This is a genomic window from Anaeromassilibacillus sp. D41t1_190614_C2 (assembly GCF_015558525.1).
GTDB classification, from domain to species: Bacteria; Bacillota; Clostridia; order Oscillospirales; family Acutalibacteraceae; genus Anaeromassilibacillus; species Anaeromassilibacillus stercoravium.
On sequence record NZ_JADMOD010000013.1, the window covers coordinates 1 to 57,403 of the forward strand.

Consider the following 57,403-nt stretch of genomic DNA (forward strand, 5'->3'; position numbering starts at 1 on the left):
CCTATGAAGGCTCTGTCCTTCTACTTTTTTATTTGCTTTTACTTGCTCTTCTGTCCAACATGTATTGTAGCTCTACAGGCCTATCTTGTGAAAAATGCTGCAACCCTTGCGAGAATATGCACAATATGGTATAATGACTCGAAAACCATACAACATGGGGAGGGCTAACCTTTTGGCAGAATTTTCCCAAAAACAATATATGGAGGACGTGGCGCAGATCATGGCGGTCCGTGCGCGCGGGCCTCAACCCATGGCATTTGTACACACCTATGGATGCCAGCAGAACGTCGCGGACGGCGAAAAAATCAAAGGCCAGTTGGAAGAGATGGGGTTCGGTTTTACGGACGACGTAAACGAAGCGGACTTTATTCTGTTCAACACCTGTGCAATCCGCGAACATGCCGAGGACCGGGTGTTCGGCAATGTGGGTGCTTTAAAGAATGTCAAACGCCGCCATCCGTCCGTACTGATTGCGTTGTGCGGATGCATGATGGAGCAGGAACATGTGGCGGAGCGCATTCGCAAGAGCTTTCCTTATGTCAATTTGGTCTTTGGCACACATGTGATTCATAAATTTCCGGAGCTGATGTTCCGCATGTTGACGGACGGGCGCCGTGTGTTTGAGCGCGGCGACGACAGCGAGGACCAGCAGATTGTGGAGGGGCTTCCCATCCACCGCGATGGAAATGTGCGCGCGTGGTGTACGGTGATGTATGGCTGCGACAATTTCTGTTCCTACTGTATTGTCCCCTACGTGCGCGGCAGGGAGCGCAGCCGCTCTCCTCAGGCGATTTTGGAGGAATTCACCGGCTTGGTGCAGGCCGGGTATAAGGACATCACCCTGTTGGGGCAGAATGTGAATTCCTACGGCAAGCATCGGGAGGAAGGGGTCAATTTTTCAGCGTTGCTGCGCATGCTCGACGAGGTGGAAGGCGATTACCGCATCCGCTTCATGACCTCCCATCCCAAGGACGCAACCCATGAGCTGATCGATACCATCGCGCAGGGAAAGCACATCAGCCACCATCTGCACCTTCCGTTCCAATCCGGCAACAACCGTGTGCTGCGGGAGATGAACCGCGGCTATACGCGTGAAAAATATTTGGACCTGATCGCCTATGCGAAGGACAAAATTCCGGATCTTTCTCTAACCTCGGACATCATCGTCGGCTTCCCCGGGGAAACCTATGAAGAATTCCTCGACACGGTGGACCTCATTCGGCGGGTGGAGTTTACCTCCCTCTACACGTTTATCTATTCGCCGCGCGTGGGAACCCGTGCCGCAAAGATGGACGATCCCATCCCGGCGGAGGAGAAAACCAAGTGGTTCCAGGAGCTCTGTTCTGTGCAGGAACAGATTGCGGCGCGACGCTGTGCGGCGGCTGTGGGAACCGTCCAGCGGGTGCTGGTGGAAGAGCAGAATGAAAAGACTGGCCTGCTGACCGGCCGGACGGATGGCAACGTCGTGGCGGATTTTCCGGGCAATGCGTCTCGGATCGGAACGTTTGCCGATGTTCGCGTGACAGCAGCGCGCAATTGGATTTTGCGCGGGGAACTGGAAGGAGCAACCGATTAAAGCGCTTTGAAACCTTTTTTAAGGATTCTTGATATACCACCTATATTTTGAAAGGAACAGGAGCGATGGATATGGATATTATTGAGTTGGCCAGAGAGATCGGCCGCGAGCTACAGAAGGACGAGCGTTATCTGAACATGCGCACCGTGAGCGCACAGTGCGATAAGGACGAAGAGTTGCAGGAGCTGATCGGGGAGTTTAACCTCAAGCGGATTGCCATCAGCAACGAGACTCAGAGCGACACGCGCGACGAGGAAAAACTGCAGCGTCTGAACGGCGAGATGCGCCATATCTATGCACGCATCATGCAGAATGAGAACATGACGGCCTATAACCGCGCAAAGGAGGACTTTGACCGGCTGTTGCAGCGCATCAGCGCGATCATCAGCCAGAGCGCCGACGGCGAGGACCCGAACACGGCCGACTATGTGGAATCCTGCGGCGGGAATTGTTCCGCCTGCGGCGGTTGCGGCTGATCCCGCCAAGGACGAAGAACATTCGAATGGAACCGAGAGACGATCCTCCCGCCGGGCCTGTTCCGGCGGGGATTGTTTCTTTTTTGAAAGAGGAGAGGCATTGGCATGGCGAATTTATCCCCGATGATGCAGCAGTATTTTCAGATTAAGGAGCAGTATCCCGACACGCTTCTGTTTTTCCGCCTGGGCGACTTTTATGAAATGTTTTTTGACGATGCAAAGCTCGCCTCGCGCGAGTTGGAATTGACCCTCACCGGGCGCGATTGCGGGCAGGAGGAGCGCGCGCCCATGTGCGGCGTGCCGTTCCACAGCGCGGAGACCTATATCGCCCGGTTGGTTGCGAAGGGGTACAAGGTGGCCATCTGCGAGCAGATGGAGGACCCTGCGCTCGCAAAGGGGCTTGTCAAGCGCGACATCGTCCGCGTCATCACTCCGGGCACCGTGCTGGAAAGCAGTATGTTGGATGAGACGCGCAACAATTTTATCTGTTCGCTCTGCGCGGAGGGAAAGCAAGCGGGAATCTGTTTTGCAGACATCTCCACGGGGGAGCTGCATGCCACCACCCTGGAAGGGGAGGATTTGGAGGAACGCTTGGTCAATGAGCTCTCGCGCTATTCGCCGCGGGAGATTCTCATCAACCCGGACGCTTTGGAATACAAAACCCTGCCGCCCTTCATCAAGGAACGCCTTTCCGCCAGCTTGGAGCTTTTGGAGGCGGCGGAGTATGAGGCGGAGACGTGTGAACCGCTTGTTTTGGAGCAATTTCAAAAGGAGACGCTGGACGCATTGGGTCTGGAGCAAAGCCCGCTGGTGGTGCGGGCGATTGGCGCCCTGCTGTGCTATTTAAAGCGCACCCAGCGGACGGGACTGGAGCGTATGACGGAGGTCGAGCTCTACAGCGGCGCCCAGTTTATGCGGCTGGACCTGAATGCCCGCCGGAATTTGGAACTGCTCGAAACCATGCGGAACAAGGAAAAGCGCGGGTCCCTGCTCTGGGTGTTGGATAAGACCCGCACGGCCATGGGCAAGCGTCTGATCCGTGCGTGGATCGAGCAGCCGCTTCTCAGCCCGGCGCAGATCAGCCGCCGGTTGAATGCGGTGGAAGAGCTCTCGGGGGATGCTATTTTGCGCGGCAGCCTCTCGGAGCAGCTCACCGGAATCTACGATTTGGAGCGCCTGATGTCGCGGATTGTGTACGGTTCCGCCAATGGGCGGGAGCTGCGGTCTTTGGCGGCGGCAGCAGCCAAGCTGCCGGGGTTGAAGGGCCTCTTGAAGGATGCGCAATCGGCCATGCTTTCTGGCGTTTACCAGGATCTGGATACGCTCGACGATGTGTTGGAGCTGATCGACCGCGCCATTGTGGAGGACCCGCCGTTTACCATCCGGGAGGGCGGCATCATCAAACCCGGCTACAGCGCGGAGCTGGACGAGCTCAAGGGCGATATGAGCGATGGGAAGGGGATCATCGCGCAAATCGAGGCCAAGGAGCGCGAACGCACGGGGATTCCGAAACTGAAGGTCGGCTATAACCGCGTATTTGGTTATTATATCGAGATCACCAATGCCTACAAGGACCAGGCGCCCCCGGAGTACATACGCAAGCAGACCCTCACCAATTGCGAGCGCTACATCACGCCGGAGCTCAAGGAGCTGGAGGGGCGCATCCTTGGCGCGCACGACCGCTCCGTCCAGCTGGAACACCAGCTCTTTGACGAGGTTCGCAAGACCGTGGCCGCCCAGCTCAACCGGATTCAAAAGACAGCGCGTGCAGTGGCCCGCCTCGACGTCTTGCTTTCCTTTGCGCAGGTCTCCGTGGACAACGGCTATACCCGGCCGGTGGTCGATCTCAATGGAAAGATTTTGCTCAAGGAGAGCCGCCACCCGGTGGTGGAAACGCTTTTGGACGCGCCCTTTGTACCGAACGACGTGCTGCTGGACAAGGGGGAGAACCGGGTTGCGATCATCACCGGCCCCAATATGGCGGGCAAATCGACCTATATGCGCCAGATTGCCCTGATTGTCATCATGGCGCAGATCGGCTGCTTTGTCCCGGCCTCCTATGCGGAAATCGGCATTGTAGACAGCATTTTCACGCGCGTCGGCGCGTCGGACGACCTCGCTTCCGGGCAGTCCACCTTTATGGTGGAGATGACCGAGGTGGCGGAAATCATCAAAAACGCGACGGACAAAAGCCTGTTGATCCTGGACGAGATTGGCCGCGGAACCTCTACCTACGACGGCATGAGCATTGCGCGCGCCGTGCTGGAATATGCCGCAGACAAAAAGGCTCTTGGCGCAAAGACGCTCTTTGCCACCCATTACCACGAGTTGACCGAGCTGGAGTCGCTTATCGACGGCGTGAAAAACTATAATATCGCGGTCAAGAAGCGCGGCGACGACATCACCTTCCTACGGCGCATCGTGCGCGGCGGGGCGGACGACAGCTTTGGCATCGAAGTGGCGAAGCTGGCTGGTGTGCCGGACAAGGTGGTTTCACGCGCGAAACAGATTTTGGCCGAGTTGGAACAGGGACAGCAGGTTTCCATGCCGAAGGCGCGCGGCAGAAAACGCCAGGAGGAGCCGGAAGTGCAGTTGGCCCTGATCCCTCCAAACGAGACAGAGGTGATGGACCGTCTGCGGCAGCTGGACGTCAACACACTGACGCCCATTGAATGCATGAACACGCTATTTGAGCTTTGTAGGATTGCAAAGGAATAAAGAGATCGGGATCGATGAAGATAAAGGAGGTGCCGTATGGGAAAAATCAATGTGCTGGATAAACATGTGGCCGAGCTGATCGCTGCCGGCGAGGTGGTGGAGCGGCCGAGTTCCGTCATCAAGGAGCTTGTGGAAAATGCAGTGGACGCTGGCGCGACCGTCCTGACGGTGGAGATCAAAAACGGCGGCACGACCTTTATGCGCGTCACCGACAATGGCTGCGGGATTGCGCGGGAAGACGTCCCGGTCGCTTTCCTGCGGCACGCAACCAGCAAGGTGAAGGTACAGGACGATCTGGAAAACATCGCCACGCTTGGGTTCCGCGGGGAGGCGCTGGCTTCCATTGCGGCGGTGGCGCATGTGGAGCTGCTCACCCGCACGGCGGACGAGCTGGCGGGGACGCACTATGTGATCTCCGGCGGGGAAGAGGAGTGCTGTGAGGACGCGGGCTGCGCCCAGGGGACTACCTTCGTGGTGCGCGACCTCTTTTACAACACGCCCGCCCGCATGAAGTTCCTAAAGAAGGATGTGACGGAGGCCAACGCGGTTGCGGCGGTGATGGACCGGCTGGCGCTTTCCCATCCAGAGGTTTCCGTGCGCTTCATTCGGGACGGCAAGGAGACGCTCCACACGCCAGGGGATGGAAAATTGAAGTCCGCCATTTACGCGGTGTTTGGCAAGGAGTTTACCGCCGGGTTGATGCCGGTGGAATACGCCTACAACGGGGTGGAGGTGTCCGGCTTTGTCAGCAAGCCTGCAAATGCCCGTCCCAACCGCAGCATGCAGCACTTTTTCCTCAACGGCCGTTATGTAAAGAGCCGGACCGCGATGGTCGCCTTGGAGGAGGCCTTTAAAGGCTCCCTGATGGTAGGAAAGATGCCGGCGTGCGTGCTGCATCTCCGTATGGCCTATGGTTCCGTGGATGTCAATGTGCATCCAGCCAAAATTGAAGTGCGCTTTTCAAATGAACGCCCGATTTTTGATGCGGTCTATCACGGGGTGAAGACGGCTTTGAATCAATGGGACAGCCCCCATGTGATGAAGCTGGAGCGCCCCGCCCAGGCCCCTTTCCCAAAAACCCGCACGGTGGAGCAGCTTCCCCTGCGGACGGAGCAGCCGGTTCCGCAGAAGGCCGTGGAGACGGAACATGCGGTACAGGAACCAGATGCTACACCTAAGCCGGAGGCACCTTCTCTACCGATCAAGCCCGCCGAGCCGCTTCCGGGCCTTGCCGTGAATGACAGTGGCGCGCCTGCGGGATTGACCCGCACCTTTGGCGCGGATATGCGCTTTGCGGATGTCGCCGGGCCGGAGGATGAAGAATGGGCGGCGGTGGAGGCGCTTCCGCAGCCGGAGGCCGTAAAAGAAGAGCAGCCGGTCCCCACAGAACAAATTCCCGCAGAACAAACTCCCACGGAGACGCTACTGCCCAAGCAAGAACGCCCACCGGCCCGTTTGGTTGGAGAAGCGTTTGGAACGTATATCATCCTGGAGCGCGGGGATGAACTGGTTTTGATCGACAAACATGCCGCGCACGAGCGGATGCTCTACGAGGAGTTAAAGGCAAACCGTGGGACGGCCGCCCATCAGATGCTGTTGGAACCGGTGACCGTTACATTGGAAAAGAACGAATATGCCGCTGTGCTGAATGCCCTGGATCTCTTTGAGCAAGCTGGTTTTGAATTGGAGGACTTCGGCGCCGGGACAGTTTTGGTGCGCAGCGCACCGCTGATTTTGGGCGGCGAGGACATAGCGGACGCGGTGATGGAGATGGCGGGGTATCTCGCCAGCAGCAAGAACGATCTCACGACCGAACGGCTGGATTGGCTCTATCACAATGTCGCATGCCGCGCAGCGGTCAAGGCTGGGGACGAGAGCCACCCGGAGGAATTGCTCGCCTTGGCAGACCGGTTGGAGCAGAACTCGCAGATCCGCTACTGCCCGCACGGACGGCCTGTTTCGATCCTTTTGAAAAAACGCGATTTGGAAAAGCAATTCGGCCGTGTTTGACAAATTCTTTGCCAGATGGAGTTATAATAGAAATGATCTCAAAAGCAACAAAAATGGAGGAACGCATTCCTGTGGCCGCAGTGGTCGGACCCACCGCCTCCGGCAAGAGCTGGCTGGCGGTAGAGCTCGCCCTTCGGTACAATGGGGAGGTGGTCTCAGCTGATTCCATGCAGATTTATACCGGCATGACGATCGGCACTGCCAAGCCTACGGTGGATGAGATGCGCGGTGTGCCGCATCATCTGATCGACTTTGTGGACCCTCACACGCCGTTCAGCGTGGCGGACTATGTGAAATTGGCGGCACAGTGCGTGGCGGATGTCCATGCGCGCGGGCGGCTTCCCATCCTAGCGGGTGGGACGGGCCTCTATGTGCGCTCTTTTCTACAGAATCTGCAATTTACGAAGGAAGACCGCGACGACGCTCTGCGCGCGGCGCTCAAGAAACGCGCAGAAGAGGAGGGCGTCCAGGTTTTGATGGACGAGCTGCGGTGCATTGACCCGGAGTCGGCGGCGCGCCTTCATCCGAACAACCTGGGAAGGGTGATCCGCGCAATTGAGATCTATCGTACAACCGGCCAGACCATGACCCAGCAGATTGCGCACTCCCGCAGGGAGCCTTCTCCCTATAATGCCTGCGTGATCGGCCTGGATTTTCTCGACCGGGACAAGCTTTATGCCCGGATCAACCGCCGGGTAGACGAGATGTTGGATGCAGGCTTGGAGGAGGAAGCCCGCCAGTCGCTCGCCCAAAGTGCTTCTACAGCGCGGCAGGCGATCGGCTACAAAGAGTGGATTCCCTATTTTCAAGGGGCGTGCACCCGGGATGAGGTGGCCGAGAACATCAAGCGCGAAACCCGCCGCTATGCCAAACGGCAGCTGACCTGGTTCCGCCGGGACGAAGGCGTCCATTGGCTGCATGTAGACGATTATCCCGATGGTGCGGCTCTCGTATCGGCGGCACAGGTTATTTTGGATGAGTGGCGGGACAATGGCTGACCGCCGGCGCTGCAAAGGGGGAATGTGAATGAACAATTCCATGTTGAAGCGATTGCTGTCCATCTTTATCGCTCTGTTGCTGTTTTTTTACATCGGCTATCAAATTTACAGCGCCAATTACAGCACCGTGCGGACAGAAACGGCTTTGAGCAAGACGGAAGCGGATACAATCGAGACGACCGGGATCGCCATCCGGAAGGAAAGCTTGATCGAGCAGCCCGCGAACGGCGTGGTGGCCTATGCCATCGAGGACGGCGGGCACATTCACAAGGGCGGTACGGTGGCGGTCACCTATGCGAACGAAGCCGACGCCACAGCGCAGCGGCGGCTTCAGGAGCTGGACAGTGAAATTGAAAAGCTGCAAAAGCTCAATGCCCCCGGCGATACATATGCGGCGAACCCGGATTCGTTGAACAAGCAGATTAACCAGGAACTGACGGATCTGCTCATTGCTTCCCGGCAAGAAGGCTTAAGCGGCCTCTCAGAATATCGGGAGGAGTTTCTTTATCTATTGAACGAAAAGCAGATTGTCACAGAAAAGGTCACCGATTTCAATGCGCGCATCAGTACGCTCCAGGCGGAGCGGCAGTCCATTGCATCGTCCCATGGGACACAGACGGGAAGCATCGCTTCGCCGGCCTCCGGCTATTTTATCAGCCATGTGGACGGCTATGAAGGGGTGTTCGATTATGACCAGATCGAAGACATCACCCCGGAGGAGATCCGCGAAAAGATGGCCATGCAGGTGACACCCTCCGCCTCGATCGGCAAGGTTTGCGGGGACTTCAACTGGTATTTTGTCTGCGTTGTCGACGCGGACACCGCTCTGAAATTCCAGGAGAAGGCCAACCAGACCAGTTATGAAGCCCGTTGCGTTACATTGACGTTCCCATTTGCATCCGCTGAGCTGCTCCCGGCGGAAGTCGTCAAGGTCAATCAAAAGGATAAGGAATCCGAGGGGGCCGTTGTGATGCGCTGCAATAATATGAACGCTTCGTTGGCGCGCCTGCGAAACGAGACGGTCCAGATTGAGATCGAGGAATACGACGGAATCCGCGTCAGCCAAAAGTCGGTGCACTTTGAAACAATCACCAAGGAGACATACGACAAGGACGGCAATGTCAATGGGACCGTTACCAAGGAAGTGAAGGGCGTTTACGTCATGCATGGCAGCGAGATTCAGTTCTGCCAGATCTTCCCCCTGTACAGCACCAACAGCTATGTGATCTGCGAAGTGTTGACGACGGAAGAAGAAAATTCGCGGTCGTATGACCCCTTTGTCCAGGATGATACAGAGGGGGATGGGACGCAGCAGGAAGAACCTGTGGAAGGGCTCTTCACCGATCGGACGGTACATCTTTACGATGAAGTGGTAGTAGAAGGGACGGATTTGTACGATGGAAAAGTTGTCGAATGACGAGCTGGCGCAGCGCTGCCACGCTCTGGAAGAAAATTTAAAGCGCATCCGGGCGGAGATCGCAGAAGCGGCGGTCCGCTCAGGCCGCAAGCCGGAGGATATCACCCTCCTTGCGGCGACCAAGACGGTCCCGGTGGAGGTTATCAACCATGGGATCGAGCTTGGGCTGGATCACATCGGGGAGAACCGCGTGCAGGAATTGTGCGACAAATACGACGCCCTGGAGCGCGAAAAAACCGACGTGCAGTTCATCGGCCATTTGCAGACAAATAAGGTAAAGTATCTGATTGGGAAGGTCAGCATGATCCAGTCGGTGGACAGCATGAAGCTGGCGCAGGAGATTTCCCGGTTGAGCGCCCGGGAACATCAAACAATGGACGTCCTGGTGGAGGTCAACATCGGCCGGGAGGAGAACAAATCGGGAGTCCTGCCGGAGCAATTGAGCGGCCTGTTGGAGGAAATTTCCAGTTTGCCCGCGCTTCGAGTGCGCGGATTGATGGCGATCCCACCGGCAGATGCCAGTGACGTTGCTACACAGCACTATTTTTCAAAGATGTTCGAATATTTTATTGACACGAAACACAAAAAATTAGATAATGTTTCTATGGATGTTTTGTCCATGGGAATGTCTGCGGACTATGTGCAGGCAATTCTGGCCGGCGCCAACATGGTGCGCGTCGGTTCGGCGCTGTTTGGCGCTCGAAACTATACCAATCTTTAAGAGGAAATTCTCCGAGGGAATCGGTACATGGGTCTGCGCCGCAAGTATGGCCGGCCGTTCCACGGGGAGCAGAAGAATTTTAGGAGGCTTTGGATTATGGCAGGACTGGTACAGAAATTTAAAAATATGTGGAATCCGCCAGATGACGAGTATGATTATGACTATGATTATGACGAGGCGGTGCAGGAAGAGGAGAAATCCTTGGAACATGAAGCTATCTCGGAGCCGCGCGACAGCATTCGCCGTGCGCCGTCCAGTTCTACCGGCAATAAAGTGGTCAATATCCACGCGACCGCTCAGCTTCAGGTGGTACTCTTTAAGCCGGAGCATTATGGGGAAGAAGTGCGCGCCATTGCGGACGAGCTTTTGAAACGCCACACAGTGGTGCTCAATTTGGAAAATACGGAGAAAAACATCTCCCGCCGCATTCTCGATTTCCTCAGCGGCGTCGCGTATGCACAAAACGGCAAAATTAAGCCGGTGGCTACGCGCACCTTTATCATTACGCCGTACAACGTCGACCTGACCGGCGACGATGTGTTGGACGAATTGGAAAACAACGGCGTGTATTTTTAATGGAAAAGCGCGCAGGAATGGACGACGCTGTTTTAGAGGCCAAGCTGCGGGACGCTGTGCGCATTGCAGAGCGCGGCCGCCCGCATTTTGTCGGCTTTTTGGATGAACGGCAAGCGGGTGTGGCGCAAACCATCATGCGCCGCACCGGCTTTTCCAATTATTTGCTTTGGGGCGGGTATGCGGAGGCGGAACGTGTGCTCTTTGGCGCTTTCCCGGATTATCTGGAGGCGTGCCCGGAGGAGTTCCCCTTGGAAACGGTAACGGTTTCATACCGGCAGTGCGATTCGCTCACCCATCGTGATTTTTTGGGATCGCTGCTTTCCAAAGGCGTTGTCCGCGAGACGATAGGGGATATCCTGGTAGAACCCGGGCGCGCGGTTTTATTCGCGCGTGCGGAGGTTACGGATTTCCTTTTGCAGCAGACCGACAAGATCGGGCGCGTGGGAGTAAAGCTTTCACGCGGGGCGCAGGAACCGCTCCCTGTGCCGCATACGTTTGCGCCGTTTTCCGGGGTGGTGGCGTCTGCCCGCCTGGACTGCATCGCCGCGTTAGCCGCGGGGGTCAGCCGGGAAAAAGCGGCGGGTTTGATTTCCGCAGGATTGGTGATGCTCAATCACGAGGTGGTCACCTCTGTTTCCACGCCGGTTACAGAGGGGGCTAAGCTGTCTGTCCGGGGAAAAGGACGGTATATTCTGGACCGTGTGGGTCCCTTGACAAAAAAAGGACGGCTCAGCATTGCCGGTAGAAAATATATTTGATTGGGAGGCTTCCTATATGCTTACGTTGAACGACATCATCAATGTCAGCTTCCGAAAGTCGCGGCTTTCCGGGTACAACACCGAAGACGTGGACAATTTCATCGATCAGGTGAAGGAATCTTACGACGAGCTGCAAAAAAAGAATATTGAGCTGAAGGAAGAGATGGAGAAGCAAAACGCAGAGAAAGAGCAGCTTCTCAAAAAGCTGGAAGTCCTGGCCGGAAAGATTGAAGATTACCGGCAGGAAGAGGACGAAATTAAGAACGCCCTCGTCAGTGCGCAGAAGCTGGGCGATGCTTCTATCCGTGAAGCGCGTCACAAGGCGGAGATCATCGTAAAAGATGCGACGCTGAAAGCCGGGAATATCGCCAGCGCAGCGGAGGAGAATATTCAGGAGCAAAAACGCGAGTTGGAGCGCTTGAAGAAAGAGGTCTCCGATTTCCGTGCACAGCTTTTAGAGACTTACAAGAAGCATTTGACAATGATCGATGCGATTCCAACCTACAAGCCGCAGCCGGAACAGGAGGCAAAGCCGCAGCTCGCCAAAGAGCCGGAAGAAGCGCCTGCCCCTGAGGAACCGACGATGGAATTGCCGCCGGATTTCCATGTGACCATTGCGAATTTTGACGATGATTTGGACGTTTCGCCGCAGGAGCCTCTTCCACACGGCGAGGACGGCCTGAATATACCGACGGATGTATTTACGCCGGGCAAATAAAACCAAGGAGAGTAGAGACCGATGGATTATAAAAGTACGCTGAACCTTCCCAAAACCGATTTCCCGATGCAGGCCAGCCTGCCGAAGCGGGAGCCGGAGATGCTCAAAAATTGGGAAGAAAAGCATATCTATGAAAAAGTGTTGGAAAAGAACGAGGGGAAACCGCTCTTTGTGTTACACGACGGCCCTCCGTATGCCAACGGCGACATTCATCTGGGCACGGCTTTAAATAAAACGTTGAAGGACATCATCGTCCGCTACCGCAATATGGCGGGATATAAAGCGCCGTATGTGCCCGGCTGGGATACACACGGCCTGCCCACGGAGCTCAAGGCGCGCAAAAAGGCGGGTGTGGAGAATTCCACAACCATTTCGGACGTCGAGCTGCGTGAAATTTGCCGGGAATTCGCGCTGAAATATTTGGACGACCAGCGCAACCAGTTTAAGCGTTTGGGCGGCATTGGCGATTGGGAACACCCCTACATCACCTTGACACATGACTTTGAGGCAGAGCAGATCAAGATCTTTGCAGAGATGGCGACAAAGGGCTATATCTACAAGGGCCTCAAGCCTGTGTATTGGTGCCCGGAGTGTGAGACTGCCCTGGCGGAAGCAGAGATCGAATATGCGGAAGACCCCTGCAATTCCATCTATGTGAAGTTCCGCGTGACGGACGACAAGGGCCTGTTTACGGCAAAAGGAGTTGACCTCTCCAAGACCTATTTCGTCATTTGGACCACGACCACGTGGACCCTGCCCGGCAACGTTGCCATTTGCTTGGGCCCGGAATTTGAATATTCCCTGATCAAATGCGGGGACGAATATTATGTGATGGCCTCTGCGTTGATGGAAAGCGCTATGAAAGAGGCTGAAAAGACCGATTATGAAGTGGTTGCCACCTTTAAAGGGAGCGACCTCGAATATATGAAGGCGCAGCATCCGTTCCTGGACCGCACCTCTTTGGTGATCTTAGGCGACCATGTCACCCTGGAAAGCGGCACGGGCTGCGTGCATACGGCTCCCGGACACGGTGTGGAGGACTTTGAGGTCTGCCGCGACCATTATCCGGAGCTGCCCATTGTGGTGCCGGTGGACAGCCACGGCAAGCTCACCGAAGAGGCAGGGCAATTTGCAGGATTGACCACTGAGGCAGCCAATAAGGTGATCGCCAAGCACCTGCAGGAGACCGGCGCGATGTTTGCTATGCAGCACATCATCCACCAGTACCCGCACTGCTGGCGCTGCAAGAATCCGGTGCTCTTCCGCGCGACAGAGCAGTGGTTCTGCTCCGTGGACGCCTTCAAGAAGCAGGCGGTTGAGGCCATCAACGAGGTGGAATGGATCCCGGGATGGGGCAAAGACCGCATCACGTCCATGGTATTGGACCGCAAGGACTGGTGTATTTCCCGCCAGCGCCGCTGGGGTGTGCCGATCCCGATCTTCTACTGCAAGGAGTGCGGCGAGCCGTTGATCGACAAAGACGTGATGCTGCACATCTCGGACATCTTCCGGGAGAAGGGTTCCGACGCCTGGTATGCCATGGAGGAGAAGGATCTTTTGCCGGAGGGCATGAAATGTAAGAAATGCGGCTGCACGGACTTTAAGAAGGAACACGACATTATGGACGTCTGGTTTGACTCCGGTTCCTCCCATGCGGCGGTTTTGCAGCAGCGTTCCGAGCTGAAATGGCCGGCGGATCTCTACCTGGAGGGTGCCGACCAGTATCGCGGATGGTTCCAGTCCTCCCTGCTGACCAGCGTTGCAACACGCGGCACCGCGCCCTATAAGGCGGTCGTCACCCACGGATGGGTGGTGGACGGCGAAGGCCGCAAGATGAGCAAGTCCCTGGGGAACGGCATTGTCCCGCAGGAGATCATCGACCAGTACGGCGCGGACATCCTGCGCCTATGGGTGGCTTCCTCTGATTACCATGCGGATATCCGCATTTCCAAGGAAATTCTCAAACAGCTCTCCGACGCCTATCGGAAGATCCGCAACACGGCGCGCTTTATCCTGGGCAATCTTTCGGATTTTGACCCGGATCAAGATCGCGTTTCGCTCGACCAGCTTCAGCCGATCGACCGTTGGGCGCTGACAAAGCTGGATGCACTGGCTGCAAAATGCAAAGAGGCCTATGAGACGTATGAATTCCACAATGCCTATCACGCGATTCACAATTTCTGCGTGGTGGATATGTCGAACTTCTATCTCGATGTGCTGAAGAACCGTCTCTATGTGGAGAAGGCGGACAGCCAGAACCGCCGTGCAGCGCAGACCGCTATGTATATGATTCTGGATGGCATGACGCGCTTGGTTTCGCCCATTCTGGCCTATACCTCGGATGAAATTTGGCAGGCGATGCCGCACGACAGCAGTGCTGACAAGGAATGCGTGCTGTTTAATGAGATGCCGAAGACGACCGGCGTGGATGTGGACGAGGCGTTCACCGCACGTTGGGACCGCATCCATCAGCTGCGCGACGACGTCAAGAAGGCGTTGGAGCTGGCGCGTAAGAACAAGGTGATCGGTGCGTCTCTGGATGCAAAGGTGCAGCTGTTCTGCGAAGGCGAGCTGTATGACTTTGTCAAATCGGTCGAGGGCGAGTTGGCCGATGTGTTTATCGTCTCGCAGATCGAGGTATCGAACAGCGGAAAAGGCGAGTTCGCGGGCGAAGAGGTTCCGGAGCTTTCGGTTACGGTCAGCCATGCGGAGGGTGAGAAGTGCGCCCGCTGCTGGAGCTTCAGCGATACGGTGGGCAGTGATCCTGCACATCCGGATGTTTGCAAGCATTGCGCGGAGGCTTTAAGCTGATTCGCTGCGGCGATGGATTGAAAACCCATTGTATGGGAAGATAAAAAATATGGTAGGAAAGGGCGGGCAGAAGTTCGCCCTTTTTTCATCCAATACGAAACCGCGCGAAGGCGCAAAGGAGGAATTTATATTGGCCATTCTTTCCCTGGTCCTGGCGGTTGTGGCTGCCTTGGCGGATCAGCTGATTAAATGCCTGGTAGTATCACAACTCAAGCCGGTTGGAAGTGTGACAGCAATTCCGGGCCTTTTGGACTTCACTTATTTGGAAAATCGCGGTGCAGCGTTTGGAATGCTGCAAGATCAGCGTTGGTTTTTTATTGTTACAACGGGAGTCATCACGGTTTTGTTGATTGCAGGCCTATTCCTTTATAAAAAGCACAGTGCCTGCTCGATTGCTGCCTCCATTTTGATCATTGGCGGTGGGATCGGAAATTTGATTGACCGCATCTTTTTGGGATATGTCGTCGATTATATCCAGGTATCGTTTTTCCCTCCTATTTTCAATTTTGCGGACTGTTGCGTTACAGTCGGTACTGTCCTCTTGATGGTGCATATCCTGTTCTTTTTAGACAAGAAAGATGGGAAACAGTTGGAAAAGCATGAGAAATCCTGAAATGCTCCTGGGGGAGACACTGCACATCGTAGCAGGGCCGGAGGACGAGGGAATGCGCCTGGATAAGTTTCTCTCGGTCCGCGTGGAAGAACTCACACGTTCTGCCGCGGAGCGCCTGGCCGAGCAGGGCCAGGTTTCCAGTGGAGGGAAAACTCTGGATAAAAAATACCGCCTGCGCGCAGGGGATGCAATCGAAGTGATCTTGCCGGAACCGGTTGGGTTGGATATTCTGCCGGAGGCGATCCCACTGGATATCCGTTATGAGGATGCGGACCTGCTGGTGGTCAATAAGCCCAAGGGAATGGTGGTGCATCCGGCAGCCGGACATGCGGGTGGAACGCTGGTCAACGCGCTGTTGGCGCACTGCGGCGATTCCCTTTCGGGGATCAACGGCGTGATCCGGCCTGGGATTGTCCATCGGATCGATAAGGACACCAGCGGCCTGCTGATCGTTGCCAAAAACGATTTTGCCCATCAGCGTTTGGCAGAGCAGATCAAAGAACACAGTTTTACACGCATGTATGAGGCGGTGGTCCACGGGAACCTCAAGGAGGATACCGGCACCATAGATGCGCCGATTGGCCGTCATCCGACGGACCGCAAGCGCATGGCAGTCACAGAAAAGAATTCCCGCCATGCCGTCACGCATTTTGAGGTGTTGGCGCGCTATAAGGGGTTTACCCACGTGCGTTTGAAATTGGAGACCGGCCGAACCCATCAGATCCGTGTGCATATGGCGTATATCGGCCATCCGGTAGCAGGGGACCCGGTCTATGGGCCGAAAAAGCCTGTGCCGAATCTGGACGGCCAGTGTTTGCATGCGCGTGTCATTGGTTTTGTCCATCCCCGCACAGGGGAATATCTGGAGATTACAAGCGAACTGCCGTCCTACTTCACGGCGTTTCTGGAAAAATTGAAAAAACAGACATTTGGAGGAATGGAATGTGGACTTGAGCGGGATTCTTCTGGTGAGTGATCTCGACGGCACCTTAATTGGGGAGAACTTTGTTGTCCCACAGCGCAACCTAGATGCCATCGCACGCTTTCAGCAAGAGGGAGGAAGTTTCGCCATTGCGACAGGGCGTTCGATTTTGTCGGGAGGACACTATGCAGAGCTGACACATCCCAAAGGCCCCTGTATCTGCCTAAATGGGACAATCTTGTACGATTATACCCAACAGAAGATGCTGTGGGATTGCCACCTGGATCAACGTACTGCTGCTGAATACATCCAAAGATTATACGACCGGTTTCCCACAGCGGGAATCGAATATTTTTGCATCAAGACCATACACATTCTCCGACGCAATGCTTATGTGACCGAACATCTCAACCATGAAGGCGTCTCCTGGAAAGAAGGGCCGCCGATCGATCCTGCGCAGCCTTGGTATAAGGCGCTGTTTGCGGACGATCCGGAGAAAAAGGATGCAATGGAAGCCTTTTCCGCGACCTTTCCACATCCGGGAGTGCGGTTTGTCTCCTCTTCGGAAAATTATCTGGAAATGCTTCCGGAACAGGCAAGCAAGGGAAATGCCCTTGTAAAGGCGGCGGAGTTGGCAGGATTCCGTATGGAAAACGTCTATGCGATTGGGGATTACTACAACGACACGGAGCTTTTGGAGGCGGCCGGCGTGTCGGTAGTCCCAGAAAATGCGCCGGACGACTTAAAAGAACAAGCTGATCTGGTGGTAGGGCACTGCTACCAGGGGGCGGTCGCGGACTTGATCGAGGAGATCGAACGAAGGCATCGCTAAAGCGGGGGGAAGTGGCTGGAACATGGAGGAGGAAAAACGGCAGACGCGGATTCTCATCGCAATTGCGCTGGTCTTTTGTGCGCTATTGATCGGATACAATGCCTTTTATGTGCCGGATGCCTCCTTGGAGAGCTTTGTAGAGACCGACGTTTCCGCTGATGGTGTGGACGAGTCGCAAGCGGAATCACCCGGGAAGATCAATCTGAATACCGCTTCCTTGGAAGAGTTGGATACGCTGCCTGGAATTGGCCCGGCGATTGCGCAACGCATTCTCGATTACCGGGAAGAGTACGGCGGTTTCACCCGCGTGGAAGAGCTCAAGGAGGTAAAGGGCATTGGCGACGCCCTTTTTGCACAGATCCAAGAAGACGTTACAGTGGATGAACCTTCTGAATCAAAAAGAGACGGTTATGTACAATAACCGTCTCTTTTTTCACATAGCAAATCTTGCTTATATATTCGGATGGGAACGTTTAAAAGGAAATGCAGTCGCTGTCCTCGGAGAAATACTCGTCATCCAGCTCCTTTTCATTCTTTTCGATGTATAGGGCGGACGCTTTTTTGATTGTGGGCAAAGATTTTTGCACGGTATCCATGCAGCGAATCCATTTCCAAAGGGCCCAGCCACTCACAGCGGTCAAAAGCACGCCAATTCCTGCGGCAACCATTCCGATCAGGCTAAGAATTTTCAAAAAGTGGTTGTGATTTTCAAAATCAAACATGGTCAGGCAACCTCCTTTACGATCAATCGCCGAAGCAGATGCCGATATCGCGCCCGGTCTGGATGACATCGCAGTCCTTCGGAACCGTTTTGAGCTTTCCAGCAACCTCCGAGAGAGGCACGGGAACAATTTTTCCATTTTGTAAAGCGACCATATTGCCGTACTGCTTCTGAACAATCAGCTTTGCGGCCGCAGCGCCAAAACGTGTGGAAAGCACACGGTCATAGGGGCAGGGGCTGCCTCCACGCTGGAAATGTCCGGGAACCGTTACGCGAATCTCCTGGCCGGTCTTGTCGCCGATTTCCTTTGCCAGGCGATAGGAGATCGAGGGATATGTCATACTTGCGCGCGCAGCTTTAAATTCCTTTTTGCTGAGTTTTGCCTCTTCCTTGGACATAGCGCCCTCCGCAACGGCAAGGATGGAGAAACGTTTGCCCGATTCGTTGCGCTGACGGATGGTCTTAACAATGCTGTCGATGTCGTAGGGGATTTCCGGCAAGAGGATTACGTCGGCTCCGCCTGCAATGCCCGCGTACAGGGTGAGCCAACCGACCTTGTGCCCCATGATCTCGACAATAAAGACGCGCCCATGGGACGTAGCTGTAGTGTGGATACAGTCCAAAACGTTGGCAGCGATATCCATCGCGCTGTGGAACCCAAAGGTCATATCCGTGCCCCAGACGTCGTTGTCGATGGTCTTGGGGAGCGAGACAACATTGAGCCCTTCTTCGCTGAGCAGATTGGCTGTCTTATGGGTACCGTTGCCGCCGAGGACTACCAAGCAATCCAGCTTCATCTTCTTGTAATTGTCCTTCATGTTTTTGACTTTATCCACGCTGTTTTCGTCGATGACACGCATCAGCTTAAATGGCTGCCGCGAAGTGCCCAAAATGGTGCCGCCGAGCGTAAGGATGCCGGAAAAATTTTCCGGTTTCATGCGCTTATAATTGCCTTCGATCAAGCCGCGGTAACCGTCGTTAATGCCATAAATTTCCACATTGTCGCCGAATTCTTCATACAGCGCTTTTGCAACGCCGCGAATAGCTGCATTGAGGCCTTGGCAGTCTCCACCGCTCGTCAAAATACCAATTCTTTTCATCAAAGCCACATCCTTTTTACATCAATAATAATTACGCCCAATTCTGGTGCAGAATTCTTTCCTGCGGCATAGCGCGTCAAAACGGACCTGTAACAGAGCGGGCAGATTTTCCAAGAAGAGACACGGAAAACCTCCGGGTTTATCCTTCGAATCGCATAAAGCGTATTATTCTGCAGTACTGCGAATCGGTTTATATGGCTGAGAGGCATCCGGTACCTGCAAGGCTTTCACAGCCTTTTGTGCCATAATTGAAAATTCTACCTGGCTATTGTGTGGGGCCTTTCCGCGCCGGTCGATATGCTCATATGTGGTGTCGGAGCGGAGCATACGTGCATTTATATTGTCATTCCACATCGTTTCCAAAATGCCAAAAGCACGTTCTTTCAGATCCTCATCTTCGATGGGGAATACCAGTTCCACACGCCGGTCCAGGTTGCGGGGCATCCAGTCTGCGCTGCCCATATAAATTTTGGGGTTCCCGGCGTTTTCAAATTTGAAAATACGGCTGTGCTCTAAGAGCTGGCCCACAATACTGATTACCGTAATATTCTCGCTGACACCCGGAAGCCCTGGCACCAAACAGCAGATACCGCGAACAATCAAGCGGATCGGAACATTGGCTTGCGAAGCCTGATAAAGCAACTCGATAATCTCTGGATCGACTAGGGAGTTGACCTTGGCTGTGATGCCACAGGGCAGGCCAGCCTGCGCATTGGCGATTTCCTTTTGAATCATTCGAACAAAGAATTCCCGCAGGCCGTGGGGGGCGACTGCGAATTTGTTGTAATCCGGGGGCAAAGAGTAGCCGGTCAATACATTAAACAGGGAAGAGGCATCCCTGCCGAATGGCTCTTTGCAGGTAAAGACGCCGATGTCGGTATAGATTTTGGCGGTCGAATCGTTGTAATTGCCGGTCGCCATGTGGAGATACCGGCGGATGCCGTCCTCGTCCCGGCGCACGACCAGGAGAATCTTGCAGTGCGTCTTCAGGCCTGCCAAGCCGTAGATGACATGGCACCCGGCTTCTTCCAGCTTCTTTGCCCAGAGGATATTGTTTTCCTCATCAAAACGGGCCTTCAATTCCACCAAAACCGTGACCTGCTTCCCATTTTCAGCAGCGCGGATCAAGGCGGCGACAATCGGGGAATGCCCGCTCACACGGTATAAGGTCTGCTTGATGGCCAGCACATTTTCGTCCTCGGCTGCCTGCCGTACAAAATCCACCACGCATTCGAAGCTCTCATACGGGTGATGGACCATGCGGTCCTTATCCCGGATCGCTTCGAACATATCGCTGTAGCCCCAGAACGCTGCGGGCGGGTAGACCGGCTTGATGGGCTTGAAGCAAAGATGCTCACAACCGGAGAGATTGGCAAATTTCGAGAGGAAGGTCAGATCCAGCGGACCAGGGACTTCGTAGATTTCGCTCTTATGGATCTCCAGCATTTCGATCAGGAACTCTTTTGTCTCCTTATCGCAGCGCTGGAGCAATTCCAGGCGGACAGGCTTACCGCGTTTGCGCCGCTTGATGGATTTTACAATCTCACTGAGCAGGTCGTCCGCCTCTTCATCGATCTCCAAATCGGAATCGCGGGTGATGCGGAACGGGCAGCTCGCTTGAATCTCATTGAGCTCAAACAGCGATTCCAGCTTATAGGTAATCACATCCTCCAACAGGACAAACACGCGCCCCTCTTCACTGGGGACTTCTAAAAACCTGGAAAGAATACCCGGAACCTGCACGACCGCAAAATAGGATTCCTCAGATTTTTTGCTTTTCAAACGAACCGCTAAATTCAGGCTTTTGTTCGCCAGGAACGGGAACGGACGGCTGCGGTCCACCGCCAAAGGAGTGAGCACAGGGAAGAGGACCTTATCAAAATAGTCGGAAATGAACGCCGTCTGTTTTTCACTCATTTGATCCGGCGTAACAAACATAATGCCGTTCTTTTTCAGAGCAGGGACAATGGAACGGTGTAAACAGGAGTACTGGCGCTCTGTAAATCCATAAATCTTCGTATTCAATTGGGGAAGCAACTTCGCAGGGGTGAGGCCGGAGAAGTCCGCACGGTTGTAACCGGATTCCACCTGTTCTTTTACCCCAGCGACACGCACCATGAAAAACTCGTCAAGGTTCGAAGCAGTGATCGACAAAAACCGGATGCGCTCCATGACGGGATTTTCCTTTTCAAAGGCTTCTTCCAGGACACGGGCGTTAAAATCCATCCAGCTCAGTTCCCGGTTGATAAAGGGAAGCTGCTGCTTTTCCATTTTTTCATTTTTTTCAATCATATAACCACGCAGCCTTTTTAATAGTATTTACCCCTCGGTAAACGACGGGGGGAACCGCTCAAATCATGGTCGATTTGATGGTCAATTCCGGATTGATTCCGAACACCTCTTTAAAGAAGGGGGCTGTCTGTTCGAAAGCCCATTTTTCCAAGTAGAGGTTTTCATTGCTTTCCCCTGTAATCAACAGGCGGTTCTTGTCCAGCCGGACCTTAATATCGTCCAATTTCTGCTTATGCGCTTTGTCAAGCGCATTGGCCAGGCGGAAGATCGCCACCAATTTGGAGATGACCAACCGGATTGGTTCCCGGATGCGGATAAACTCCAAGCCATCGTAATTGGGGACATCGTATTCGTTATACCGTGCGATATAGGCGATAATCAACATTTCTTCGGCGGTCATGCCATAGAGGTCGATGTTTTTTAAAAGGTCAAAGGAACTGGAAAGATGCTCCTTTGCGTTGACATAATGGCCGCAGTCGTGCATGATGGAGGCGAGCTCCAAGAGCAGGCGCTTGCGCCGGTCCAAGCCATGCATGCCTTTCATTTTATCAAAGATTTTGCACGCAAATTTACGGATGTTTTCTGTATGATGTTCGTTGACATTATAGACACGCGCCATAGCCCGCGCACAGGAGAGCGCGTTAACGCGCACATGTTCTGCATACTCATTAGCGCTTTTGGGGATCAGCATCTGCTTCATCAACGCGAACCAGAGGTCTACCTTAGGCGCGATGATATGATCCGCTTTGACAAACTGCATCAAACGCACATAGATGGCCAAAGCGGAATAGAGAAGCTCTGCAACCTCCTCTTCGATACCGAAGCGGTCGCTGATCTTTTCCTTGGAAAGGGAACGGATCTCCTTGAAGAGGCTTTTGATCTGTTTGGCTTTGATGATATAGCGGCCATTTTCCGGTTCAATTCCACAGATCTTAGCGATCAGCTCAATCTCGTTTCCTGTGAGGACAAGACTTTCAAAGCCGCCTTCCGGCTGGGGAAGACGGATGCGGCCGATGATGGAATCTAAGTATTCTTTTACAACAACATAGAAGGAATCGGTTTCTTCCTGAATGCTTCCTAGCATATCATGAAGTTTTAACGCGCCCATAGGGACGTTCTGGGAAAAGACCATATTTTGCCCGTCGAATACAGATAGGCCGATTGTACCCGCACCGATATAGGAGATCAATGCGTTGCCCATTTTCTGAGGAGCCATCGTTTGCAGGCCAGCAAGGATCTCCGAATAGATCAGTGTTTTTTCCTGGCTATCTTCTAAGACTTCCACAGTCATGTCGTTTTGAATTTTGAGCTGATCCAAAACGTAGGCCCTATTTTTGGCTTCCCGCAGGGCAGTGGTAGCGACCACTTTATATTGGTCTACACCATATTCCGCCATGATATCGCTGTATCCATGCAAAATGCTGGACAGCTCCCGCAGGCTTTCAAAACTGATTTTTCCTCCAGTAAAGACCTCATGTCCAAGATTAAGTGGATATTGCAGGCGGTCAAGGGTGACGATCTCCCCTTTACGGAGCTGGCAGATCCGCATTTTCAACAGATTGGACCCAATGTCGATCACAGCAGCAATTTTTCCGCCCTTCTTTTTGTTCATCTGTACACCACCTACTTATTTTTCAAACGGATGAAATTACAATTCGATGTGGAAATGCATGGAATTTTATGCTCCATAGTAGTGAGAATCGGTTCCAGCGTCTTGCACGGGAAATTTGAAAATCTCATCGATGTTTTATACTTTATTATAGCAAATCTTTGCCTTCTCAGCAATATAGGATTCCCAGTTTCTTTGCAAGATGGGATACTTCTAAATTTCTTTTAACAAATGCTGGTAGGAAAGTCGTTTTTCTCCTATTTTATTGGGAAAGATTTGTGGTATAATAACCTCACAGCATAAGCGGAAGCCAATGTTGGAAAAGGTTGCCGCCGTCTGGATGCCTAGGAAAAGAATGAACCATATGCAGAAAATGGTAACGTGTTTTCTGTTTAAGAGGGAGGCTGTCCAGCGTTTTGTTCCAGTACAATTGGTAGGATAACCTCAAATACAGTTGAAAGGAAGAGAACAAAATTGCATTTCGGAAATAAAATTTTAAAGTATCAGGATCAAATCTTTGCGGACTTGGCCAAGCTGATTGCAATCCCTTCCGTGCGAGGGGAAGCGGAACCGGGGAAGCCCTTTGGGACCGCGCCAGCACAAGCTTTGCAATGCATTTTGGAGATTGCGGAGAAGCTCGGATTCTCCACGCAAAATGTCGGAAATTATGCCGGCCACGCGGAGTACGGCCAGGGTGAGGAGATTGCAGCTGTGCTTTCCCATGTAGACGTTGTCCCGGCGGGGGACGGTTGGGAGACCGACCCATTCGTTATGACCAAAATTGGCAACCAATATTTTGGCCGCGGCGTGGCGGACGACAAAGGGGCGGCCATCGTATCGCTGTATTGCCTGAAGGTTTTGCAGGACGAGCAGGTTCCGACAAAGCGCCGCATCCGTACGATTTTCGGCGCTGGCGAGGAGACGGGAAGCGACGATCTGGAGCGCTACTTTGAAAAGGAACCCATGCCGGTGATGGGCTTTACACCGGACTCAGAGTACGGCGTGTGCAACCGGGAGAAGGGTATCCTGCGCATGAATTTCTCTGCGCCGAACGATTCTACGGTGTTGAAAAGCTTTACCGCAGGGACTGTGGTCAATGCGGTGCCGGCCGGCGCCTGTGCGGAGTTGGCCTGTACCAGAGATGAACGGGAACGTTTGCGCACGGCGATGGTTTCTATGGAAGGGCGTTTTACTTTGGAAGAGACGGACGAGGGCGCACGCATTACCTCGGAGGGGACGGCGTCTCATGCGATGCAGCCGCAGGAGGGCTTTAACGCGGCTTCCCATCTATTGGCGTTGCTTTTTGAAGTGTTCACGGAGGAACAAATGGGCACGCTTCCGGCCTTCCTCCAAAAACATATTGGCGTGGAGCTGGACGGAGCCTCTATGGGAATTAGGCAACAGGACGACGAGTCCGGCCCGTTGACGCTGAACTTGGGGCTGGTACACGCGGATGCATCCCTGTGTACGGCCGCCATCGACATCCGCTATCCTGTGACGTCGGACGGGTCTGCAATCATCGAAACGATTCAGAAGACCGCGCGGGCAGAGGATGTGTTTTCCGAGGAGGGCGGCCATATGAAGCCGCTGTTCCTGCCTGCCGACCGTCCGTTTATCGCCCTTTTGCAGAGCGCTTATAAGGCATTCATAGGCGAACCCGCGCCGCTCTATTCCACCGGTGGAGGGACCTACGCGCGTGAACTGGGCGGAAAAGGGGTTGCTTTTGGGCCATTCTTCCCGGATGAGCCGGACCGCCGCTTGCACAATACGAATGAAAATATTGACATCGACCGGTTCATGCTCCACGCACAGATCTGTCTGGAAGCAATGTATCATATGGCGGTGGATGATTGAGTCCGGGGGAGGCCATTTATGGAAACATATCGGACAGTGACCTTTGAAGAGATTTGGAAAAGCGAAGAGGTCAACGCATATATCAAAAATGGAAATGATAACCTTGGCGTTATTGGCTTTACAGAGCACGGCCTAGCCCATGCAAAACGCAGTTCGGATGTTGCCAGGCAGATATTGCAAAGCTTAGGATATGATGCAAGAACCTGCGAGCTGGCGGCGATTGCCGGCTATATGCACGATATTGGCAACGTAGTAAACCGCTCCGACCATGCGCAGAGCGGCGCGTTGATGGCATTTACCATCCTGAACAAACTGCAAATGGACCCAGCGGAGATCGCCTTGGTGGTGGCGGCGATCGGCAACCACGACGAAGGAACCGCCGCGGCAGTGAACCCCATCGCGGCGGCGTTGATCCTCTCCGACAAAAGCGATGTGCGGCGTTCACGCGTGCGCGATAAAGGGACCGTGGCTGCGGACATCCACGACCGCGTCAATTATGCGGTGGAACGCTCTGCGATGGAAATTGACCCGGAAAACCGCACCGCCGTATTGAATATTGTGATTGATACCACGATTTGCCCGGTGATGGAATACTTCGAGATCTTTTTGACCCGCATGGTGCTTTGCCGGCAGGCGGCGCAGTTTTTGAACCTGCAATTTGAGCTGATTATCAACGATACACGCCTGTTGTAACTATTTTTGATAAAAATATTTTGAATTTGTCTTAGGCTGGCCCGTCCCAACGGCGCCAGCCTTGTGCTTTGGTACAGCGGACGAAGGAGGGAGACCGATGGCCTATGAGATTCGCATCTCGGTCAAAAAGCTGGCGGAGTTTTTGTTGCAGAGCGGCAGCTTGGGCAACCGGTTCGGCGGTATAGACCGGGCCAGCGAGGGAGCGCGCATTCATCGCCGCCTGCAAAAGGCGGGAGGACCGTCGTACCGCGCAGAGGTGTTCCTTTCCCAGCAGACGGAGCGCCATGCATTTCTCTATCGGGTGGAGGGAAGGGCCGACGGCGTGATTACGGATGCCGTTGGGGTGACGGTCGACGAGATCAAGACGACTGGAGCCCCGCTCACGATGATTACAGAGGATTTCAACCGGGCGCATTGGGGACAGGCGATGTGCTACGCCTATTTTTATTGCCTGCAAGAGAATCTGGAGCGGATCTCCGTACAGCTCACCTATTTTCAGGTGGACACAGAGGAGATCCGGCGCTTCCAGCGGGTGTATACTGCTGAAGAACTGGAAGCGTTTTATCTGGATCTTCTCGATCAATATGAGAAATGGGCGGCCATCCAACGGGATTGGACATCGGTGCGCGACCAGTCCATCCGGGCGTTGGCGTTTCCCTTTGCTACATACCGCGCCGGGCAGAGGCAAATGGCGGTGGCGGTCTATCGAACCATTGCGGCAAAAGGCCGGCTGTTCTGTCAGGCTCCGACCGGCATTGGGAAGACAGTTTCAACCTTGTTCCCAGCCGTCAAAGCGATGGGCGAGGGGAAGGCAGAACGCATTTTCTATCTGACCGCTAAGACGGTCACGCGCAGGGCGGCAGAGGATGCGTTTGCCCAGATGCGGGATCAGGGCTTGCGGCTCAAGACCATCACGCTGACCGCCAAGGACAAAATCTGCTTTTTGGAACAGAGGGATTGCAACCCGGAAGCCTGCCCCTATGCGAACGGCTACTATGACCGCGCCAACCAAGCACTGTATGAGCTGGTCCACGATTGCGAGGCGGTGACCCGGGAAGCGGTGGAGGCCTGCGCGCAAAAACATCGAGTGTGCCCGTTTGAACTCTCTTTGGACGCCGCCCTTTGGTGCGACGCCATCATCGGTGACTACAATTATCTGTTCGACCCGGTGGTGTATCTGAAGCGCTTTTTTGGGGAAAGCCCAGGCGAGTATGTCTTTTTGGTGGATGAGGCGCACAACCTGGTCGACCGCTCCCGCGACATGTATTCGGCGGCGCTGCACAAATCCACCGTGTTGCAGGCAAGGAGGCTCGTTGGAAAGGAAGAGCGCAAGCTTTTCCGTGCACTGGGCGCCGTGAACACCGAGATGCTTACTCTGCGCAAGGCGTGCGGGGAATCCCGAACGCTTACGCAGGAAGAAGCGCCCAAAGAACTCCTGACCGCTCTGAACCGCTTTATTTCTTGCTGGGAGGAGTGGGCGGAGGAGCACCGCCATTCCCGGACCGATCCGCTCCTGTTGCAGCTCTATTTTGACGCATTGTTTTTTCTGCGGATTGCGGAGCTCTACGACGATCACTTTGTCACCTACGTGACGGTCAGCGGGAGCGATGTAACAGTGAAGCTCCTCTGTCTGGACCCGTCGCCCTTGCTGGACAAGGCGATGCAGCGCGGCCGTGCGTCCATTTTCTTTTCTGCCACACTTTCCCCGTTGGACTATTTTACTTCGGTGCTCGGCGGGGATGACACCACAAAGAAATATGTGCTGCCCTCCCCGTTCGATCCGGCCCACCTGGGGCTCTTTATCGACGACCGGGTCAGCACCAAATATCGGGATCGGGCGCGCAGCCTCCATCCTGTCGCGGAATTGCTTTATGCCATGTTACAGGGGAGGCAGGGAAATTATTTGGCCTATTTCCCGTCCTACTCCTATATGAACGAAGTGTACCGTGTTTTCCGGGAGCGTTACCCAGAGGTGCAAACCCTTTTGCAGACCGCTGGTATGGACGAAGAAGCACGGATGGAATTCCTCAACCGTTTTGATGTGGAGCCGGAAGGGACCTTGCTGGGGTTTTGCGTATTGGGCGGCATTTATGCAGAGGGGATCGATCTGCGCGGGGAGCGGTTGATCGGCACGGCGATCGTCGGCGTTGGACTGCCGCAGGTGAACGCAGAGCAGGAGATCCTGCGCGCTTACTATGACCGGACAAACGGGGAAGGGTTTGCCTTTGCCTATCAATATCCAGGGATGAACAAGGTTTTGCAAGCGGCAGGGCGTGTGATCCGCGGCGAGCAGGACCGCGGAGTGGTCCTGCTGATCGACAGCCGCTTTTCCACCGCATCCTACCGAAACTTGTTCCCCACACATTGGCAGCATTTTCAGACGGTGCGTTCGGCTCCCGAATTGGAACAGGCCGTGGCTGCCTTTTGGGAGCACTAAAATTTGAGAATCTTTTTGCAGGAAGTTGCATTCTCTCCGTGCTTTTACTATAATATGAGTATTATTGAGGTCTTAAAGGGAAATGATGAGAGAGGTAGAACATGAAAGCAGTAGGGTTTGATAACGACAAATATTTGGAGACACAATCGAAGCATATTTCCGAGCGCATTTCCATGTTTGACAACAAGCTGTACTTAGAGATGGGCGGGAAACTGTTCGACGATTTTCACGCTTCGCGCGTGTTGCCGGGATTCCAGCCGGACAGCAAGATGAAGATGCTTCTGCATCTTTCCGATCAAGTGGAAATCGTGATTGTCATCAATGCGACGGACATCGAGAAAAGTAAAATGCGTGGGGACATCGGCATCACCTACGATGCGGATGTTCTGCGTCTGATCGATGCGTTCCGGGACATCGGCCTCTATGTGGGAAGTGTAGTAATTGCCCAGTATGCAGGGCAACCCGTAGCGGATACCTTTAAAAACCACTTGGAGCAGTTGGGCGTAAAGGTATATCTGCACTATCCGATTGAGGGGTATCCGTCCAATATCCCCCATATCGTCAGCGACGAAGGCTTTGGCAAGAATCAGTATGTGGAAACCTCGCGTCCGCTGGTGGTGGTGACGGCTCCTGGGCCGGGCAGCGGAAAAATGGCGACCTGCCTTTCACAGCTCTACCATGAATACAAGCATGGCATCAAAGCGGGATATGCCAAATTCGAGACGTTCCCGATTTGGAATCTGCCGCTGAAGCATCCGGTCAATCTGGCGTATGAGGCGGCGACGGCCGATCTCAATGACGTCAACATGATCGATCCGTTCCATTTGGAGGCTTATGGGGAGACCACGGTCAATTACAACCGCGATGTGGAGGTGTTCCCGGTTTTGAATGCCATTCTGGAAAAGATCACCGGAAGCAGCCCCTATAAGTCGCCGACGGATATGGGCGTCAATATGGCGGGAAATTGCATCATTGACGATGAGGTTTGCCGGGAGGCATCCAAACAGGAGATTGTCCGCCGGTATTACCACGCGATGTGCGAGCAGCGGCAGGGGCGCATTGCGGAAGACGTTGTATATAAACTGGAACTTGTGATGAACCAGGCGGGCGTTACGGTGGAGGACCGCCATGTGGTGCGCCCCGCCTTGGAACGTGCAGAAGAGACCGGCATGCCTGCTGCGGCCATTGAATTGGGGGATGGTAAAATCATCACAGGGAAGACCTCTTCGCTCTTGGGGGCCTCCGCTGCGGTGCTGCTGAACGCACTCAAGCATCTGGGGGGGATCAGCCATACCATGCCGCTGATTTCTCCGATTGTCATTGAACCCATCCAGAATTTAAAAACGAGGCATTTGGGGAACCTGAACCCACGTCTCCATACAGATGAAATCTTAATCGCTCTTTCCATCTGTGCTGCTACCAATCCAACCGCAGAGTTGGCGCTCCGCCAGTTGCCGAAATTGCGCGGATGCGAAGCCCACTCTTCGGTGATCCTTTCCCCGGTGGATGAGACCACCTTCCGCAAATTGGGCGTCAATCTGACCTGCGAACCGAAGTACCAGACCAAAAAGCTCTATCATAAATAACGGCGGGAAGGGAGAAGCGATATGCGGATTGTCGTAATCGACGGACAGGGAGGCGGCATAGGGAGAAGCCTCGTAGAGCGCATTCGTTCCGAATTGCCAGACGTGCAGATTGTTGCCGTCGGCACCAATTCCCTTGCAACGTCGGCTATGCTTAAGGCGGGGGCAAATGTCGGCGCGACGGGCGAAAACGCCGTGATTTGTAATGTGAAACATGCGGATGTAGTTGCCGGCCCAATCGGGATGATGGTGGCAAATTCCCTGTGGGGTGAAATTACCCCGGCAATGGCGTCGGCAGTTTCTGAAAGCCCTGCGCAAAAGGTGTTGATCCCCGTGGAGCAGTGCCATGTGCATGTGGCCGGTGTTGTAGAAAAGCCGATGTCCCGATATATCGAGGACGCGGTGGCTGTTATTCGATCCTGTCAATAAAAAACCGCTGCCAGTGCTTTTTGCATGGCAGCGGTTTTTTTATAGCCCAAACGGCTTGGTGCCCCCTTTTTTTAAAGTAGCGCCAAACCAAGGCCGGTCAAATTTTTGAATATCCGTAGCTGTTTACAATGGCGTCGATCTTGCGCTTCTGCTGGCAGTCCGGACAATCTTTAAAAGCATAGGTTTGGTAGTTTGGAATATCTTCGGGAGTAAAGATGGTATCGACATGCACACCGCCCATTTCGGTGATTGCGCTGAAAATGGCGGAGATTCCGATCACATTGCCTCCATAGTATTTGATGCATTCCAGGGATCGGTTGATGGTTTTGCCGGTGGTTGCGGAAGCCACCAGGAGAAGAATGTTCTTCTGCCAGACCATCGGCTGGATATTGTCGCGGAAAATCATCTGCCCGTTGGTATTGAATTCCGGGGTGATGATGCAGATGTCGCTCTTATCGTTCATGGACATGATGCCAGATTTAGAAAGATAGCGCGCTAAGAAAGCGGCGATAACCTCACAGCCATCCATACATACGATTGTGTCTACCATGGTGTTGTTTTCGTACTTCATCGCCATGGTCGCTGCCGCTTCATAAGCCATTGCATGGCGGTGCTTGATACTGGTCATATCAATATAATAGTTGATATGCGAGTGATTGGTGGCAAAATGACCCGGGATCACTTTGATCGAGATTTTGCTGTTCTTAGGGGATTTAATTTTGATCGCTCTGCTTTCCATACGATTCCTCCATTCTCCAATTGCTGGAATGAATTTTCAAGCCGCAGCCATCCGCAAATTGGCGTTTTGATGCAAAAAGCTGATGCCCTGGAAATTTTGCAAACACGAATCGCTGTGGATTTATCTATACCATACCATTTATTTGTAAAAAACGCAATATAGTTTAAAAAATATATACAAAACATATAAATTCTTGTGCGAAATTTTTTGCAAGACTTTGTTTAATATAATAGGAATTGTTAAAGCGAGTGTGGCAAATCTTTTCGAAAGGGATGCGATCGAAATGTCATTTGAAGATGTTTGGCAAAAGTTTTTAACATGGCTCTTAGATATGTTGCCCAATGTAATTGGCGCCGCGCTAATCTTTGCCGGCGGATGGTGGCTGAGCAACGTGGTAGTGCGCTTAATCAAGCGCACGATGACACGAGCCCGCACAGAGACTGGGATCGTTACATTCTTGTGTTCCCTGGCGAATGCAGCGGCGAAGATTATCATCAGCATTATGGCCCTGTCGCAGTTGGGGGTTCCCGTCGGGCCAATGATCACGGCGATTGGTGCGGCAGGAGTGACCGTTGGCTTAGCGTTAAAGGAAAATATGACCAACATCGCCAGCGGTGCACAGATCGTTTTTACAAAGCCCTTTGCAGTGGGGGATTACCTCTTGGTAGACAATGTAGAAGGCACAGTGGAGCGCATTGAGATGATGTTCACAACCCTTCGGACCTTTGACAACAAGGAGATCGTTATCCCGAATTCGACCATTACCGTCAGTACGATTATAAATTATACGGCGATGAAAACACGGCGGTTGGATTTGCGCTATTCGGTGGGATACGAAGACGATCTTTCAAAAGTAAAAGAGGTGCTTCAAGAACTGACGGATAAGAATCCTTTGGTCGAGCGGGATCCAGAGCCATTGATCGCCGTGGAGGAACATAAGGACAGTTGTATCCAAATGCTGGTGCGCGTTTGGTGCAAAACGGACGATTACTGGACGCTTTACTATCAGATGCAGGAGGATGTGAAACTGGCATTTGACCGCGAGGGAATTCACATTCCATTTCCACAATTGGATGTGCATCTGGACCGGCCGGTTGACAAAATATAGAAATCCGTTTAAAATAGGGCACAGGATATAGGTGCTCCTTTCCAGGAAAGGGGCTGAAAAGGGAAGCGGGTGTGATTCCCGCGCAAGTCCGTTGCTGTGAATACGGAGCGAGCTCCAAAAACCACTGGGAAACCGGGAAGGTGGAGTGTTGCAGAGATGTATGAGCCAGAATACCTGCCTATATGCTTCATGCGACTCCACGGTACTGGAGTGCGCGTGGCTGAAGGAACCACAGTGGGAGCAGAAGGACTGCGCCCATGATTTCCGCCATTCACGCCATTCGGTCATGCGAGTGACTGAATGGCGTTTTTTATTCGCAGGAGGACCGCCCATGAAGCTGGAGGAATATGTTTACCGGGACCAGAAGCGCCTGCGGTGTGGTTATACCACCGGCAGCTGTGCAGCGGCAGCGGCAAAGGCCGCCGCGCAGATGCTGCTTTCCGGTGAGCGTGTCGATCAGGTGGCGCTTTCTACACCGAAGGGGGTTCTTTTGCAATTGCCAGTCGGCCATATCCGGCTTTCGGAGGAGTCTGTTTCCTGCGCGGTGCAAAAGGACAGCGGGGACGATCCCGATGTGACGGACGGCGTATGGGTATTTGCAGAAGTGCGCCGTGCGGACAAGGGGGTATATATTGCCGGCGGAGAGGGCATTGGCCGGGTGACGCGCCCGGGGCTTGCTTGCGCCGTTGGGGAGGCGGCCATCAATCCCGGCCCGCGCCGGATGATCGCCAACGCTTTGCAGGAGGTTGGGGAAACCTATGGGTATACCGGCGGTTGGCAGGTGACCCTTTCCGTACCGGAGGGGAAACGGCTTGCGGAAAAGACCTTTAATCCCCGGCTGGGGATCACCGGGGGGATTTCCATCCTGGGGACTAGCGGGATTGTGGAGCCGATGAGCGAACGCGCGCTGGTCGATACCATCCGGACGGAGCTCCGGCAGTTGCGCACCTTGGGGGCGCGTACGGTTGTGGCGGTACCCGGAAATTACGGAGAAACCTTTCTGCGGGAACAGATGCGCCTCCCTTGCCGTGCCGTCTCGTGCAGCAATTACATTGGGGAGCTGCTGGACATGGCGGTGGATTTCGGCTTTGAGGGGCTTTTGCTGGTGGGGCATGCGGGAAAGCTGGTCAAGCTGGCCGGTGGCGTGATGAATACCCATTCCCGTTACGCGGATGCCCGGATGGAGATTATCACCGCCCATGCTGCGCTCTGCGGCGTTTCCCCAGTGTTGGCAGGAAAGCTGATGGACTGCGTCACAACGGATGAAGCGTTTGAACTCTTGCAAAAAGAACAGTTGCTGTCCCCTGTGATGGACAGCCTCATACAAAAGATACATTTTCATATAAACGCCCGCGTCCGCGGACAGCTGACGGTTGGAGCGGTCTTGTTTTCCAATGCATTTGGCCTTTTGGGGCAAACCGCAGAGGTAGATGGATTGTTGCAACGCCTGAAAGGAGAGGAAATCGAATGATTCATATTGTCGGAGCGGGGTCCGGCGACGTTGATTTGATTACGGTGCGGGGCGCACGGCTGCTAGAAGAAGCGGATACGGTGGTCTATGCCGGTTCCCTGGTGAATCCGGAAATCCTCACGACCTATACGAAATCCGGCTGCAAAGTCTATGACAGTGCCCGGATGACCCTGGAAGAGGTGCTGGACGTGCTTCTGACAGCGGAACGGGCAGGGGAAAAGGTGGTCCGGCTGCACACAGGAGATCCGTGCTTGTACGGCGCCATCCGGGAGCAAATGGATGCCTTAGATGCCGCCGGTGTACCGTATGAAGTGGTGCCGGGGGTCAGCTCATTCTGTGGGGCGGCCGCTGCGCTGCACGCGGAATATACGCTGCCGGGCGTCTCGCAGTCCGTTGTGATCACGCGGATGGCCGGGCGGACGCCGGTCCCGGAAAAGGAGTCGGTCGCCAGCTTTGCGAAGCACGGTGCGACCATGGTCGTTTTTTTGAGCACCTCCTATTTGGAAGGCCTGCGGGAGCAGCTCCTGGAGGGCGGATATGCAAAGGACACGCCCGCAGCCATTGTCTATAAGGCGACTTGGCCGGACGAAAAGGTGGTCCGCGGCACGGTGGACGACCTCCCACAGATGGCTTCGGAAAATGGGATTACCAAAACGGCGTTGATTTTGGTCGGCGGATTCCTTGGGACGCAGTACGACCGCTCAAAACTCTACGCGCCCGATTTCTCCCACGGATACCGCGCAGCGAAAACCGGAGGCGCGCCCCATGCGGATTGAGTGTATCGCATTCACCGCCAGCGGCGTCCGGTTGGCGCAGCGGTTGGCGGAGTTTTTCCGCGACGGAGGGGATATTTGTACCGTAAGTGCGCCGGAAAAATACGCGAAAAATGGCGTTGCGGCCTTGGATTCGCTTGCAGATTGGACAGCGCGCTCCTTTGGACAGGCGGATGCGCTCATCTTTGTCAGCGCCTGTGGCATTGCAGTCCGCAGTGTTGCACCGCATTTAAGGAGCAAATTTACCGATCCGGCGGTAGTGGCTGTGGACGACTGCGGACGGTTTGCCATACCGCTTGTATCCGGGCATGTGGGGGGAGCCAATGCGCTCGCCCGGCGGATCGCCGCTGCAATTGGAGCACAGGCGGCTGTCACTACGGCAACCGATGGGAACGATGTATTTGCGGTGGATACATGGGCGGCGGATCAGGGATTCCTGGTCGTGCGTCCCAATGCGGCAAAAGCCGTTTCCGCCGCGCTGCTCAATGGGGAACCGGTGGGGTTCCATAGTGACTTTCCAGTGGAGGGGACGCTTCCAAAAGGAATCGTTCCTGCGAAGGAAGGTAAAGTCGGAATCCGCATATCCCTTACGTATGAAGAGACGTTTCAGACGACCTGTTGGCTTCTTCCAAGGATTTTGACGCTTGGAATTGGCTGCAAAAGAGGGACAGAACCGATCAAGATACAAAAAGCGGTTGATTCCACCTTACAAGGGAAATACCTTTACATGGAAAGCGTGCAAAATGTTGCGTCCATCGACAAAAAATGCGATGAAATCGGGCTTTTGGAGTTCTGTAAAGCAAATTGCCTTGTCTGTAATTTTTTCTCGGCGGAGCAGCTAACGAGGGCAAAAGGCCACTTTACGGGGTCTGCATTTGTGCAAAATACGGTCGGCGTGGACAATGTTTGCGAGCGCGCAGCCGTACTGGGGAGCGGCGGAGCGCTTCTCGTGGGAAAACAAGTATTTTCGGGTGTGACCGTCGCAGTGGCGGCCGCGCCGCTGGTGATTCGATTTTAGTGGAAAGAGGGGATGCTATGAGACTCTATATTGTTGGAATCGGTCCGGGAGAGGCGACGCAGATGACCCAGCGTGCGCAGGCTGCCTTGGAGCGCAGCGAGTTGATCGTGGGGTATACCGCTTACGTCGATCTGGTCCGCCCTCTTTTCCCTGAAAAATCGTTTTTGACCACTTCGATGCGCGGCGAGGTGGAGCGCTGCCGGTTGGCGGTGGAACAGGCGCTAACCGGGCGGACCGTATCCTTGGTTTGCAGCGGCGACGCGGGCGTTTATGGGATGGCAAGCCCAGCGTTGGAGGCGGCGGAGGCCTATCCCCAGTTGGACATCGAGGTGGTCCCGGGGGTGACGGCCGCGTGCAGCGGTGCTGCGCTATTGGGAGCGCCTCTTTCCCACGACTTTGCCGTCATCAGCCTGAGCGACCTCTTGACCCCTTGGCCATTGATTGAGAAGCGGTTGGCTTGCGCGGCGGAGGCGGATTTTGTCCTGTGCCTGTACAACCCGTCGAGCAAGAAACGCGCAGATTATCTCCGCAGGGCCTGTGAGATTGTCCGGCGGTTCCGCCAGGCGGAGACCCCTGCGGGGGTTGTGCGGGAGATTGGACGTGCGGGAGAGTCCCATGCGTTGATGACCTTGGAGGAATTGCAGGAATACCGAGCGGACATGTTTACGACGGTATTCATCGGCAACTCCCAGACCAAGATCCTCAACGGCCGCTTGGTGACGCCGCGCGGCTATCGAACCTGATGGAGGAAGAAGCATGGCGCCACAAATTTTGCTGTTTGCAGGGACCAGCGAGGGGAGGCGGTTGGCCGAACGCCTTTCCGCGCATGGGATTTCCTTCTATGTCAGTGTTGCAACCGCATACGGCGAGACGCTTTTAGAACATGCGCACGCCTCCATCCTACAGGGGCGGATGGACCGGGAGGAAATCATCGCGTTTTTGCGGGCACATCCCGTCGAGTGTGTGGTGGACGCCACGCATCCATATGCAGCTTTGGCCACGGAACATATCCGAGGCGCCTGCCGGGAGACGGGGACGGAGTATCTGCGCCTTTTGCGTGAAGCGCCTGAAGATGGCTGGCGGGAAGATTGTCTCTATGTCTCCACCGCGCAGGAAGCGGCGCAATCGCTCAAGAACTTGCCGGGAAATATCTTATTGACGACCGGGTCAAAAGAGCTCTCGGCTTTTACGGAAGTCCCGGACTATGCAGAACGGTCCTTTGTGCGGATGCTCCCTACGGAAGAGGCCGTGCGGAAGGCGCTGTCGTTCGGGTGGACGCCGGGGCATCTGATTTGTATGCAGGGACCCTTTTCCGAGGAGCTGAACCTCGCCTTGCTCCACCAGTTCGACATTCAGGTGCTGGTGACCAAGGAATCGGGAAAAGTAGGCGGCTTTTGGGAAAAGCTCCGTGCAGCACAGAAAGCGGGGGCGCGCACCATCGTGATCGGGCGGCCGCCCCAAGTTCCAGGGGATTCATTTGAGGTGCTTTGGCAAAAGTTGTGTAAGCGATTTATGATAAACTCCCGATAAAGAGAGAAAAGGCGGTGGTAGGCATGGCAAAGAAGATTTGGCTGGTAGGAATCGGCATGGGGAATCGGGATACCTTGACCATTGGCGCATGGAACATCTTAAAGAACTGTGACTGTCTGATCGGCGCCCAGCGGATGCTCGACGCTTTCCCAGAGCTTACCTGCCGTCGATTCGCAGCAACGGCTCCGGAAAAGATCGCTGCCTATCTCCAAGAACACCCGGAGTTCCAAACGATCGGCGTGGTGTTCTCCGGCGATGTGGGCTTTTACAGCGGGGCGAAAAAGCTGCGCAGTTTGTTTCCAGAGCATTTGATCGAGGAATGCTGCGGCATCAGCACGGTAGCCTACCTCTGCGCCAAGCTGCATACCCCTTGGGAGGACGTGCGCCTTGTGAGCGCGCACGGGCAGGCTTGCAACCTGGCGGGAGAGGTGCGCACCCATGAAAAGGTCTTTGTCCTGGCGGGAAAGGTTTCGGCGCAGGAACTGTGCAAAGCGCTTTGCCGGGCTGGGCTGGGCGGCGTGACCGTATCGGTGGGGGAACGGCTTTCATATCCGGAGGAGGCCATTACGACCGGTCCAGCGGAGCGGTTGTCCGGGCAGACATTTGATCCTCTCAGCGCCCTTCTCATCCAGAACCCCGCGCCTTTGTCCAATGACACTCTTGCATTCGGCTTGCCGGATGAGCGGTTCATCCGGGGAAACACGCCGATGACTAAATCCGAAGTCCGGTGTATCTCGCTTTCCCGGCTTCGCTTGCAACGGGAGAGCATCGCCTGGGATATTGGCGCGGGGACCGGTTCGGTGTCCATTGAGATGGCGTTGCAGGCGGCCCGCGGCATGGTGTATGCGGTGGAAAAGGATGCGGACGCATGCCAATTGATCGAGCAGAACCGGCGGCAATTTGCATGCACGAATTTGCGCGTTGTCCATGGGGCTGCGCCGGAAGTGTTGGACGGATTGCCTGCGCCCGACTGCGTTTTTGTCGGTGGGAGCGGCGGCAACATAGACGAAATCCTTCGGCTGGCTTTGCAGAGGAACCCGTATGTGCGGGTGGTAATCAATGCGATTACGTTGGAGACGGTGGCGGCGTCCATGCAGGCGTTGGAAGCGCTCGGCTTCGTGGATGTCGCCGTTTCGCAGATTACGGCTTCCCGTGCAAAGCGCGCTGGAGGCTATCATATGATGCTTGGACAAAATCCGGTGTATATCCTGAGCGGACAGGGGGCGGGACTATGACCGTCTATGCACCGCGCGTCCTGTTTGCAGCGCCGTCCAGCGGCGCAGGAAAGACAACGGTGACGTGTGCCATTCTGCGTGCTTTCCACCGCCGGGGCCTGCACCTTGCAGCATTTAAATGCGGGCCGGATTACATTGACCCTATGTTTCATCGGGAAGTGCTCGGCGTTCCTTCCACCAATCTGGATCTTTTCCTGTTGGGGGAGGACATGGTCCGGCAGATCCTTCTGGAACATGCGCGGGGAGCGGCATTTTCCTTGTTGGAGGGTGCGATGGGCTATTACGACGGGATCGGTTTCACCGAACGCGCAGGGAGTTATGACTTGGCGCGCGCGACCCGGACGCCGGTCGTTCTGATTGTGGATGGACGAGGTGCGGCACAATCCCTATTGGCGCAGGTGAAAGGCTTCCTGACCTATCGGACGGACAGTCGGATTGCAGGCGTTATCTGGAACCGGTTGTCTCCAAGCTTGTATCCCGCTTTGCAGCAGCGTCTGGAGCAGGAATTTGGAATCCGGTCCCTGGGCTTTTTGCCGAAGATGGATGCGGCTGTTTTGGAGAGCCGCCACCTCGGGCTGGTCACGGCGGCGGAGGTGGACGAGCTCCAACAGAAGATGGACTGTTTGGCGGAGCAGGCGGAGCGCACCGTCGATTTAGACGGCCTTCTTGCCGTCGCGCAACAAGCGGAGCCGCTTTCGCAAGAGGGTTTGGAGCTTCCAGAAAGGGGACGTGGCCGTCCGCGGATTGCCGTAGCGCGCGACCGGGCGTTCTGCTTTTATTATGCGGATTCCCTGCGGTTGTTGGAGCGCCTGGGGGCGGAGCTTTGTTTGTTTAGCCCTCTGACGGACGCCGCCTTGCCGCCGGGATGCAGTGGGATGCTGCTGGGCGGTGGGTATCCGGAGCTCTACGCGGCGGAATTGGAGCGCAACGCCCCGATGCGGGAGAGCGTGCGCGCCGCCGTACAGGACGGGATGCCGTGTGTAGCGGAATGCGGCGGATTCTTATATCTGCATCGGACGCTGGAGGACGCGCAGGGGATTTCCCATCAAATGGTGGGGGCGATTGCAGCGGATGGCAAGAGGACTAACCGGCTGCAACGCTTCGGCTATGCGACGTTGACCGCTCTTAGGGATAATCTCCTTTGCAAGGCCGGGGAGCGCATCCCCATCCATGAATTTCACTATTGGGAGAGCACGGACAGCGGGAATGCATTCCAGGCGGAAAAGGCATCCAATGGCCGGACATGGCCCTGCATCCATGCGGCTGAAACGCTGTTTGCCGGTTTTCCACACATACATTTTTGTTCCAACCCACGCTGGGCCCAACGTTTTTTGGCGGCGTGTGTACAATATGAGGAGGCGCAAAAATCATGACATTGGAGGAGACGCTTCGCCGGATTGTTCCTGCGGATCGTTCGATCGAAGAAGAGGCTTGGCGGCGCTGGGATAGCATCGCAAAGCCCTTGCGCGGATTGGGACTGCTCGAAGAGGCAGTCGCGCGCATCGCCGGGATGACGCGCACGGTGGAGGTAGACCTCAGCCGCCGTGCCGTTGCCGTCTTCTGCGCGGACAACGGTGTGGTGGAGGAGGGCGTGACACAGACCGGGCAGGAGGTCACGGCGGTGGTCACAGAGAATCTCTCCAAGGGGGACACCAGCGTTTGCAAAATGGCGCGCGTCGCCCATGCGGATGTGTTTCCCGTGGACATTGGCGTAAAGTGTGCGGTTACAGGGGAAAACATCCTTCCCCGCAAGGTCGCTCACGGAACGCGCAACATGACCAAGGGCCCGGCCATGACAAGGGAAGAGACGGTGAAAGCCTTGGAGGTTGGGATCGAGCTGATGCAGGACCTCAAACAACAGGGATACCGGATTGTCGCCACAGGCGAGATGGGGATCGGCAATACGACGACCAGCAGCGCGGTGGCTTCGGTCCTGCTTGGACTGCCTCCGGAAGAGGTCACAGGCAGGGGCGCGGGACTTTCCTCCGAGGGCTTGGCGCGTAAGAGGCTTGCGGTCCGCCGAGCGATTGCCTGCAATGCACCGGACCCATCGGATGCGTTCGATGTTTTACAAAAGGTCGGTGGACTCGATTTGGCGGGAATGGCTGGGGCGTTTCTCGGCGGTGCGGCTATGCAGATGCCCGTGGTGATCGACGGCTTCATCTCGGCGGCGGCCGCTTTGCTTGCCGCCCGCATGTGTCCTGCAGTGGTGGATTATATGCTTGCCTCCCATGTATCCGGGGAGCCGGCGGCCCGCCTGCTTTTGCAGGAGCTGGGGTTAACCCCCTTTTTAACGGCGAATATGACCTTGGGAGAAGGCACCGGCGCGGTGGCGGCCCTTCCGCTTTTGGACATGGCTTGTGCGGTATATGGCACGATGCGGACGTTTGAGCAGATTTCCATTGAGCCCTATCAGCCGTTGCACTGAGGGAGGGGACAACCGGTGTTTGTTTTGGTTACGGGCGGTGCGGCCAGCGGGAAATCCGCCTATGCGGAAAACCTGCTTCTCCGGTCGCCGGCATCCCCGAAATGTTATCTTGCAACCATGTTGGCGCAGGATGCGGAAAGCCGGGCGCGCGTGGAGCGTCACCGCGCCATGCGAAAAGGGAAAGGGTTTCTGACGCTGGAATGCCCTTTTGCTTTGGAGACGCTTGTTGTTCCAAAGAATTCCGCTCTATTGTTGGAATGCCTGTCCAACCTCTTGGCAAATGAATGCTTTTGTCCGGAAGGGGCAGGGGAACATGCGCAGGAAGCTATTTTGCGGGGGATCGAACGCCTCTGTTCCGCGGCGGCGGACATCGTCGTCGTTTCCAATGAAATTTTTTCGGATGGCACTCCGTACGACCCATCCACGCAGGCTTACATTGCACGTTTGGCGCACCTGAATGCGGCTCTGGCGCAAAGAGCAGACACTGTCGTTGAGGTGGTCTGCGGGATACCCATTGTACAGAAAGGGAGGGAATGGCTGTGCACCTGATAAAGTCCTGCCTGATCGCCTTTTCCATGTATTCGCGCATCCCCATGCCGCGAACCGAATGGCAGGAAGAGGATATGCGCTATGTCATGTGCTTTTTCCCCTTGATCGGCCTGGCGATTGGCCTGGTGCTCTGCGGTTGGGTCTGGTTGGCCGGGCGTTTGCAGATTGGAGCGGCGCTCTTTTCCGGAGTTGCTACGGCGCTTCCCGTGTTGATCACCGGGGGAATCCATTTGGATGGCTTTTGCGACACGCTGGACGCCCTGAGTTCCCGGCAGCCGCAGGAGCGAAAGCTCGAAATTCTAAAGGACTCCAACAGCGGCGCGTTTGCCGTCATCGGCTGCGGCCTGTATTTTCTGCTCACCTTTTGTTTCTGGATGGAGTGGTATCCGCAGGGCCGGTATACATGGATGTTGGCTTTGGGATTTGTCCTTTCCAGAACGTTGAGCGGCCTATCGGTCGTGCGGTTTCCCTGTGCAAAGAACAGCGGCCTGTTGGCGATGTTCTCCCATGCGGCCGCCAAAAAGCGCACGGCATGGGTCTTATTCGGTTACCTAATCCTGTGCGGCGGAGCGATGCTCCTGTTTGGAACGTTCGTGGGGGCGGCGGTGCTTTTGCTCGCTCTGGGAGTGTTTGGATATTATCATCATGTTTCCTGCAAAGAATTTGGCGGGACGACCGGCGATGTAGCGGGCTGGTTTCTGCAATTGTGTGAACTGGCGCTACTCGCTGGAATGGTGCTTTTACAAAAATGGATTTGAAGAAGGAGGGAGCCGCATGCGGCTGGTCATAGGCGGAGCGTACCAGGGGAAATTGCACTGGCTTCTACAGCAGACGGGATATACATCCTCCGACGTTGCATATACACTGGCGGATGCGCAGCGGAAAACGATCCTCGCTGCCCTGCATTTGGAGATCCGCAAACTGCTGGAAGAGGGGCGGGAGCCCATGCGGGAAGTTGAAGCGCTTTTGCGGGAGAATCCCCACATCGCCGTTGTGTGCGACGAGATTGGATGCGGCGTGGTGCCGGTGGACGCCTTTGAGCGGGCATGGCGCGAGGAAACAGGGCGCATTTGCTGCATGCTGGCGGAAAGGGCTGCGCGCGTCGACCGAATCTTCTGTGGAATTGCCACCTGCCTCAAACAGGAGGGAACCCCATGACAGCCTGGTTGTTTTTGTTGCCGCTGCCTTTAGGTTTCCTGTTGGACCTCTGTTTTGGCGACCCTCATTGGATGCCGCATCCGGTGCGCGCCATTGGATGGTTGATCGCCTGGTTGGAAAGGCTTCTGCGCGGTTTGTTCCCCAAAACGCCCAAAGGGGAGCGTTTGGCGGGCGTTTTCCTGGCGATACTGGTTCCTCTCTTCACCAGCGGGACGGGGATTATGCTCTTGTGGGGGGCATATGCGGTTCATCCCGGGCTTTGGCTTGTTTTGGAAACGCTGTTTTGTTACCAGCTTTTAGCGGCGAAGGCGCTCCGGGTGGAGAGCATGAAGGTCTACGACCGGCTGCGTGCGAACGATTTGCCCGGTGCGCGGCGGGCTGTTTCCATGATCGTGGGACGCGATACACAGGCGCTCACAGAGGAAGGCGTGACCAAGGCGGCCGTCGAGACGGTCGCGGAAAACACTTCGGACGGGGAGATCGCCCCGCTGTTGTTTTTGGCCTTAGGCGGCGCACCGTTCGGGTTATTTTACAAAGCGGTCAATACCATGGACTCCATGGTTGGATATAAAAACGAAAGGTATCTCTATTTTGGCTGGGCGGCGGCCAAGCTGGACGATGTACTCAACTGGATTCCGGCGCGGTTGTCGGCCTGGCTGCTGGTGGTCTCTGCATATTTGCTCGGCATGGATGGGAGGAATGCGGCGCGCATCTATAAACGGGATTGCCGCAAGCATGCCAGTCCAAACAGTGCGCAGACGGAAGCGGCCTGCGCGGGCGCTCTGCGCGTCCAGCTGGCGGGCGACGCCTATTACTTTGGAACGCTCTACAAAAAGCCGACGATCGGGGACAATCTGCGGCCCATCTGTACAGAGGATATCCGCCGGGCAAACCGGTTGCTTTATGCGGCGTCTTTCTTGGCGCTGGCCCTTTTGCTTGTTATGCGCCTGGGAATCGGAATTTTTGGAGGCTGGCTATGCATCTGATACACGGCGGCGACGTATATTCTGCGCGTCAAAAGATGAAACAGGAACCGCTCGATTTTTCTGCGAACATCAACCCGATGGGGATGCCGCCGGGGGCTGTCCGCGCGGCGGCGGATGCGTTGCAGCAATGTACGCAGTATCCAGACCCACTTTGCCGGGAATTGCGTGCAGCGCTTGCGGCGTATGAGGGCATCCCAGCGGAACAGATCGTCTGTGGAAACGGTGCGGCGGATCTGATTTTTCGGATCGTCGCGGCCACGCATCCTCGAAGGGCGCTGCTGTTGGCGCCGACCTTTGCAGAGTACGAGCAGGCGCTCCGCGCGATGGATTGTTCCATCGCGTATTTTCCTTTGCAGGAGAGCGAGGGATTTGTGTTGCCCGAAGCATTTTTACAGCAGCTGACGCCGGAGATCAATTTGCTCTTTCTCTGCAATCCAAACAATCCCACGGGACGGACGGTGCCTCCAGCGCTGTTACGGGAAATCTGGAAACGCTGCGAAGAAGCCGGTATCCTCCTTGTGGTGGACGAATGCTTCAACGAGTTTCTGGAACATCCAGAGCGGAATACGCTAAAAGGCGTGCTGAAACCGGGGACGAATGCCGTAATTCTCAAGGCGTTTACAAAGAGCTTTGCCATGCCGGGCCTGCGCCTGGGGTATGGACTTTGTGGAAACAAGTCCTTGGCGGAACGGATTTTCTTCTGCGGGCAGCCGTGGGGCGTGTCCATCCCGGCACAGGCGGCGGGGATTGCCGCGTTGCAGGAGCAGGGATATTTGGAGCGCATGCGGCACCTGATTCAAACGGAACGGCGTTGGCTTTCGGAAAACCTTGCCCGGTTGGGATTGTGCGTTTTCCCGTCGGAGGCAAATTATATCCTATTCCGCACGGAGACAGAGATCCCTCTGCGGGAGAGAATGGAACAGCACAGCGTGCTCATCCGCGCCTGCGGCAATTACCGCGGGCTGGACGACCGCTACTACCGCATTGCTGTGCGCGGGCATGGCGAAAATGAACATTTGATAGCGGCGCTGAAATGCGCCTTGGAGGAATAACATGGCGAAAGCAATTATGGTACAGGGCACGATGTCCAATGCGGGAAAGAGCTTCCTGGTGGCGGGGCTTTGCCGGATCTTCCGGCAGGATGGCTACCGGGTGGCGCCATTCAAATCGCAGAACATGGCGCTCAACTCGTTTATCACAACGGAAGGGCTGGAAATGGGCCGGGCGCAGGTTATGCAGGCCGAGGCCGCCGGCGTGGAGCCCAGCGTGCGGATGAACCCCATTTTGCTGAAGCCGACCAACGATACGGGTTCCCAGGTGATCGTCAATGGCGTGCCCATCGGGAACATGGATGCGGCGGTGTATTATCAATATAAACGAAAGTTGGTCAAGCCGATCATGGAGGCATATGACTCCCTCGCAGCGGAAAACGACATCCTGGTGCTGGAGGGAGCGGGGAGCCCTGCCGAGATCAACCTCAAGCAGGAGGACATCGTAAACATGGGGATGGCAAAACTGGCCCATGCGCCGGTGCTCCTGGCAGGGGACATCGACCGCGGCGGCGTGTTTGCTTCCCTATACGGGACGATGGCCTTGTTGGAGGAATCGGAACGCACCATGGTGAAAGGGATGATCATCAACAAATTCCGCGGGGATGTCGAGCTGCTAAAGCCCGGCTTGCGCATGTTGGAGGAGCGGACGCATGTGCCCTTTGTGGGGGTGGTGCCCTATCTTCCCATCGAATTGGACGACGAGGACAGCCTGTCGGAACGGCTGTCCGGACGGCCCAAAGAGGGGGTGCTGGACCTGGTGGTGATCCGCTGGCCGAAGGTCTCGAATTTTACGGATTTCAACCCATTGGCCCGCATCCCCGGTGTAACATTGCGGTATGTGGACCGCCCGGAATGCTTTGGGGAGCCGGATCTCGTCCTGCTGCCCGGCACCAAAAATGTGATGGGCGATCTCGCTTGGATGCGCAGCAACGGGTTGGAGAATTGCGTCCGGCAGTATGCGTTCCAAGGAGGCCCGGTTCTGGGAATCTGCGGCGGGTATCAGATGCTGGGGATGACCATCCGCGACCCAGAGCAGGTGGAGGGCGGCGGCTCCATGCAGGGGATGGGCCTTCTGCCGGTCGATACGGTCTATGTGAGGGAAAAGGTGCGTACCCGCGTGCGCGGCACAGTGCTGCCGGTGGGCGGTCTGCTGCGGGAACTGTCCGGCGTGCCGTTCATTGGATATGAGATTCACATGGGGCGCACAACACGGCGGGAAGGTGCAGCTCCTTTTGCAGTCCTACAGGAGCCCGGCGGCGCGGAAAAGGAGGACGGCGCAGTCTGCGGGAATGTCTACGGCACCTATGCGCACGGCTTTTTCGATGCGGAACCCGCCAGCGCCTTGGCGCGCATTTTGCTGCGGAAAAAAGGCTTCGATGGGGACGCTATTCAGTCGGTTGACGCCCATGCGTTTAAAGAACAACAATACAACCAGTTGGCGGACGCCCTTCGGACGCATCTGGATCTAAAAAAAATCTATGCCATCTTGGAACAGGGCTTGTCAGAAGGGGGAGAAGCGGATGTTTGAAACCATCTTGCCAGAAGAAATTGAACAGCGCAGTTTCGCTATCATCGAAGAAGAACTGGGGGAGCAGGTACTCAATCCGGTACAGGCCCCTGTCATAAAGCGTGTCATCCACACCACGGCGGATTTTGACTATGTAGAAAACTTGTGTTTTTCCGAGCAGGCGGTGGAAAAGGGTGTCAGAGCCCTAAAAGACGGCGCGTGCATTGTAACCGACACAGAGATGGCGCGTGCGGGAATCAACAAGAGGGCCCTCGCCCGCTTTGGTGGAGAGGCGTTTTGCTTCATATCCGATGAGGAGGTCGCGCGCGAGGCAAAGGCCCGCGGCGTCACTCGCGCCAGCGTCAGCATGGAGCGGGCGGCTTCTTTACATAGGCCTTTGGTCGTTGCAATCGGCAATGCGCCCACGGCGCTCGCCCGCTTGTACGAATTGACCCGTGAGGGGAAAATCTCTCCCGAGCTGGTGATCGGCGTGCCCGTGGGATTTGTCCATGTGGTAGAGGCCAAAGAGCTGTTTTTACAGAGTGAAGTCCCCCATATTGTCGCGCGCGGCAGAAAAGGCGGCAGCAATGTGGCGGCCGCGATCTGCAATGCGATGCTCTATCTGGCAGGGGGGCGAACCCTATGAACGTTACAGAAACCATTGTAGTAAATGACGCAGCAACATTGGAAAGGAGCGATACCGTGAGCAGAAATGCAATTTTAGCGGTGAGTTTTGGCACGGTTCACACAGAGACACGGGATAAGACGATTGGTGCGATTGAACAGACCATGCGGGAAGGGTTCCCAGGCTGGGAGGTGCGGCGCGCCCTCACAAGCCCGACCATTCTGCGAAAGCTGGCGGCAGCAGGAGAGCCTACGGCCAATCTTTGGCAGGCGTTGGGGCAGCTGCGGGAGGAAAGCGTTTCCCGGGTGGTGTGCCAATCCACTTATGTGGTCAACGGGGAAGAGCAGGAGACGATGGTGCGCGAAGCGGAAAAATGTGCGCATTGGTTTGACCAGCTTGTCTGTGGCACTCCGCTTTTGACATCGCAGGAAGATCTCGAAGCGGTAGCTCGCGCCATTGAAGCGGAATTTTCCGGCCTTTCTTCGGAAGAAGCGCTTGTATTGGTGGGACATGGGACAAGGCACAGCGCGAACACGGCCTATGCCGCATTGGAATATGTCTTTCACGATCACGGCGCCTGTAATATTTTTGTGGGGACGGTGGAATCCTACCCCGGGCTTTCGTCAGTGCTCCGCCAGGTGGACCGCTTAAAGCCGCAAAAGGTGACCATTGCACCGCTGATGGTTGTCGCGGGTGAACATGCGCGCAACGATATGGCCGGGGAGCGCCATTCCTGGAAGGCAGCTTTTGAAGAGCGAGGGTATCCGGTGCAGGCTATCCTGAAGGGGCTGGGGGAATATCCGGGCATCCGTGCGGTTTACGCCGCCCATGCGAGGCAAGCGGCGGAACAACTGCAATAAAGAAGTAAAGAGACTGGTTTTCTTTTGCGGGTTTCACAGGGCAAAGAAATTCTCTGTGAAAACCCAATACATACGCCTGAAATGGATGTTGGGATTCCCATAGCCGTTTTGAGGCGGAAACGATATACAAACATGAAAAGGAAACCCGTAAAGGAGGGAATCTTTCGATGATTTTACGCGGAACCGTCTTTTCCAACATCTTGGGGAAGGACACTGGGATCACCATTGTGACGCCCGGCAATTTGCAGGAAGGCGGTCCCTATAAAGTGGCGTATCTTCTGCACGGCTTGTGCGGTGATAGCGCAACTTGGGTGGACGATTCCATGCTTCCGGTCTATGCGCGGGAAGGGCGCACGATTTTTATTCTTCCGGACGCGGCCAGAAGCTTTTACAGCGATATGCGGCATGGCCCGCGCTACTTTACGTATTTGGTGGAAGAATTGCCGCAGCTTTGCAAAGCGGTCTTTCAGATCTCCGCCCGCCGGGAGGATACGGCCATTCTTGGCGCATCCATGGGTGGCTATGGCGCGCTTAAGTGCGCGTTGTCCCGGCCCGAGCAATACGGGATGTGCGGGGCGTTTTCTTCCGCCTGCCTTTTTTTGAAAGATGGCCTTGCAGAGCAGCAAAAACCTGGAGGCAAGCAGGCGTTTATTGAGCAGTATGGGGAGCAGCTATACCTGGACTTCCTCGCAATCTTTGGCGAAGAACTGGAGTGGAAGCCGGAATACGAGTTATTGGAGTTGGCAAAGCGGTTTCAAAATAAGGAGAGCAAGCCAGCAATCTATATGACCTGTGGCAGCAGTGATTCATTCCAGCCATCCCACACGCAATTCCGAAAAGAGATGGAACCCCTGGGCTTTGATTTTCAATATGAGGAATGGCCGGGAGGGCACGACTTTTTCTTCTTCGACCATTCGTTAAAGCGTGCGATCCATCATTTTGGGCTGTAGAAACGGAACGATATTCCGCATCGTAAGGCCGGGAGAAGCGGCAGCGTTCTCCGTGTATCTTGCGGTCACGGCTGAAAGAGAATGGCTTTTTCAAATAAATGAAGATTGAAGGGGCGTTTGCGCGAGATAGATGCAAAAAATCCGCCATGGGCAAGAATCAAAGCCCATGGCGGATTGTCGTTTGATTTAAGGAAGGAAAAGCTGGAAAAGCTGGCCCCGGTGGGAAATCTGCAAAATACGATCCCGATAGGAGGCTGTGCGGGGATCGTGACCGATGCGGTCGAAGATGGAACCATTGGACCCAAAGTGCATGGGGACGATCCAACGGGCGCCCACCTGCTTCATAAAATAGTCCAACCCCAATAGGGCATTTTCCTCCTGGCGTGGATCGACCGGGATGAAAGCGATGTCGATGGATTCCCCCTTTAAGGAGTCGATCTGTTGTTGATACCGGCGGGCCATCGCGCGATTGGCTTCCTCCGGTTCGTCGTTCCAGTGCCACCAGTTGAGGTCCCCGGCGTGATACAGGCAAAGCCCGTCCGCCTTGACCAGGAAAGCGACGCCTAAATCGGTGGAATCCAAGGTGCGCACCTCCAGGCCGCCAAGCGGGTAGGTTTTGCCTGCTTTAACGGAAAGGACGTCTTCTTTTGTTGCAATTTCATCCGCAAGGATATAGCGAATCTGTGGATTTCCTTTACGCCATTGGAAAATGGCTGGATTGTAGTGGTCGCCGTGGCTATGGGATACGAAGACAACCACGTCGCGGCCTTGCAGCATCGAAGGGGAGACAACTCCCTGGTCCGGCCCACAGCCGCGCGGTGTATCCAAGTAGTAATCGAAAATAAACAGGTGGGACGCGGTTTCGACCGCGAATCCGCTGTGGTATAGATATTGGATAGAAACGGACGGCATCTTTTTCCCTCCATTCACGTTTCAATGGAACTGGCAGACGCGTTCCAAATTGCATCTGCAATTGAGATTGATTATAATGGGTTCGAAGGGAACTGTCAATGAAAAGGATGAGCGATAAAGATGGAACGAACGGTCTTATGCAACGGGGAACCATTGCAGTACCAGCTACACTATAAAAAAGTCAAGAATGTAAATATCCGGGTCGTTTCGGGAGGCGTGGTACAGGTTTCTGCCAGCCGCCGGGTCGGAGCGGCGGAAGTGGACCGGATTGTTCAAAAAAAGGCCGATTGGATTGCCCGCGCGAAGGCGTATTATGCCAGCCGTTCTGAGGAACCACAGATGCCCCGCGTTTATGCGGCGGGAGAACCTGTGTGCCTTTTAGGGCGGAGGTACCGGCTTCGGATAGAACCCTCCGACCGGGACCGGGCGGCCATCCAAGGGGAAGAGGTCGTACTCTTTTTACGAAACCCCGAAAACGAATCCCAACGCAAAAAGGTGTTTGAGGCTTGGTACGGCGGCTTGTGCAGGGATCTCTTTGAAGCGGCGGCAAAGCGCGTTTATCCGCTTTTTCAAGCCTATCGAATCCCGATGCCCTCCTTTCGCATCCGGCGGATGAAAACGCGATGGGGGAGCTGTTCCCCGCAAAAACGCGCAGTGACGCTGAATCTCTATCTGGCCCAAGCGCCGGTTCCCTGCGTCGAGTATGTGATCGCACATGAGCTGGCCCATTTGGTGCAGCCCAATCATTCGCCCGCGTTTTATGCGGTGTTGGATGCGGTCATGCCGGATCACCGGGAACGCAAACAGCTTTTACGCGAGCAGAAGATCAACTGTTCTGGGAGTCCGTGAGCGCCGTTTTGGTTGTATGCTGCTTTTCTTTCCAAATCAGGAGAAGGCTGGCCGCTGCGGTTACGATCTGAGAGATCGGGACTGCCAGCCAGGTCCCTTGGATTCCAATGGCGGCTGGAAGGGCGAGCAGCAGGAGTAATAAAAGCAGAGGTTCCCCATAGATTAGCAGATATGCGCGTACACTCTGATTGACTGCATAGAAAAAAGCCGTTGTTACTCTGGAAATGCTGACAAACAAGAACCCCACGATAAAGATAGGCAGGATGCGCGCGACCTCCTGCGTTACCTGCGGGGAAGCGCCGAAGATTTTTGCAGCGTTTTCCCGCGTAAAGAACAGGCCGGCCATGCAGATTGCCGACACAATCCCGGCAAATTGGTACCCCAGATTGCGCACAGCTTTTGCACGAGGAAAATCCCCCTCTCCATAGGCGAGGCTGACCAAAGGCTGGCTGCCGTCGCTGACGCCTTGCAGGAGGAGCATCACCACACAGGAAATGTAGCTGACGGTGGCATAGCAGGTGACAGCCATTGTGCCGCCGAATAGGGCTGCGCTCTTATTGACCAGAATCAAGGTAATATTGGGAGAAAAGGTCAACCCGAATGGGGAGAGTGCAACGCTCAGAACATGTTTTGTAAAGAAGCACTGTTGCTTTTCAAATTGGAAACAGGGGCGCGCTTTTTTCCAAATAAAGAACAGTACGCACACCAAAAAAGTCATCGCTTGCCCAATGACCGTGGCAACTGCCGCGCCCATCATCCCCCAGGGGAGAACCCATACAAACAAGTAGTCCAGAAAAATATTGGTCAGAAATCCCACAACCATGGCAGCCATGGCGGTGACGGAGCTTCCCATGTTGCGGATAAAGGGGACCAGCCCCGTCCCCAATACCTGGAAAATGGCGCCGTAGCTGATATAGAGCAAATATTCCTTTCCCAGTGTTTCAATTTCGCCGGTAGCGCCGAAAAGGTGAAGGACAGCCGGGGCGCCCAATAAGAATAGCACGGTCAAAAGAATGCCCGCCAAAACAAGCAGGATGAGGGACATCCCAAAAAATTGATTGCCACGTTTTTCGTTTTTGTTCCCGATGCTGATGGTGTAGCTGACAGCGCCGCCCATGCCAATCCCTGTGCCCACGGCTTGTAAGAACGCCGTAAGCGGATATGCCATATTGATAGCGGCGAGGGCGTTATCTCCCAGCGCATTCCCCACAAAAAAGCCGTCGGCAATGGCATAGATTCCCGATAGGGCAAACGCCAGCATAGACGGGATTACATAGCGGAAAAATTCTTTATGTATCTTCATTGAGGCCGGCCTCCTGGAAATATTGGTTGTATCGCCTTGTATATTCAATTAACGCATTTGCCCGCTCCGCACCGAGCTTTTTCCAGACAGCCCGTTCGCAGCGCTGTAATTCACCGGCAATTGCACAGATGTTTTTTTCTCCGATTGGCGTTAGACAGATTGTTTTATTCCTTCGGTCGCCTTCACAGGGAGTAAGTTCAACCCATCCGTGTTGCACAAACGCTTTTAAAATAGTATGAACGGTCTGTTTGGGAAGCTGCCAAACTTGGCAGATGTCCTTTTGTTTACAAGCGGATTTATCTGCCAAAGACAGGATGACAAGCAGTTCGTAATACGATAGCCCATGCTTTTTCGCCCATTTCTCGTATAAAGCGTTTGTCTCCTGCCAAAGAGTGGTATACAATTTTATTTGTTCTGCAATTTTCATTGGTGGTATGCCTCCTGTATAGTCCGCAAACAGACTAATTCTAACATAGAAAAATGCGCGCGTCAAGGAAGTACCTTGGTGTGATAGTTTAAAATGGGCCAGCCTAAAGGGAGCTTTTTAAAAATAGCAAAAATAAAATCCGGACTCTTTACCATTTCAGGAAAGAATCCGGATTTTATCCGTTTATTCTGCGTTTAATGCAGCCATAGTAATATAGTTGTAAGGTTGGTTAAAATGCGGCAGGAAGAAGAGATCCAGGAGCTTCAGGCGGTCGATGGTGACCTTCTCCTGAATGGCCAGGGAGAAGAGGTGAATCCCCATGGAAATGTCATAGCGGGAGGCCATCTGCGCGCCGACGATCACGCGGTTATCCCGACGGTAAACAATCCGGATCTTCACCTTTTCATTATGGTTCATAAAGCGTGGCTTTTGGTAGTCCTCGAAATCGGCGGCGCACACATCCAACCCATACCGCCGCGCTTTTTCGAGGGAGAGGCCGGTAGAAACCATATTGAATCCCCAGATGCTGATTCCGTTCGATCCCTGGACGCCTTCCGTCTCGATTTGACCGCCGCAGGCGTTTACTGCGGCAACGATGCCGGAGCGCACCGCATTGCTGGCGAGTGCGATGTAATTCACGTCTCCGGTTGAATTGTCATAGACGGTCGCGCAGTCGCCAATGGCGTAGACGTCCGGCAAATTGGTGCGCTGCTGCCGGTTGACCCGATATGCGCCGTTGCGGAAACGCTCCAGCCGCTCCCCGCCGAGCTTCGAATTGGGACGGAATCCAACGGCCAGCACTGCCATGTCCGCGTCGTATTCGTTTTGATCTGTTAGGATTTTTTCTACACGGTTTGTGCCTTCTATCCGTGTGACGCTTTCGCCAAAGGCCAACTGGACGCCATTTTTTTCCAGCGCTTTGGACATCAAGCTTGTGAAATCGCTGTCATAGTATCCGGACAGGCAAGTGGGCGCACAGTCGATCAAGACAACCTCTTTGCCATTGCGCTTAAATGCCTCCGCCAGCTCCACACCGATGTATCCGGCCCCAATGACGGCGACCTTCTGTATTTGATCGGTGTGGAGTTTTTGGATGACCTCGTCCGCATCCTGGTACCGTTTGACCAATTGGACGTTTTCCAAGTCTTTGCCGGGAATATCCGGGATGATTGGTTGGGAACCGGTTGCCAAAATCAATTTTTCATATGGTTCTTCATAGCGGGCGTGGTCGTAACCCTCCGCATAGACAATCTTACGGTCAAAATCGATTTTTGTCACCGTGGTCAGCATGTGCACAAGAGCGCCTTTTTGTTGTAGAAGCTTTTGTGAGGAATAGAACAACCCTTCCGGCCCGGAGATTTGGCCGCCGATCCAGAGCGCCATGCCGCACCCCAAAAAACTGATGTTGGAATTGGCGTCGAAAACCACCACCTGATGTTGGTCAGGGGCTGTATCCAAGATGGTGTTGACCGCGGCGGTTCCGGCGTGATTGGCGCCGATTACAACAATTTTACTCATGACAGAATCCCTACTTTCCTGTTTATCCTCCTGTATACAGGGGGATCTCACCGTTTAGTATGTGCGGGATTTTCGGGATCATCCCTGCGTCACAGAGAACTCTCGGCGCGATCCTGTGCGATCAAAAGCCCAAAGCGGATCATTCCCGCGATCAGTACCAAAAGATTGGCAGTGTGGTTGAGAGATGAGGTGTGGATTTGTTTGGGATTGCCCTGCTGCTTTGCTTGACAAACGGTTTTCCCAGAGAGGCCCACATAAAAGGTAAGGGCAAGCAGGATCAGAATGCTGGAAAAGGTCTGGATGGGGAGCGTCTCCGGCAGGCACTTGCACAGAGCCGGATCCGTCGCCGTGCACACCAGTTTTTGTTTCATGAGGCTTACCGAATAATAGGACAGCAGAATGGCACAGACGGTGACCATGATAAACCACTGTGATCGGGTGAGAACCTGCAGCTGCCGGGTTACATCGGCGGGCAGGGACTGAATTCCTTTCTCGGACATCGCATTTCACCTCCATTTTTGATAAAATAAGAGAGGTCTTTCTCAGTTTATGCGAAGCCCGAGAAAGCGGCCGCATATTCCACAATGCCCTTGCATATCCATTTTGCAGACATGTGCATGGTAAGGCATGGAACTTTTCCCTTTTGCACATGGATGGACAGCGGTAAGAAGGGTGGCGTGGTTATGCAGGAAAGACCAGGGAAACCGGTCTCCAAGAAGGAACAGGGTAGGCAGATATTTGTACGGCGTACCGAACAGGCCATGAAGCGTTTCTTTCAGAATAAAGGACAAACTCCTCCGGTACAACGGTAGGCGTTCGCTCCGGCTATGTACGGAAATGGTATTGTTCTGGCTGCCACGCAAGCGGCTGCTTTCCTTATTCTGTGGAGTATTAGCGATCTTCGTTGTGTTTTATTTGACTATATACCAGATCGCCCCCATCATGGCCGATGCACAGAAGATACAGGAACCCGTCTGCCGTGTGGATACGGCGGAAAAGCAGGTTGCCCTGTCCTTTGACGTGGAGTGGACGGACGTACAGACTGGGGAATTGCTCCGCATTCTAAAGAAGTACCGGGCCAAAGCGACCTTTTTTGTCGTGGGGCGCTGGGCGGAAACGCACCACGAATCCGTCCTTCAGATTGCCATGGCGGATTGTGAACTGGGAAGCCATTCCATGGCCCATTCGAATATGCAGAAGCTTACTCCGGAAGAGCAAGCGGAGGACTTGCAGGCATGCAATCGCGTCTTGGAGCAGATCACCGGAAAAAAGCCCGGGCTTTTTCGCGCGCCCTATGGGGCATATAGCCCGGAGCTCCTTTCCGCTGCACGTGGGGAGGGGATGCTTTCCATCCAATGGGACATCGATTCCTTGGACTGGAAAAATCTTCCTCCCGAGCAGATCTGCAATCAGATCGTGGAGCAGATTCGTCCGGGTTCCATCGTGCGGTTTCAGAGCAGCGCGCTTAATACACCCACTGCTTTGGAAAGCCTATTGGAGATTCTTCAAAATGAGGGATATACATTTGTAACCGTCTCGGAGCTATTTTAGCGCTTCAATATTTCAATGTTATATAGAAAACATGGGAGGCAGGAAAGATGGCACGGATTACCCATATTCGCAAATGCAGCCGGCCGATCCGTGTGGAAAGCCGCACGGTGATGGACATCAACACGAACGATGCGTATTTTTCCATGTGGGTTCATGCAGCTGGGCAGGAAATGGGAATGGATTTGCGCCCTCTCAGCATCCAGTTGGACCGGGAGATGGCGCAGCATCTGCACGATTATCTGGAGGACTTTCTCTCCAAAGGGCATTGGAAAGAGAACCCATAATTTTGTTCGTCTTTTTACATAATATCCAGAGGAATGGTACATACTGCACTTGTGTCGTCCCGGTTTCAGAATGTTCGGCTTCGGCCGGTTTGGAGCGTGCAAGTGAATGACCGATATTCTTCTCTGTGGGAAAAGCAACGACCAGTCCATTGTGAAAGCACTTTTGCCAGCCCTAGCAAGATATGGGGGCGTGCGGTATATCCATCCGGAACTTCTCCGAAGGGTCGGCAATGGCGAGGCGCGCTTTTTGGTCTGCGACTGTGAGCGAATCCCAAAGGTGGAAGGAAGCAGCGGGATTTTATTTTTAAAAAACAGTTTTGATTCGGACATGCCAATTGCCATCCCGGACGGATTCCTTTGTGCATTTGAACCACAAAACCAGCGTGCGGCAGCATTATTGCGTGCTGCAGGGGCGGCGGCTGTGACCTGTGGGATGTGCGCCAAAGAAACGCTTTCTATCTCTAGCCTCGATTATGGCGCGGCGGCACTTAGCCTGCAACGAAGCATCACAACGGTCAGCGGCGACGTGGTAGAGCCGCGGGATATCACAGTGGAACTCCATTCGGCAGTCAGTCCCCGCCAGATGCTTGCGGTATGTATGGTGCTGTTGATGGCGGGCGTGGATTCCTCCTATGGATACGTCATTTAAAAACCCTACAAAAATTGACAATCATAAAACAACGCATGGTACGCAAAATAGGAAGGCAAACGCAAAACAAATTCAAAAACAAAATTTTAAGGAGTGTTTTATGATGTCTAGATCGAATAATAAGAATGTTGTTCCGGAAGCTCGTGCGGCTCTCGATAAGTTTAAGATGGAAGCTGCTGCAGAGGTCGGTGTGAACCTGAAGCAGGGTTACAATGGCGATTTGACTTCCCGTGAGGCTGGTTCCGTCGGCGGCCAGATGGTCAAGACGATGATCCAGCGTTATGAGGAAAACATGAAATAAAACCTTCCCCATTTGAAAAACGCCACGCCAGCAGGTGTGGCGTTTTTGTGTGTTAAGAGAAAGGGGGACCGCTGAAATCTGGCGCTAACTTTCGTAGTCCTCAATCAAGCGGTTGAGGTGTTCCCGATCCGTTACGCGGATGCCTTCCTCCAAAAGAACCTGGTCGGCCTCGGGGAGAAGGCCGACATCTACATCCAATTCCTCAAAGGGGACTTTGCTGTCATTCAGGAAGATGCCGATGCGCCCTTCGTATGTGCGCACAGTATACACAGTGACATGGCTTGCCATGGCGTACGCACCGCTGCTTTCTTGACTTGACAATGTCTCAGGGGTATAATACAGTATATTTGAGCTGGATTCTTCTGCCGTTTCTGGAAGGAACCACCGTTGTGGATAGCCCATCAGCAGCAGGGCGAGAACCAGGACGTCCAGACAGGCCAGCACGATCATCAGTTTTTTCACAGATCATCACCTCATGGGTATTATTTGGAAAATTCGGTAAAATATACAGGACCCCGCACTTTCTGATTGTGCGCGGGATGTCCGGAGAGTGTGAAAGGAGGCGCAATATGCGAAAAACCGACATCAGCAAGTTCAGCAATACCGGCCCCGTGCAGGACAACAGCGCGTCCGATACCGCACGGTCGATCGGGAAAATTCTGGCAAAAGCGTTGATTACGCTGCTGGCAATTTTGATGATCACAGGAACCATCGTGGGGGCGTTTTTGGTCTCCTTCATTTGGAGTATGAAGGATGAAACGATGGCCTATGACCTCAATAAGCTCAAGCTCAACTACACAAGCTTCATCTATGTTTACGATGAAAACGGGAACCCGGTGGAGTATCAGAGCCTCTACAGCAATGAAAACCGCGTCTGGGTAGACTACGGCCAGATCCCCCAGGCAATGAAGGATGCCATTGTCGCCATCGAGGACAAGCGCTTTTGGGAACACAATGGCGTGGATTGGCGGCGCACGCTGGGCGCTGTGACGCAGCTTTTTTCAGAGGGCAGCAGCTACGGCGGCTCTACCATTACCCAACAGCTCATTAAGAATGTGACAGGCGATAAGGACGTCAGCCTGACCCGCAAAGTGAAGGAAATCTTCCGCGCGTTGAATCTGAACAAAGAGTACAGCCGGGAACAGATTCTGGAGGCATACCTCAATGTGGTCAATTTTGGCAGTGGCACCAATGGGGTACAGGCGGCGGCGAACCTCTATTTTGGTAAGGACATCCAGGATTGCGATATCGCAGAATGCGCTGCAATTGCTGGAATTACCCAGAATCCGTCGCGGTATACGCCCCTGGTACACCCGGAAAACAACATGGAACGCCAGCAGGTCGTTTTAGGGGAAATGTATGACCAGGGAAAGATCACCAAGGCGGAGTATGACGAGGCGATGGAGAAGTCCCGCCACATGACGTTTGTCGGCAAAAAGCAGGAGAGCGGCGGTGGCAGCACAGAGATCTGGAACTGGTACGTGGAGACCATGTTTGAGGATGTCAAAGAGGACCTGATGGAGCTGTACAGCTGCACCAGTGCGAAGGCGGAGGACATGATTTACCACGACGGTTTGAAAATTTACTGCGCAATGGATCAGGAAATGCAGAGCATTGCAGAATCCTTTGTAAACAACACGGAAAACCTGCCGCAAAACCAGGAGATCGACCTAGGTTATATTGCGATGGATTACGATGGGCGTGTACTGGCGGTGGTCGGTGCGCGCGAAAAGACGCGGAACCGTCCGTTGAATCT

Annotated in this window: 55 protein-coding genes and 1 riboswitch (1 of these 56 cut by a window edge); of the genes, 44 read left to right on the top strand and 11 right to left on the bottom strand. The window is 54.6% G+C overall.

Annotated elements, in window-relative coordinates; all coding sequences use genetic code 11:
• Positions 1–172 precede the first annotated feature (172 nt).
• The 15 genes from miaB (at position 173) to I2G69_RS10455 (ending at position 17,567) form a co-directional block, all read left to right on the top strand.
• Positions 173–1,576 (top strand): tRNA (N6-isopentenyl adenosine(37)-C2)-methylthiotransferase MiaB, encoded by a 1,404-nt coding sequence (gene miaB / locus I2G69_RS10385; protein WP_243254943.1) that lies wholly within the window; start codon positions 173–175, stop codon positions 1,574–1,576.
• A gap of 71 nt (positions 1,577–1,647) precedes the next feature.
• Complete coding sequence (locus I2G69_RS10390; RefSeq protein WP_191362713.1) at positions 1,648–2,052, top strand: YlbF family regulator; 405 nt, start codon at positions 1,648–1,650, stop codon at positions 2,050–2,052.
• A gap of 105 nt (positions 2,053–2,157) precedes the next feature.
• Positions 2,158–4,770, top strand: coding sequence for a DNA mismatch repair protein MutS (gene mutS / locus I2G69_RS10395; protein WP_195560741.1), 2,613 nt, complete (start codon positions 2,158–2,160; stop codon positions 4,768–4,770).
• A gap of 36 nt (positions 4,771–4,806) precedes the next feature.
• Positions 4,807–6,780: a DNA mismatch repair endonuclease MutL gene (mutL, locus tag I2G69_RS10400; RefSeq protein ID WP_191395323.1), complete on the top strand. Its 1,974-nt coding sequence runs from the start codon at positions 4,807–4,809 to the stop codon at positions 6,778–6,780.
• A gap of 32 nt (positions 6,781–6,812) precedes the next feature.
• Positions 6,813–7,778 (top strand): tRNA (adenosine(37)-N6)-dimethylallyltransferase MiaA, encoded by a 966-nt coding sequence (gene miaA, locus I2G69_RS10405; protein ID WP_243254944.1) that lies wholly within the window; start codon positions 6,813–6,815, stop codon positions 7,776–7,778.
• Positions 7,779–7,806: 28 nt separating this feature from the next.
• A complete protein-coding gene (locus I2G69_RS10410) occupies positions 7,807–9,195 on the top strand; it encodes an HlyD family efflux transporter periplasmic adaptor subunit (RefSeq protein WP_195451278.1) in 1,389 nt (462 codons plus the stop codon).
• Positions 9,176–9,916: a YggS family pyridoxal phosphate-dependent enzyme gene (locus tag I2G69_RS10415; protein ID WP_195560742.1), complete on the top strand. Its 741-nt coding sequence runs from the start codon at positions 9,176–9,178 to the stop codon at positions 9,914–9,916. Before I2G69_RS10410 ends, I2G69_RS10415 begins: the two co-directional genes overlap by 20 nt.
• A 96-nt stretch (positions 9,917–10,012) precedes the next feature.
• Complete coding sequence (locus tag I2G69_RS10420; RefSeq protein ID WP_087234877.1) at positions 10,013–10,492, top strand: cell division protein SepF; 480 nt, start codon at positions 10,013–10,015, stop codon at positions 10,490–10,492.
• A complete protein-coding gene (locus I2G69_RS10425) occupies positions 10,492–11,250 on the top strand; it encodes a YlmH family RNA-binding protein (protein ID WP_087234876.1) in 759 nt (252 codons plus the stop codon). The genes I2G69_RS10420 and I2G69_RS10425 overlap by 1 nt, the downstream gene beginning before the upstream one ends.
• Positions 11,251–11,266: 16 nt before the next feature.
• Positions 11,267–11,968: a DivIVA domain-containing protein gene (locus I2G69_RS10430; RefSeq protein WP_191441166.1), complete on the top strand. Its 702-nt coding sequence runs from the start codon at positions 11,267–11,269 to the stop codon at positions 11,966–11,968.
• A gap of 21 nt (positions 11,969–11,989) precedes the next feature.
• Entirely contained in the window at positions 11,990–14,779 is a 2,790-nt protein-coding gene (ileS, locus tag I2G69_RS10435; RefSeq protein ID WP_087234874.1) for an isoleucine--tRNA ligase, read from the top strand.
• A 130-nt stretch (positions 14,780–14,909) separates the two neighbouring features.
• The gene (lspA, locus tag I2G69_RS10440) at positions 14,910–15,392 is read left to right on the top strand and encodes a signal peptidase II (protein ID WP_237966826.1); all 483 of its coding nucleotides are present in this window, start codon (positions 14,910–14,912) and stop codon (positions 15,390–15,392) included.
• Positions 15,379–16,368: an RluA family pseudouridine synthase gene (locus I2G69_RS10445; protein ID WP_419761406.1), complete on the top strand. Its 990-nt coding sequence runs from the start codon at positions 15,379–15,381 to the stop codon at positions 16,366–16,368. Before lspA ends, I2G69_RS10445 begins: the two co-directional genes overlap by 14 nt.
• On the top strand, positions 16,337–17,146 hold the full coding sequence (locus I2G69_RS10450; protein WP_191362706.1) for a Cof-type HAD-IIB family hydrolase: 810 nt from the start codon (positions 16,337–16,339) through the stop codon (positions 17,144–17,146). The genes I2G69_RS10445 and I2G69_RS10450 overlap by 32 nt, the downstream gene beginning before the upstream one ends.
• Positions 17,147–17,168: 22 nt before the next feature.
• A complete protein-coding gene (locus tag I2G69_RS10455) occupies positions 17,169–17,567 on the top strand; it encodes a ComEA family DNA-binding protein (protein WP_087234870.1) in 399 nt (132 codons plus the stop codon).
• 52 nt (positions 17,568–17,619) lie between these two features.
• On the opposite strand, the gene I2G69_RS10460 is transcribed toward I2G69_RS10455, so the two are convergent.
• The 4 genes from I2G69_RS10460 to I2G69_RS10475 form a co-directional block, all read right to left on the bottom strand.
• A complete protein-coding gene (locus tag I2G69_RS10460) occupies positions 17,620–17,868 on the bottom strand; it encodes a hypothetical protein (RefSeq protein ID WP_087234869.1) in 249 nt (82 codons plus the stop codon).
• 22 nt (positions 17,869–17,890) lie between these two features.
• Positions 17,891–18,967: a 6-phosphofructokinase gene (locus I2G69_RS10465; RefSeq protein WP_191362704.1), complete on the bottom strand. Its 1,077-nt coding sequence runs from the start codon at positions 18,965–18,967 to the stop codon at positions 17,891–17,893.
• 165 nt (positions 18,968–19,132) lie between these two features.
• Positions 19,133–21,259 (bottom strand): RNA degradosome polyphosphate kinase, encoded by a 2,127-nt coding sequence (locus I2G69_RS10470; protein ID WP_087234867.1) that lies wholly within the window; start codon positions 21,257–21,259, stop codon positions 19,133–19,135.
• A 58-nt stretch (positions 21,260–21,317) separates the two neighbouring features.
• Positions 21,318–22,871 carry a Ppx/GppA phosphatase family protein gene (locus I2G69_RS10475; protein WP_087234866.1) on the bottom strand — a complete coding sequence of 518 codons (1,554 nt, stop codon included), beginning with the start codon at positions 22,869–22,871 and terminating at the stop codon, positions 21,318–21,320.
• Between the two features lie 471 nt (positions 22,872–23,342).
• On the opposite strand from I2G69_RS10475, the gene I2G69_RS10480 reads away from it, so the two are divergent.
• From I2G69_RS10480 to I2G69_RS10500, 5 genes are all read left to right on the top strand, one after another.
• Positions 23,343–24,722: a Sapep family Mn(2+)-dependent dipeptidase gene (locus tag I2G69_RS10480; RefSeq protein WP_191395327.1), complete on the top strand. Its 1,380-nt coding sequence runs from the start codon at positions 23,343–23,345 to the stop codon at positions 24,720–24,722.
• Positions 24,723–24,740: 18 nt separating this feature from the next.
• Positions 24,741–25,415, top strand: a complete 675-nt coding sequence (locus I2G69_RS10485) for an HD domain-containing protein (protein ID WP_087234864.1) — start codon at positions 24,741–24,743, stop codon at positions 25,413–25,415.
• Positions 25,416–25,512: 97 nt separating this feature from the next.
• On the top strand, positions 25,513–27,852 hold the full coding sequence (locus tag I2G69_RS10490) for an ATP-dependent DNA helicase (RefSeq protein ID WP_191520957.1): 2,340 nt from the start codon (positions 25,513–25,515) through the stop codon (positions 27,850–27,852).
• A 101-nt stretch (positions 27,853–27,953) separates the two neighbouring features.
• Complete coding sequence (locus tag I2G69_RS10495) at positions 27,954–29,438, top strand: DUF1846 domain-containing protein (RefSeq protein ID WP_191362700.1); 1,485 nt, start codon at positions 27,954–27,956, stop codon at positions 29,436–29,438.
• Between the two features lie 21 nt (positions 29,439–29,459).
• Entirely contained in the window at positions 29,460–29,864 is a 405-nt protein-coding gene (locus I2G69_RS10500; RefSeq protein ID WP_087234861.1) for a DUF3842 family protein, read from the top strand.
• A gap of 97 nt (positions 29,865–29,961) precedes the next feature.
• Here the strand turns inward: I2G69_RS10500 and I2G69_RS10505 are convergent, their stop codons facing one another.
• Positions 29,962–30,603 (bottom strand): phosphoribosyltransferase, encoded by a 642-nt coding sequence (locus I2G69_RS10505; protein ID WP_087234860.1) that lies wholly within the window; start codon positions 30,601–30,603, stop codon positions 29,962–29,964.
• 283 nt (positions 30,604–30,886) lie between these two features.
• Here I2G69_RS10505 and I2G69_RS10510 point away from each other — a divergent pair, with 283 nt between their 5' ends.
• The 18 genes from I2G69_RS10510 to I2G69_RS10595 all read left to right on the top strand — a co-directional run bounded on the left by I2G69_RS10510 (position 30,887) and on the right by I2G69_RS10595 (position 47,853).
• Complete coding sequence (locus I2G69_RS10510; RefSeq protein WP_087234859.1) at positions 30,887–31,711, top strand: mechanosensitive ion channel family protein; 825 nt, start codon at positions 30,887–30,889, stop codon at positions 31,709–31,711.
• 12 nt (positions 31,712–31,723) lie between these two features.
• A riboswitch (cobalamin riboswitch) is annotated at positions 31,724–31,907 on the top strand.
• 135 nt (positions 31,908–32,042) lie between these two features.
• The gene (gene cbiD, locus I2G69_RS10515; RefSeq protein WP_195560743.1) at positions 32,043–33,182 is read left to right on the top strand and encodes a cobalt-precorrin-5B (C(1))-methyltransferase CbiD; all 1,140 of its coding nucleotides are present in this window, start codon (positions 32,043–32,045) and stop codon (positions 33,180–33,182) included.
• Positions 33,179–33,958, top strand: a complete 780-nt coding sequence (gene cobM / locus I2G69_RS10520) for a precorrin-4 C(11)-methyltransferase (RefSeq protein ID WP_195560744.1) — start codon at positions 33,179–33,181, stop codon at positions 33,956–33,958. Before cbiD ends, cobM begins: the two co-directional genes overlap by 4 nt.
• Positions 33,948–34,973, top strand: coding sequence for a cobalt-precorrin 5A hydrolase (locus I2G69_RS10525; protein WP_195560745.1), 1,026 nt, complete (start codon positions 33,948–33,950; stop codon positions 34,971–34,973). Before cobM ends, I2G69_RS10525 begins: the two co-directional genes overlap by 11 nt.
• Before the next feature lie 17 nt (positions 34,974–34,990).
• A complete protein-coding gene (gene cobJ, locus I2G69_RS10530; RefSeq protein ID WP_191395332.1) occupies positions 34,991–35,716 on the top strand; it encodes a precorrin-3B C(17)-methyltransferase in 726 nt (241 codons plus the stop codon).
• Between the two features lie 13 nt (positions 35,717–35,729).
• Positions 35,730–36,503 carry a precorrin-6A reductase gene (cobK, locus tag I2G69_RS10535; RefSeq protein WP_191520954.1) on the top strand — a complete coding sequence of 258 codons (774 nt, stop codon included), beginning with the start codon at positions 35,730–35,732 and terminating at the stop codon, positions 36,501–36,503.
• 23 nt (positions 36,504–36,526) lie between these two features.
• Positions 36,527–37,738, top strand: coding sequence for a precorrin-6Y C5,15-methyltransferase (decarboxylating) subunit CbiT (gene cbiT, locus I2G69_RS10540; RefSeq protein WP_191395334.1), 1,212 nt, complete (start codon positions 36,527–36,529; stop codon positions 37,736–37,738).
• Complete coding sequence (locus I2G69_RS10545) at positions 37,735–39,111, top strand: cobyrinate a,c-diamide synthase (RefSeq protein WP_195560746.1); 1,377 nt, start codon at positions 37,735–37,737, stop codon at positions 39,109–39,111. The genes cbiT and I2G69_RS10545 overlap by 4 nt, the downstream gene beginning before the upstream one ends.
• A complete protein-coding gene (gene cobT, locus I2G69_RS10550) occupies positions 39,108–40,166 on the top strand; it encodes a nicotinate-nucleotide--dimethylbenzimidazole phosphoribosyltransferase (protein ID WP_087234852.1) in 1,059 nt (352 codons plus the stop codon). Before I2G69_RS10545 ends, cobT begins: the two co-directional genes overlap by 4 nt.
• 15 nt (positions 40,167–40,181) lie before the next feature.
• Positions 40,182–40,715, top strand: a complete 534-nt coding sequence (locus I2G69_RS10555; protein ID WP_087234851.1) for a bifunctional adenosylcobinamide kinase/adenosylcobinamide-phosphate guanylyltransferase — start codon at positions 40,182–40,184, stop codon at positions 40,713–40,715.
• The gene (locus I2G69_RS10560) at positions 40,706–41,473 is read left to right on the top strand and encodes an adenosylcobinamide-GDP ribazoletransferase (protein ID WP_330610165.1); all 768 of its coding nucleotides are present in this window, start codon (positions 40,706–40,708) and stop codon (positions 41,471–41,473) included. The genes I2G69_RS10555 and I2G69_RS10560 overlap by 10 nt, the downstream gene beginning before the upstream one ends.
• Before the next feature lie 16 nt (positions 41,474–41,489).
• Complete coding sequence (locus I2G69_RS10565; protein WP_087234849.1) at positions 41,490–41,873, top strand: bifunctional adenosylcobinamide kinase/adenosylcobinamide-phosphate guanylyltransferase; 384 nt, start codon at positions 41,490–41,492, stop codon at positions 41,871–41,873.
• Complete coding sequence (gene cbiB / locus I2G69_RS10570) at positions 41,870–42,859, top strand: adenosylcobinamide-phosphate synthase CbiB (protein ID WP_195560748.1); 990 nt, start codon at positions 41,870–41,872, stop codon at positions 42,857–42,859. Before I2G69_RS10565 ends, cbiB begins: the two co-directional genes overlap by 4 nt.
• A complete protein-coding gene (gene cobD, locus I2G69_RS10575; RefSeq protein WP_195560749.1) occupies positions 42,850–43,911 on the top strand; it encodes a threonine-phosphate decarboxylase CobD in 1,062 nt (353 codons plus the stop codon). The genes cbiB and cobD overlap by 10 nt, the downstream gene beginning before the upstream one ends.
• Before the next feature lies 1 nt (position 43,912).
• Positions 43,913–45,439, top strand: a complete 1,527-nt coding sequence (locus tag I2G69_RS10580) for a cobyric acid synthase (RefSeq protein WP_195560750.1) — start codon at positions 43,913–43,915, stop codon at positions 45,437–45,439.
• Complete coding sequence (locus tag I2G69_RS10585) at positions 45,432–46,064, top strand: precorrin-8X methylmutase (RefSeq protein ID WP_191395338.1); 633 nt, start codon at positions 45,432–45,434, stop codon at positions 46,062–46,064. The genes I2G69_RS10580 and I2G69_RS10585 overlap by 8 nt, the downstream gene beginning before the upstream one ends.
• The gene (locus I2G69_RS10590) at positions 46,061–46,903 is read left to right on the top strand and encodes a sirohydrochlorin cobaltochelatase (RefSeq protein ID WP_191405805.1); all 843 of its coding nucleotides are present in this window, start codon (positions 46,061–46,063) and stop codon (positions 46,901–46,903) included. Before I2G69_RS10585 ends, I2G69_RS10590 begins: the two co-directional genes overlap by 4 nt.
• A gap of 167 nt (positions 46,904–47,070) precedes the next feature.
• Entirely contained in the window at positions 47,071–47,853 is a 783-nt protein-coding gene (locus I2G69_RS10595; RefSeq protein ID WP_087234843.1) for an alpha/beta hydrolase, read from the top strand.
• Between the two features lie 186 nt (positions 47,854–48,039).
• Here the strand turns inward: I2G69_RS10595 and I2G69_RS10600 are convergent, their stop codons facing one another.
• Entirely contained in the window at positions 48,040–48,765 is a 726-nt protein-coding gene (locus tag I2G69_RS10600; protein WP_191395340.1) for an MBL fold metallo-hydrolase, read from the bottom strand.
• Positions 48,766–48,885: 120 nt separating this feature from the next.
• Here I2G69_RS10600 and I2G69_RS10605 point away from each other — a divergent pair, with 120 nt between their 5' ends.
• Entirely contained in the window at positions 48,886–49,614 is a 729-nt protein-coding gene (locus tag I2G69_RS10605; protein WP_191362684.1) for a M48 family metallopeptidase, read from the top strand.
• Here the strand turns inward: I2G69_RS10605 and I2G69_RS10610 are convergent.
• The 4 genes from I2G69_RS10610 to I2G69_RS10625 form a co-directional block, all read right to left on the bottom strand.
• Entirely contained in the window at positions 49,592–50,917 is a 1,326-nt protein-coding gene (locus I2G69_RS10610; protein WP_195560751.1) for an MATE family efflux transporter, read from the bottom strand. The genes I2G69_RS10605 and I2G69_RS10610 overlap by 23 nt on opposite strands.
• The gene (locus tag I2G69_RS10615) at positions 50,904–51,344 is read right to left on the bottom strand and encodes a MarR family winged helix-turn-helix transcriptional regulator (protein WP_195560752.1); all 441 of its coding nucleotides are present in this window, start codon (positions 51,342–51,344) and stop codon (positions 50,904–50,906) included. The genes I2G69_RS10610 and I2G69_RS10615 overlap by 14 nt, the downstream gene beginning before the upstream one ends.
• A 183-nt stretch (positions 51,345–51,527) precedes the next feature.
• Positions 51,528–52,862, bottom strand: coding sequence for a H2O-forming NADH oxidase (gene nox / locus I2G69_RS10620; protein WP_191395343.1), 1,335 nt, complete (start codon positions 52,860–52,862; stop codon positions 51,528–51,530).
• A gap of 89 nt (positions 52,863–52,951) precedes the next feature.
• The gene (locus I2G69_RS10625; protein WP_191362880.1) at positions 52,952–53,362 is read right to left on the bottom strand and encodes a hypothetical protein; all 411 of its coding nucleotides are present in this window, start codon (positions 53,360–53,362) and stop codon (positions 52,952–52,954) included.
• A 406-nt stretch (positions 53,363–53,768) separates the two neighbouring features.
• Between I2G69_RS10625 and I2G69_RS10630 the strand changes: the two genes are divergently transcribed.
• The 4 genes from I2G69_RS10630 to I2G69_RS10645 all read left to right on the top strand — a co-directional run bounded on the left by I2G69_RS10630 (position 53,769) and on the right by I2G69_RS10645 (position 55,647).
• Positions 53,769–54,413: a polysaccharide deacetylase family protein gene (locus I2G69_RS10630; protein ID WP_195560753.1), complete on the top strand. Its 645-nt coding sequence runs from the start codon at positions 53,769–53,771 to the stop codon at positions 54,411–54,413.
• Between the two features lie 47 nt (positions 54,414–54,460).
• The gene (locus I2G69_RS10635; protein ID WP_191362879.1) at positions 54,461–54,697 is read left to right on the top strand and encodes a hypothetical protein; all 237 of its coding nucleotides are present in this window, start codon (positions 54,461–54,463) and stop codon (positions 54,695–54,697) included.
• A gap of 106 nt (positions 54,698–54,803) precedes the next feature.
• The gene (locus tag I2G69_RS10640; RefSeq protein ID WP_191521268.1) at positions 54,804–55,346 is read left to right on the top strand and encodes a hypothetical protein; all 543 of its coding nucleotides are present in this window, start codon (positions 54,804–54,806) and stop codon (positions 55,344–55,346) included.
• Positions 55,347–55,449: 103 nt separating this feature from the next.
• A complete protein-coding gene (locus I2G69_RS10645) occupies positions 55,450–55,647 on the top strand; it encodes an alpha/beta-type small acid-soluble spore protein (RefSeq protein ID WP_054323039.1) in 198 nt (65 codons plus the stop codon).
• Positions 55,648–55,731: 84 nt separating this feature from the next.
• Here the strand turns inward: I2G69_RS10645 and I2G69_RS10650 are convergent, their stop codons facing one another.
• Positions 55,732–56,109: a BofC C-terminal domain-containing protein gene (locus I2G69_RS10650; RefSeq protein WP_191362877.1), complete on the bottom strand. Its 378-nt coding sequence runs from the start codon at positions 56,107–56,109 to the stop codon at positions 55,732–55,734.
• A 107-nt stretch (positions 56,110–56,216) separates the two neighbouring features.
• Here I2G69_RS10650 and I2G69_RS10655 point away from each other — a divergent pair, with 107 nt between their 5' ends.
• Positions 56,217–57,403, top strand: the 5' portion of a protein-coding gene (locus I2G69_RS10655) for a PBP1A family penicillin-binding protein (protein ID WP_195560754.1). It continues 1,183 nt past the right edge of the window; the window shows 1,187 of its 2,370 coding nt (coding positions 1–1,187); its start codon is at positions 56,217–56,219; its stop codon lies beyond the right edge, outside the window.

What these genes read in the sequence shown, in the direction of transcription:
- mutL (WP_191395323.1), top strand. Translation starts at nt 4,807, where the DNA reads ATGGGAAAAATCAATGTGCTGGATAAACATGTGGCCGAGCTGATCGCT.
- I2G69_RS10525 (WP_195560745.1), top strand. Translation starts at nt 33,948, where the DNA reads ATGCGGATTGAGTGTATCGCATTCACCGCCAGCGGCGTCCGGTTGGCG.
- I2G69_RS10410 (WP_195451278.1), top strand. Translation starts at nt 7,807, where the DNA reads ATGAACAATTCCATGTTGAAGCGATTGCTGTCCATCTTTATCGCTCTG.
- cobK (WP_191520954.1), top strand. Translation starts at nt 35,730, where the DNA reads ATGGCGCCACAAATTTTGCTGTTTGCAGGGACCAGCGAGGGGAGGCGG.
- I2G69_RS10605 (WP_191362684.1), top strand. Translation starts at nt 48,886, where the DNA reads ATGGAACGAACGGTCTTATGCAACGGGGAACCATTGCAGTACCAGCTA.
- I2G69_RS10600 (WP_191395340.1), bottom strand. Translation starts at nt 48,765, where the DNA reads ATGCCGTCCGTTTCTATCCAATATCTATACCACAGCGGATTCGCGGTC.
- nox (WP_191395343.1), bottom strand. Translation starts at nt 52,862, where the DNA reads ATGAGTAAAATTGTTGTAATCGGCGCCAATCACGCCGGAACCGCCGCG.
- I2G69_RS10460 (WP_087234869.1), bottom strand. Translation starts at nt 17,868, where the DNA reads ATGTTTGATTTTGAAAATCACAACCACTTTTTGAAAATTCTTAGCCTG.
- I2G69_RS10645 (WP_054323039.1), top strand. Translation starts at nt 55,450, where the DNA reads ATGTCTAGATCGAATAATAAGAATGTTGTTCCGGAAGCTCGTGCGGCT.
- I2G69_RS10565 (WP_087234849.1), top strand. Translation starts at nt 41,490, where the DNA reads ATGCGGCTGGTCATAGGCGGAGCGTACCAGGGGAAATTGCACTGGCTT.
- I2G69_RS10510 (WP_087234859.1), top strand. Translation starts at nt 30,887, where the DNA reads ATGTCATTTGAAGATGTTTGGCAAAAGTTTTTAACATGGCTCTTAGAT.
- I2G69_RS10430 (WP_191441166.1), top strand. Translation starts at nt 11,267, where the DNA reads ATGCTTACGTTGAACGACATCATCAATGTCAGCTTCCGAAAGTCGCGG.
- I2G69_RS10465 (WP_191362704.1), bottom strand. Translation starts at nt 18,967, where the DNA reads ATGAAAAGAATTGGTATTTTGACGAGCGGTGGAGACTGCCAAGGCCTC.
- I2G69_RS10580 (WP_195560750.1), top strand. Translation starts at nt 43,913, where the DNA reads ATGGCGAAAGCAATTATGGTACAGGGCACGATGTCCAATGCGGGAAAG.
- I2G69_RS10625 (WP_191362880.1), bottom strand. Translation starts at nt 53,362, where the DNA reads ATGTCCGAGAAAGGAATTCAGTCCCTGCCCGCCGATGTAACCCGGCAG.
- I2G69_RS10390 (WP_191362713.1), top strand. Translation starts at nt 1,648, where the DNA reads ATGGATATTATTGAGTTGGCCAGAGAGATCGGCCGCGAGCTACAGAAG.
- I2G69_RS10590 (WP_191405805.1), top strand. Translation starts at nt 46,061, where the DNA reads ATGAACGTTACAGAAACCATTGTAGTAAATGACGCAGCAACATTGGAA.
- I2G69_RS10495 (WP_191362700.1), top strand. Translation starts at nt 27,954, where the DNA reads ATGAAAGCAGTAGGGTTTGATAACGACAAATATTTGGAGACACAATCG.
- mutS (WP_195560741.1), top strand. Translation starts at nt 2,158, where the DNA reads ATGGCGAATTTATCCCCGATGATGCAGCAGTATTTTCAGATTAAGGAG.
- I2G69_RS10425 (WP_087234876.1), top strand. Translation starts at nt 10,492, where the DNA reads ATGGAAAAGCGCGCAGGAATGGACGACGCTGTTTTAGAGGCCAAGCTG.
- I2G69_RS10415 (WP_195560742.1), top strand. Translation starts at nt 9,176, where the DNA reads ATGGAAAAGTTGTCGAATGACGAGCTGGCGCAGCGCTGCCACGCTCTG.
- I2G69_RS10505 (WP_087234860.1), bottom strand. Translation starts at nt 30,603, where the DNA reads ATGGAAAGCAGAGCGATCAAAATTAAATCCCCTAAGAACAGCAAAATC.
- I2G69_RS10640 (WP_191521268.1), top strand. Translation starts at nt 54,804, where the DNA reads ATGACCGATATTCTTCTCTGTGGGAAAAGCAACGACCAGTCCATTGTG.
- I2G69_RS10585 (WP_191395338.1), top strand. Translation starts at nt 45,432, where the DNA reads ATGTTTGAAACCATCTTGCCAGAAGAAATTGAACAGCGCAGTTTCGCT.
- I2G69_RS10545 (WP_195560746.1), top strand. Translation starts at nt 37,735, where the DNA reads ATGACCGTCTATGCACCGCGCGTCCTGTTTGCAGCGCCGTCCAGCGGC.
- miaA (WP_243254944.1), top strand. Translation starts at nt 6,813, where the DNA reads ATGATCTCAAAAGCAACAAAAATGGAGGAACGCATTCCTGTGGCCGCA.
- I2G69_RS10500 (WP_087234861.1), top strand. Translation starts at nt 29,460, where the DNA reads ATGCGGATTGTCGTAATCGACGGACAGGGAGGCGGCATAGGGAGAAGC.
- cbiD (WP_195560743.1), top strand. Translation starts at nt 32,043, where the DNA reads ATGAAGCTGGAGGAATATGTTTACCGGGACCAGAAGCGCCTGCGGTGT.
- ileS (WP_087234874.1), top strand. Translation starts at nt 11,990, where the DNA reads ATGGATTATAAAAGTACGCTGAACCTTCCCAAAACCGATTTCCCGATG.
- cbiB (WP_195560748.1), top strand. Translation starts at nt 41,870, where the DNA reads ATGACAGCCTGGTTGTTTTTGTTGCCGCTGCCTTTAGGTTTCCTGTTG.
- cobM (WP_195560744.1), top strand. Translation starts at nt 33,179, where the DNA reads ATGATTCATATTGTCGGAGCGGGGTCCGGCGACGTTGATTTGATTACG.
- I2G69_RS10470 (WP_087234867.1), bottom strand. Translation starts at nt 21,259, where the DNA reads ATGATTGAAAAAAATGAAAAAATGGAAAAGCAGCAGCTTCCCTTTATC.
- I2G69_RS10490 (WP_191520957.1), top strand. Translation starts at nt 25,513, where the DNA reads ATGGCCTATGAGATTCGCATCTCGGTCAAAAAGCTGGCGGAGTTTTTG.
- I2G69_RS10455 (WP_087234870.1), top strand. Translation starts at nt 17,169, where the DNA reads ATGGAGGAGGAAAAACGGCAGACGCGGATTCTCATCGCAATTGCGCTG.
- cobD (WP_195560749.1), top strand. Translation starts at nt 42,850, where the DNA reads ATGCATCTGATACACGGCGGCGACGTATATTCTGCGCGTCAAAAGATG.
- cobJ (WP_191395332.1), top strand. Translation starts at nt 34,991, where the DNA reads ATGAGACTCTATATTGTTGGAATCGGTCCGGGAGAGGCGACGCAGATG.
- cbiT (WP_191395334.1), top strand. Translation starts at nt 36,527, where the DNA reads ATGGCAAAGAAGATTTGGCTGGTAGGAATCGGCATGGGGAATCGGGAT.
- I2G69_RS10610 (WP_195560751.1), bottom strand. Translation starts at nt 50,917, where the DNA reads ATGAAGATACATAAAGAATTTTTCCGCTATGTAATCCCGTCTATGCTG.
- I2G69_RS10420 (WP_087234877.1), top strand. Translation starts at nt 10,013, where the DNA reads ATGGCAGGACTGGTACAGAAATTTAAAAATATGTGGAATCCGCCAGAT.
- I2G69_RS10635 (WP_191362879.1), top strand. Translation starts at nt 54,461, where the DNA reads ATGGCACGGATTACCCATATTCGCAAATGCAGCCGGCCGATCCGTGTG.
- I2G69_RS10475 (WP_087234866.1), bottom strand. Translation starts at nt 22,871, where the DNA reads ATGAACAAAAAGAAGGGCGGAAAAATTGCTGCTGTGATCGACATTGGG.
- I2G69_RS10615 (WP_195560752.1), bottom strand. Translation starts at nt 51,344, where the DNA reads ATGAAAATTGCAGAACAAATAAAATTGTATACCACTCTTTGGCAGGAG.
- I2G69_RS10595 (WP_087234843.1), top strand. Translation starts at nt 47,071, where the DNA reads ATGATTTTACGCGGAACCGTCTTTTCCAACATCTTGGGGAAGGACACT.
- cobT (WP_087234852.1), top strand. Translation starts at nt 39,108, where the DNA reads ATGACATTGGAGGAGACGCTTCGCCGGATTGTTCCTGCGGATCGTTCG.
- I2G69_RS10485 (WP_087234864.1), top strand. Translation starts at nt 24,741, where the DNA reads ATGGAAACATATCGGACAGTGACCTTTGAAGAGATTTGGAAAAGCGAA.
- I2G69_RS10445 (WP_419761406.1), top strand. Translation starts at nt 15,379, where the DNA reads ATGAGAAATCCTGAAATGCTCCTGGGGGAGACACTGCACATCGTAGCA.